Here is a 54,735-nt window from a genome sequence, read left to right as displayed (position 1 = left end):
CGCCACCGCCTGAAGCCGCTCCGGGGGAAGTTGGGGACGGAAGACGGCGCCGAGTTCAGTCATGGGGAGTTCCTGATGGTCGGGTCGGGGTGGGACAACTTCTCTACGGGGTGGGTTGTTTGACCATGAACACGGGGCTGGGGCTCGCCCCTGCTGGTGGTTCCCATCAACTCAACTTGCTTCGAGGTCGAGCGACACATCGCTGACGCAGTGGCTGTCTGCACGCAGAGAACGGCGGCCGGCGTCATCCAGTGGAACGCTGACCGACAACGGAGCGCTTCACGCCGGCAAGCTGGGCTCGGGAGAGTGCCTCAGGAGAGAACCCTCGCTCGCCGCCCGTCGTCGCGGCAGCGAGTTGGTAGAGCACGAACAGACGCCTTGGGCCAGGAACCGCGACGACTCCAGCAAAACGTGGGTCGCCAGCAAACCAGACTGTCGCCACTTGAGCGGTCTTCTCGGTCTCATAGCCACGGCCGAGACGACGCCGCCACCACACGGATCGCACATGACCGTGAAGGATGACCCGAACCAAGGTGTCTGGTCGGTCAGGATTAGGAAACGCAAGCCAGACATCACCGAGCTTTGCCCCGGGGATTTGCCCGATCCCGCTCTCAGGAGTCTCTTGACTCCGCCACGGATACACCTTCAGGATTCGGCGCATCTGCACAGCTGAGACAATGTACTGACGCTGGATAAAAGCTCGGTACAACGCGTAGAGGGAGAGTGGCAACAAGAACCACATCGACCATTTCCCCAGAAGTATCATGAGCACGAAGGCGCCGAGGCTCATTACTGGCCAGAGTACCTGACCAAGTACGGCAAAGGTGAAAAGTTTTGTCCAGGCGTCTTTGGTTGCGGCTTCTTCCCAAGCGACGGATGACGCCGGTGAGTTTGACGTGGAGGACATGTCACACATCGCCATCATGGGTCGGTAGCGGATTGTCGAAGGTAACCATGCGGGCAGTCTCCCGTAGCAGGTTCCGGTAGTGGTCGCTGTGGTGCGTGGCCGTTGTCGAGAGAGTAAGGATGGCCAGCCTCCGCGCATCTGGATACGGCACGTAGGCGGTGGCCTGAAGCAACTCCTGCGTCACGCCGTCGACCTGCGGCGTAACGCGGGTTTCCACCAGAGAGCCTGGACCACAAGGCAGATCGAGGATCTCCCTGTGCACAGCATCGGAGACCGCCGCAGCCGAACGAGCAGCTGTCACGCTGCGCGGTGCCCAAGCGGTTTCCCGCCAGGCGAGCGTAAAGAGCGACAAGAGCAGACTGTCGCCTCCCTCGTCGTCGCGATGCATTCCCACCGAACAATGGATGACCCGGGTCCACGCCAACATATAGGTGAGACGGCGCACCGGTGCGAGAGGGGGCACAAGGTGTTCTCGGCCCGGAGAGCCGTCCGGCACCGCCAAGCGTTCGGCCGAAGGACCGCCCACGTGCTCCTCGCCCCCCGATGTGCCCTCCCCTGCGAGAATCCTCTCGACGGGAAACGGCATGAAGCCCGGTGGGAGCGCGAACCAGATATCCGCGTCGGGCATCTGCGCGGACGGGTCAATGGCGAAGGCGTCCGAGCTCATGAAGCTTCCGACACCCCCCTGAAGACGTACTTCAGAATGCTGGCCGTGCCTGTCCCGTCAATCGCGCCTGTTCGAACTCCGTCCAGAACGTTCGACGTCATCTTGGCCCCGTCGCTGTCCAACGTGTCGTAGACGCTACCCGCAAGCCCGTAGACGGCCGTTCCCGCTCCGAGCCATGTTGCTGTCGCCTCCACCTTCGGCAGGATCTGCTCAGTACGCGCCCCGAAAACTCTCATGCCTTCCAGCACGCCCGGTGCATCGGAGATCGCGACGGCCTCCTCGCGGATCGACGCTCCAACCGTGGCAACCCTCTGCGTGAACGTGAAAGTCCCGTCCGCCGCACGTGCTGCGACAGACAATGCTTCGGGCGCCTTCAGGAGTCCCTTGCCCACGGCCCCGATCCCCGGAATGGCGCCAAGTCCGTCTCCGACAACGGCAACGATATTGGTCCAGAAATCAAGATCGAGTTCACCCTTCGTGAATCCGTCTTCCAAAGAAGCGAACACCTCGTCGTCCTGCAGCCGCAGAGCGAGTGATGTTCCGCTGAGCAACGCCGCACCGACGAGAAGCATCGCCACCGCCAGCGGTCCGGTCGCGAACAAGGCGATCACGCCTAAGACCGCCGCACACGCGCTGAGGATGTCGGGCAGATTGTCGCCCAGCCAGTCCGTGAACCTGTCCCACGCACCCGGCTCGTGCGGAGCCAGTTTCGTCGTGGCGTCGCTGATCTTTCCGGCGCGGTACCGGGCCTGCTCCGCGTGTTCCTCGGCGAGTTTCCTCGCCTTGCCGATGATCTCGTCGAGGTCGGCCTGAGCCTCTTGGACCGCGGTGTTCGCGTGGGTGAGTGTCTTTCGGGCGTCGTCGTTGCGGGTGCCCTTCTTCTCCAGGTCGGGGGCGTTCTCCGCCTTGCTCGCCCGCCCCTTCGCAGAGTCCAGCACCGCCTGCGCGTCCCTCGCATCGCTCTCAAGACGCACGGCTCGACGCTGGAAGTCGTCAAGTTCGCCTTCCCAACGAATCAATTGCCGGGCGGCCTTGCGGATGGAGTGCTCGGCGTTCTTGAGGTTCAGAGGCAGTGCCCCGCCCTGCAATTCCTCTCGGAATGCAACCGCCGCATCGCCCTGCCAGTAGCTGCCGTCCATCAGCTTGGTCACCAGGTCACGGCTCTCCTCCAGGGCCATCGCACAGTTCCCGAGCTTCTTGTGCAGATCACTGACAGTGTCCGTGCTGCCCGGCGCGGGATCGAAACCCAGGTGCGGGTAGTCAATGCTCACGAAGAACTCGCTGACTTGCTCTTGCCTTCCCTGGCCTTCTTCAGCGCCTCTTCGAGGGCCTTGTCCACCTCGTTGTAGCTGTCCCTGCTCTGCCCGATGATCTCGGCGAGGGCCTCGGTCTGCTTGCCGATCTGCTCAGTGCCGTACTTCCAGTCCTGCTGAAAGTCCTCACACGCGGCGTCCAGGTCGTCCGTGCCCAGCCCGGTGACGGTGGCATCACTCAACGCCTTGCGGAGCCCCTTCAGGGAGTCGCTCGATTTCTTCAACATCTTCATGAAGTGGGCAAGTTCGTCATCGTCAACGGCCAGCCGGTCCGCCATTCGATCTGCCGCCTCTCCCCGTTGCTTGCAGCGTGCATAAGCCTGCCAGCTTATCCGTTTCACCCAGGACGAGCCGGGCGATCCCCCGCGTGAATGGCGGGAGTTCGCCCGACCGTGTCGCTTCCGATCCAAGGCGGTCAGCGGTTGACGGCCTGGATCTCCTGTACGACCACGTCCTGCGTCGCGCCGAACGAGCCATCGGGCAGATCACCACCGGCGCCGCCGGTGCCGGTCCAGGTGATCTTCCAGGTGACCGTGGCCCTGAGCGGGTACGAACCCCCACCCGAGGAGCGCAGGTACTTCACACCGCACGGCGGGGTCTGCTCAGCCTTGCCCCGGGCGTAGGGCTCTCCGATGCTGCCGTTGCTGATCCCGCACACACCGGACGCCGGGTAGGTGACGGCGTCCGCGGTGCCCGGCTCGATCTTCAATGAGAGCGGTTCCGCCGTCGCCGTCGCCGTCAGGTCGAGCACCGGAACGGACGCGGTGACAGAAACCGGCTTGAAATCGGCCCCGTCGAGCCACGCCCAGGTCGGCAGGTTCACCTTGGTCTGCCCGGCGGGCGCCAAGGTCACCTTCGTCCCTGGGACACGGATCTCGTTGTAGGCGAGCCCGGCCAGGATCTCCGGCGTGATGACGTTCTTTATGCCGGCGGGCGGGGCGTCACCCTTGTCCACCCAGAAGTATTCCTTGTCGTAACAGGCGTCCCAGCCCGGGGGATAGCTCTCGTTGACGTACGAGCCCCACCAGTAGCCGTCGCCAGCCTTGTCCTTGTTGAAGCCCTTGTCAGGGTCGAGAGCGTTGTACTTCTCGCGCTGCTTGGAATCCCACTCGTAACCCGTGGAATCCGCCGCCCAGATCGGCTCCAAGTGTGCCTGCAAGTTTTCTGGAGTGTATTTCGGAGCGTACCAGCAGGCCGGCGGTTTCCAGGAAGTAATAGGCGTCAGCCGACCCTTGGAGTTGTCGGTGCCGTTCTTCGGAGGGTCGAAGGCTACGGCGCCGACGGTGACAGAGAGGCCACCGTCGTCGTCGGCGTTAGCTTTCTGCTGTGTCTGGCCCTCCGTCCCACCGCCGAGTCCTTTCTTAGCGTAAGCGGGACTGGTACCTGCGAGCACAAGGGCTGCCAGTCCGGAAACAAGGATCAGACGGCGGATCAAGGCTGACACTTTGCACTCCCCCTCTGCGACTCCAGATGCCCAGTCACCCAGACGCCGTCCTTGTTCTTTCGCAGTTTGCTGGCATAGATGACGTAGTCGTCCTTCGACGTCTGTGTGACATCCGTCTTTCCCGTCTTCAAGAACTTGTTGAACGCCTTGCTCTGGTCTTCGCAGTACACGAGTGCTGCCGTGCCGTTATCTTCGACAGTCACGCCCTCGTTGTAATAACGGGTCAGTCCGGTCGTACGCGCTTTATAGTCGACGAAATCCTGGATGTACTTCTGACTCCCCGCGGCCGCCTCGCCCTCCGAGTAGAACCGATAAGCCGCATGCAGCGAATTCTGCTCGGCGATGGCCATGTCCACCGCTTTGATGCGCTGCTCAGCATCATTGAGCACCGCATCCTTGACCGGATCGCCAGTCTTCTTCCATTCAAACTTGTATGTAACATCGGACGGTAGTTTGATCTTCGGGCGTTCGACACTCACCGAGGCCGACGCAGTCGGCGACACCGACGTCTCACCTCCCGTGTCCGCACCCGCGATCCTGTCGCTGTCCTTCCCCTTGGGACTGTCATCGCTCCCGCACGCGGACAGCGACAGGGCCGCGGTGGCGGTCAGCGCGATCGCTGCGAGCAAGGTGGGGCGGCGGTTCACGGTCGGCTCCCGGTGACTTGAGGCTTCTCTTCAGCGAACCAACGCTATCCAGGGACACGCCACCACACCAGGATGACGCCGCTCGACCGACAGAGCGTATGAGCCCAAATCACCTCTTCACCAACTCTGTTGCGATCCAACCGTTACCTCGGACGCCAGCCCGTTCGCGGTGTACTGCGGCGAATCCGATGTTCCAGTTGTGTACAGGAAAGGGCCAACGCCCCTGCATACACGTCCGGACAGCGCGGAAGACTGCCACAGGAGGTGTCCAGGATGGGGCGATTGCGGGACGGACAAGGGACATTGATCGTTCGGGGGGAGAGAGGTGAGGTCTCGGTTCCGCTGGAGATCGCCGCCTCCTATCGGGCCCGTACCCATGGGCTGCTCGGGCGGGAAGCCGTCCACGGGGCGATCATGCTCTCGCCCGCCGGCAGCGTGCACACCTTCGGCATGCGCATCCCCATCGACGTCGCCTACCTCGATCGCCGCCTGAACGTCATCGCCGTACGCACCATGAAGCCGGGGCGACTCGGACTGCCCCGGCTCCGCTCCCGACATGTACTGGAGGCGGAGGCCGGGGCGATGGCGGGATGGGGCGTACGGGCCGGGGGGACAGTGGAGATCACGGCGGGAACAGGCGCGCAGGGCGGGTGAGTCAGGCAGGTGAACTGCCTGCCGGTCGCTCGCGCGAGTCCGCCAGATGGCCTTGCCCTGCCCGGGCGGACGAGCGGGCGAGCCCGTGGGTTCCACCACGCAGCGCGCCAGGTCGGCATTGAACCCCTGGATGGTCGCGACCGTTGTAGAGGCATGCGCCGAGGCCGCCTCATACCGCCGGAGGGCTTTCCACTTCTTACGATGGCGTGAGATCGGCGATGTTCTTCGGCATTCTGTACGGATCCAGTCAGCACACCAAAGGAGTGACTGTGGAAGACGCGTCTACGCCGGGTTACCAGGAGAACCCCTCCCAGAATCATCCCCTCTGGCACGACACGTACGGGGACCTGACGGTATTTGAAAACTTCGAAAGAATGCATGAGGGAGTTCTCGCCCTGCACATGGACGGTGCTCTCGACGACGGAAATTGGGCTCAACGTGTCATCAATGCGAACCTCATGGCAGAAAAGGACCCCAAGTTCACACAGGCATACAATTATCACTATCGCCCGGAAGCGTATAAGCCGGAATTCATTCCGCCGAAGGTGCGCGTAGAGAGCGCCGCGCCCCCTGAGCGGCAGTCTCAAGTAGCAGCTGCTGCTCGCTCACAGCCAGAAGGCCTTTCGGTTTCTTGGACACCGCGCAAGTTGGAGCAGGAAAAAGGTCAAACAGATGGTTCAAGCCGGGGCGCCAGTTCAATCCAGGGGAGCACTGCTCCAGTGAAGAAGTCAATGGGGAGGTGAGGTTTGAAGGCCACCTCACCGGCGCGGTGGAGACATGTCCTCGCAGGGCGGCCAGGGCGAGGGTGGCGTAGGGCTTCGACGAGGCGGTGTGCCGTCCGTTTCGTGATCGCGTGAGTCCGGCATCACTTCGGACCGCTTCCGGTTCGTCAGCGGTTGACGGCTTGGATCTCCTGTACGACCACGTCCTGCGTCGCGCCGAACGAGCCATCAGGCAGATCACCACCGGCGCCACCGGTACCGGTCCAGGTGATCTTCCAGGTGACCGTGGCCCTGAGCGGGTACGAACCCCCACCCGAGGAGCGCAGGTACTTCACCCCGCACGGCGGGGTCTAGTCAGCCTTGCCCTGTTGCTGCCCGCGCCGAGACCTTCACTGGTGGCACGACTTGTCTCCCCCGTTTGAAGAAATACTGGCGGTCTGCCAGACGCCGTCGGCATTTCTGGTGAGACTCGTGTGGTAGAGCGGATAGGAATCCGCGACCGCAGGCGACTTGTCGACCTGCCCAGTTTTCCTGTTCTTGACATAGGACTTGCTCTCGTCGGAGCAGTATGTGACGTATGCCTTATTCTCTCCGGAGAGGTTCACCTTGTATCTGAAGTACCGGGTCACTCCGGTCCAGGTGTCCCCACCGTCGATGTATTGCTGAGCGTACGTGATCGACGATTCCAAGGCTTTGCCCGTGTTGTAGAAGCCGAGCGCCTTCGTGTCGGCGGTGCCCTTGAGGATGGCTTCGTCAACGGAGTTGACACTCAACGTGCTGTCCGCGAGCACCGCATCCTTCACCGCGTCACCGGTCTTCTCGTACTCGAATACATTCTTCGCGTCGGACGGGAAGGTGATCTTCGGGCGGCCAGCGGAGTCCGACGCGCTCGGGCTCGGGGAGGCCGATGTCTCCTTCCCCGTGTCCGCTCCCGCGATCTTGTCGCTGTCCTTCCCCTTGGGACTGTCATCGCTCCCGCACGCGGACAGCGACAGGGCCGCGGTGGCGGTCAGCGCGATCGCTGCGAGCAGGGTGGGGCGGCGGTTCACGGTCGGCTCCCGGTGACTTGAGGGTTCTCTTCAGCGAACCAACGCTATCCACGGACACGCCACCACACCAGGATGACGCCGCTCGACCGACAGAGCGTATGAGCCCAAATCACCTCTTCACCAACTCTGTTGCGATCCAACCGTTACCTCGGACGCCAGCCCGTTCGCGATGTACTGCAGCGAATCCGATGTTCCAGTTGTGTACAGAAGAGGGCCAACACCCCTGCATACACGAAACCGGGGCGGCTCGGGCTGCCCCGGCTCCGTTCCCGGCATGTACTGGAGGCGGAGGCCGGGGCGATGGCAGCGTGGGGCGTTCGGGTTGGGGGACGGTGGAGATCACGGCGGGAGCGGGCGCGGAGGGCGGGTGAGTCAGACGGGCGGATTGCCCGTCGGCCGCTCGCGCGGCTCCGTCAGGTAGGCCCGTGCGCCCTCCCTCGGCAGCACCACCCACATGCGCGTACCCCAGGCCGGTTCGCTGGCGCCGCCAAAGCCCCAGGCGCCACTGCATGCCTTGACCACGGCGGACAGCACGCGCAGGGCCGCTCGGCGACGTGCTTCGCAGACCGATGTCGCGTGGCGGCCGGAGTGGTCGGGGTGGCCGTCGTAGAGGGTCACGCGTAGAGCCCGGTCTCGGTAGCGGAGGGACACGTAGACCTCCGTGGTGGTGAAACGGCAGGCGCAGGACGCCAGTTCGCTCACCACTTGTACTGCGGCGTCCGTCACGTCCTCCAGGCCGTGGGCACGCAGGATCGTGCGGGTCGCCGCCCGGATGATCGCCGGGCTGTACGACGCCGCCGGGAGCGTGAAGCTGTAGGCGAGTGTTTCGGGCGTGGGGTGTGCCGGAGGACGGTCGGGGGTGGGTTGCGGCGGGCAGGTGGTGAGGGGTGCGGGCATGGCGGCAACTCCGTTGGCATGCTGGTGGATTGATGTGTGTACGGCCGGTGGCCTGTCTCCCTGACGCGGGCCCGCCGCTCCCAGGGCAGGAGGATGCGGGCAGGCTCGCGCGATGCGCTTCCGGCCGGCGGATCGTCGTAACCGATCCATCACTGACTGTAGGGACCTGACGGCACAGTGTCCAACGATTCAGGGATAATTACCCCCACCATTGGTGGACCGGCGGCGACGCCAACCGGCAGACTGGGGCGCACCACGGTGCGAGAAGGGGCAGCATGGCAACACGAAGCACGCCGACGGAGCGGCAGAAGCGGCTGGGCGCCGAGTTGCGCAAGATGCGGCTCGCGGCCGCGGCCACCACTGAGTACGCCGCCGGACTCCTCGGCATCGATAGGACCCGGCTGTCCAACATGGAGTCCGGCATCCGGCCCTTCTCCGCCGAGCGCATCCAGACACTGGCCTGCAATTACCCCTGCACGGAACAGAGTTACGTAGACGCTCTGGTCACCATGGCCGAGGGCAAGGAGCGGGGCTGGTGGGAGCAGTATCGGGGCACCCTGCCCGCCGGACTTCTGGACATCGCCGAGTTGGAGTGGCACGCCTCGCGGGTGCGGACTGCACAGATCATGCATGCACCCGGGCTGCTCCAGACCGAGGATTACGCCCGTGCCGTCTTCGCCGCTGTACTGCCACCGCTGAGCCGGCTCGAAGTCGAACTGAGAGTGGCCCATCGCATGGAACGACAGCAGGTGTTCGACCGGGATCTGCCCCTTCCATATGTTGCATACATCCATGAGGCCGCGCTGCGTATGCCCTACGGCGGCACAGAAGTGACCCGGCGGCAACTGGATCACCTGGCTACCCAGTCCGAGCGGGACAGCATCGACGTACGTGTCATCCCTGCGAGCGCGGGTGGCTTCCCTGGAGCCGGACACGCGCTGCTCTATGCGGATGGGGCGGTGCCACAACTCGACACCGTGCAACTGGACTCCGCTCATGGGCCGGAATTCACCGGCGCGGAGGCTCAGCTCGCCAAGTACCGTACCCACCTGGACTGGATGGAGCATGCGGCACTGCCCTCGGCAGCCTCTCGTGACATCACCCGCAATGTCGCCCGCGAACTCTGAGGGAGCCAACAATGGTCACAGGCATCACCTGGGAAGACCCCTTCTGCGGCGAAGGCAACAACTGCTTCCGCATAGGCACCGACGCCGACGGCAACGCCTATCTCGCCGTCGCCGGGCAGGAGGAGCACTTCATCACGGACAGCCGTGATGCGTTGCGAGCCCTTGTCCGGGAGATCAAGGCCGGCAAAGCGGATCACTTGCTTTAGGGGTTGCCCTCCCCGGTGTCAGCCCCCGTCCGCGGGAACGTCACCTCCACCCGGCGGTTCTTCTTGCGGCCCGCCTCCGAGGAGTTGTCGGCGATCGGGTACTGCTCGCCGTAGCCGCGTACCTCGAAGGTGACGGTGGGGTCGTTCAGGTCCTGGTCCAGGACCGCCTGTACGGCGTTGGCCCGTTGTTTGGAGAGGATGTCGCCGTGGGCCGCGGAGCCCAGGTCGTCCGTGAAGCCGAACACCCTCACCTGGGTCGCGTGCTGTTTGCCGATCTCCTCCGCGATCGACGCGATCCGGGCCTTCGCGTCCGCGCTCAGCCTGGCGCTGTCCTTGGCGAACAGCACCTCGGCCTGGAGGGCGAACGTCACGTCGGCGTTGGTGTCCTCGCGGCGTTCGTCGCCGCTCTGGTCCTCCACCACCGACTTGATGTCCAGCACCTTGGGTGAGGCGAGCGTCGCGCCCTCGGGGAGTTTCAGATCCGGGTCGTTGGGGTCGACCTCGACCGGGGCGGAGGGCGATGCCTCGGTGCCCGGCGGGACGCTGGGGTCGGTCCCGTCGGCCGCGGCCGTGGTGGCGCCGTGCAGGGTCGTGGCGACGAGGAGGGCGGCGCAGGCCGCGGCCAGCGGGAGGCGGCGTCTGGTGGTCACGTCTGCCTCACCCGGAGATCTGGATGGTGGCAGTGGAGAACGTCGGCAGTTGGAACGTCACTTCGGCCGCGTCCGCCGGGGGCGAGGGAAACTGCATGAAGATGGGGACGGTGTCGCCCGCCCTGACCGTCTGGACACCGGTGGTGGTGAGGGGGCGGCCGTCGGTGTCGCGCAGGACGTAGTAGCGCTTCCTGCTCCTGGAGTCCACCAGCGTGGCTCCGCCGAACGACTGGCCGTTCCTCATGATCTCGGTCTCGTTGCCGGTGAGCTGCGAGGAGAGCACGGCATCCTGGCTGCCGTCGTTCTTGAGCTGCGCGTTCACGGTGACGAATCCGCCCGGGTCCCGCTCGGCCGACGTGATCTGAAGGTTCAGTCCGTCCGGACCCCGGAGTTCGGCCAGGGGCTCCTGCGACTTGCCCTCCTGCGCGCTCGGATCCGATCCGCCGCCTCGTGAAGCCGACGACGAAGTGCGTGGCTTTTCGTCGTCGCCCCCGCCCCCGCCTCCGCCGCAGCCGGTCACGCAGACGGCCAGCCCGACCGTGACGGCCACGGCGGCCACACCTCTGCGAGCCTTCGCAGTGCCCCGAATGCTCATCGTTCCGCTTCCTTCTTGACTCGTCGTTCGCTTGTCAGTCGGCCAGGTGCACGTCAAAGAGATCTTCCGGTCCCGGAAGGTCGAGGGGATCGTCCGGGTTCAGTTCCCAGTTCCGGTCCTCGCAGGTGAGCCGGGGCAGTACGTCGCCCACGGCCCCTTCGCCGGGAAGCTCGAACGTACAGAGCGGTTCGATCACCGCCTTCGCGGACGCGGTCGACCGCATGTTCTCCGTACCAGGAACTGCGGAGCGCCCGACGGATTTGTCGGTCTGGACCTCGACGTCGTACGTCAGTGGATCGGGCGCGTCGCAGTTCCGCAGCGTCGCGTCGTTCTGCCCGGCGAGCTGCTCGGCACGCCAGCACGAGGGGTTCAGTTCCACGTCACCGTCGAAGATGTCCTGCCAAGTGGCCGGGTCCAGCAAGTCCTTCACCCAGGCGCCCGCGAGCTGGTCACGGGTGTTCTGGGCCGCCGCGAGCGCCGCGGCGTCGGCCGCCGTCTGGGCGCCGTTGCGGTTGACGCCCGCCTGGCCGACCGCCAGGTAGGCGAACGCGAGAAAGAGCAGACCCGCCACCACCGTGAGGTAGATGGGGAAGGCCTGCCCTGCGTCGCCCCGTCTTCGCTGTCGGTTCAGGTGAGCTGGGCGATCTTGGCCTTGATCTTGTCGAGGATCGTCTTGCCGATGTCCGTACCGGTCATCGCCAGGACGATGGCCACCACGACCGCGATGATGCCCAGGTACTCGACCGCGGTCTGCCCCCGGTCGCCGGCCCGGCGCCGAACGGCTTCGACCGTCGTGTTCTTCCAGCCGTTGACGCGGACCTTCGCCGCCACGGACGCCCTCAGCATCAGGTCGCTCATCGTGCCCCCCTCCGGATCCGCCTTCGATCCGGGCAACGTACGACGCCTCGCTCCGCTGCGCACAGGGTCCCAGGGCCCATAGCCGGGCCCAACTCCCACCGTGCTCCGGCATGTCAGCCCACCCCCAGCCATTTGGCGGTGGCCTGGGCGCGGCTGGTGCTGTGCAGCTTGGCGAAGATGCGGTTGATGTGGTTCTTGACCGTCTTCTCGCTGATGAAGCACACGGCGGCGATCTGCTGGTTGTTCAGACCGGACGCGATGAGGTCCATGATCTCCGCCTCCCTCGTACTGAGCTGGAACCGCGACCGTTCCGACTGTCCCATATCAGATTGCGATTGCGAAAGGTTCTGAGGAGAAACAGTCAGTGAATTGACGGGGAGTTGAGGTGTGGTGTGTGCAGTTGCATGGCTTTGAGGGCGAAGCTGGGCGATGAGGGCGCCGACCGCCGCGGGGGTGAAGTGCGGGCGGCCCCTGGTGATGTCCCGTACCGCCGTGATCAGTTGGTCCACGGTGAACTCGCCGTGCACCAGGTAGCCGCCCGCGCCCAGCCGTACCGCCTCCTGGACGGTCTGCGTCTCGTGGCTGTAGGTGAGCATCATGACCGGCGCCAGCCGCGCCAGGTGCGGAAGTGCCGCCAGTCCGTCGACGCCGGGCATCCGGACGTCCAGGAGGACGACGTCGGGGCGGTGTTCCAAGGTCGCCTCGTACGCTTCACGGCCGTCGGCGGCCTCCGCCACGACGGTGGTGTCCGCCCGGCCTGCGAGGAGGGCGGTCAGGCCCGCCCGGACCACCGGGTTGTCGTCGGCGACCACGATCCGCAGCGGTGCGGCGGGAGCGGCCGGCGGAAGGTCCTCGAAGGGGTTCGCCTGCATCGGGTGGCCTCCTCTCATAGGTCTCGGGCCTCCTGTGTCGCGTCCGGGGTGGGGGGTGGGGTCGTCGGCCTCGTCAGCGGCAGGTCCACGACGACCTCCGTGCCCCGGGCGTGCGGGCCCGGTCCGATGCGCAGGCGGGCCCCCACCGACGCAGCGCGCTCGGCCATGCCTACCAGGCCGAAATGACCGGAGTGGCGCAGCTGTACGAGCGTGGTGCCGGGAGGCAGGCCCCGGCCGTCGTCATGGACGCTCAGCCGCAGCCGGTCGGCGTGCACGTCCGCCCGTACGTCCACGTGGGCCGGTGCCCCGTGGCGGTGGGCGTTCTCCAGAGCCTCCGAGACGATGGAGCGCAGGTGGCGTGCCACTGCCGCCGGAACCGGCGGGAGTTCCCGGTCGCCGGCCCTGCGGAAACCGGCCGGGAGGCCGGTACGGGTACGGAAGTCCGCGACCAGCACCGCCAGGTCGGCCAGCAGCCCGGGGGTGGGGATAGCGGTGGGGTCGGGGTCGGGGGGATTGCCGGGTGCGGGGGTCGTTCGGTCGGGGGCGGTGTCGTCGCCGGGTGCGGAAGGGGTGCGGTACGCGGGTGCGTCGCCGTACGCGGGTACGTCGCCGTACGCCGAAGCGTCGCCGTCCCCGGGAGTCCGGTCGCGGCGCAGGTCCGTGAGCAGTTCGCGGGCCTCGGCCGCCGCCCTGCGGGCCGAGCGGGACACCAGTTGCGCCTGCTGCTCGATCAGGGCGGGGTCGGTGCGGGCACCCGCGGCGGCCGAGGCCGCCAGCCCGTCGGCCGCGAGGGCCACCCCGTACAGCGTCTTCGCCACCGAGTCGTGCATCTCCCGGGCCAGCCGTACGCGTTCGGCGGTCACCGCGTCGGTGGCGGCGAGCCGGGCCTGGACCGTCGTCAGGGCCTGGGTCGCTGCGCCGAACCGGAGCAGCACGTTGCGCAGGGCCGAGCCCATGGCTCCGGTGATGACGCACAGGCCCGGCAGGAGCAGCGACTCGGCGACACCGGCCGGGTGGCCCTGGCGCAGGGTCGCGTGCACCAGCAACAGGATCAGGGACTGGAGGGAGGCGAAGCAGGCCGCGCCGCGCCAGTCGTAGAGGAGGCCGGCCAGGAGCGGGGTGCAGACGCTGACGTAGGCGAGGGTCGTGTCCGGGCCCGCCGAGACGAGCAGGAGCGAGCCGGTCAGGGTGTCCGCGGCCAGCAGGGTGGGGTGGCGCAGGAGGAGCGGGCCGAACCGTTGCCAGTCGCGGAACAGCACGTACGACACCATGAACGTGATGACCACCGCGGCGCCCACCAGTCGGGCGCCCAGGCCGGGGGACGCGTTCAGCAGGGCGGCGGGGGCGGCCAGGACGATCATGGCCAGCCGGAACCCGAAGACCTGTCGGCACATCGCCTGGAGGGCGCGCAGTTGCAGCTTCTCCGGCGCGGGCGTGCCCGGCACGGCGATGTCCTCGGGGCCGGGAGCGGCCGAGGGCGGCGCGGCCGTGATCCCGGGTGCGCTGCGCTGCCGGGCCGGTGAGTTCGCCCATCCCGGCAGGCGTACGCGGCGGCGGTCCTGGCCGCCACTCGTCGTCGTCATCGCTCCCACCCCCACCCCCGCCCGTCCCCCGTCTAGTTCCCCGTGATGGTGCCGAAGTCCACCCCGGAGCCCAGCAGAAGTCCGGCGCCCAGCAGGAGCATGGTGGCCGGGACCATGAACGTGGTGATCATCAACGTGGCCTTGGGGACCGCCCGGGCGGCCCTGCGGCGGGCGTTCTGCGCGTCCGTACGGCGCATGTCCTTGGCCAGCGCCACCAGGGTGTCGACGATCGGCGCACCCAGTTCCTCGCCCTGCTGCAACGCCGTGACGAACATCGCCACCGGTTCGGAGTCGTTGCGCCGGCGCAGTTCGGCGAACGCCTGGCGGCGGCTCATGCCGAGGTCCATCTGACGCAGGGTGATGCGCAGTTCGTCGGCCCAGGGTCCCTCGTATCTGACCGCGACCCTCTCCAGCGCCTGCCGGAAGCCGAGCCCCGCGCTCACCACCACCGCGAGGACGTCCAGGAAGTCCGGCAGGGTCCGCTCGATGACGTCCTTGCGGATGCGGATCGCCGACCAGAGGCCGACCTCCGTCCAGAACGCGCCGAAGCCGAGCAGCAGCAGCGCGGCGAGGTACTGGTCGCGCATCACCATCACCAGGAAGCCGACGCCGCCGAGCGCCCCGTACACCGCCCGGCGGGCCGCGTACCGGTCGATGGTCAGGCCGTCGGGGTTGCCCGCAAGGTCGATCCTGCGGCGGTACCTGGCAACCCGTCGGGGTCCCATCAGGCGCAGCACCAGCGGGGCGTAGCGCATGCCCATGCGGTCGATCAGCGAGCCCACCGCGCCGGTGCGGGTGGCGCCCACCTCCAGCGCCACGGCCAGGTCCCGAGGCAGCCTGGCGTCCGCCCGGTACATCCGGATCCCGGCGAAGACACCGAAGACGCCGAGGCCGAACACAGCCGCGAACAGCAGTTCCATACCGATCCCCTCCTTCCGTGCCCGGCCGTCAGACGTCGATCCGGCTCATCCGGCGGATGAGGACGAAGCCGACGGCGTACAACGCGAACGCGACGAGCACGCAGACCTGGCCGAGCGCCGACCCGGTCAGGCGGTCGAGCGTGCCGCCCCTGACCCCGTTCATCAGGAACAACGCGCCCACCCCGAGGGCGGGAACGGCGTACGACGTCATCGTCACCTGGGAGAGCTGGGTGCGGATCTCGCGCCGGGTCTCCTTGCGCTCCTCCAGCGTCTCGGTCAGGTTGCGCAGCGCGCCGACCACCTGGCCGCCCGCGCGGTTCGACAGGACGAGGGTGGTGACGAGGACGACCAGTTCGCGGGAGGGGAGGCGGTCGGCGAGTTCACCGAGCGCGTCCTCCATGGAGTGCCCGATCGCCAACTGGTCGGACACCTTGCCCAGTTCCTGGCCCGCGGGCGCCTCCAGTTCCTCCGCGGCCATGCCGATCGCGGTGCGCAGGGCGAGGCCGGCCTGCGTGGCGTTGGCCAGGATGCGGGCGAGTTCGGGAAGCTGGTTGATGAAGCGTTCGATGCGTTTCTGGCGCTGCCAGTTGAGAAACAGGAGCGCCGCCCACACTCCGGCCAGCCCGGCGATCGGGCCGAAGAAGGGGGCCAGGACGGCCTGGCCGATCAGCCAGAGGGCGGCGATCACGGCGAGCATGTACGCCACGAACTCTCCGGGTGTGACGTCCAGACCGGTCGCCAGGAGCCGGAGTTCCAGCTTCCGGCCGAACCCGGTGCGACGCAGCCTGCGGTCGAGATTGCGGAAGCGGCGCCGACGGCCGGTGTCCGGGATCTGGCCGGCGCTGCTGAGGCGTTCGACGAGGGCGGCGCGCTGGGCCCGGCCCGAGGCGTAGGTGTGTACGCCGACGACGGCCAGGACGCAGGTCAGCAGGGTGACGCCGGTGGTGAGCGTGACGAGCGTGGACAGATCCATGGGTGGCGTCTACCTGGCCTCTCGGGTCGCTAGCTGGTCCGCGCTCCGGGCCACGCCGAAAGCCTGCGGCAGCGGCTGGTTCGCCATGTAGAGGCGGTCGGCGGTGCGGCGCGGGAGGGGAAAGTACTGGAAGATGCCGTGCACACGGCCGTCGGAAGTCATCGGCCGGGCGTCGAAGCGGGCGACCGTGGCCAGCCGGTACGGCTCGCTGCCGCGGCTGTCGAGCAGGGCGATCTCGGTGATCCGGCGGGCGCCGTCACCGAACCGGGTGAGCTGGACGAGGACGTCGACGGCGCTGTTGATCTGGTCGTGCAGCGCCTCGAAGGGGACCTCTACGTCGGACATGGAGGCGAGGGTCTGCAGGCGGGTGAGGGCGTCCTCGGCGCTGTTGGCGTGCACGGTCGCCAGCGAGCCGTCATGGCCCGTGGACATCGCCTGGAGCATGTCCAGGGACTCGCCGCCGCGGACCTCGCCCACCACGATCCGGTCGGGGCGCATGCGCAGCGAGTTGCGCACCAGGTCGCGGATGGTGACCTGGCCCTTGCCCTCGACGTTCGGCGGGCGGGACTCCAGGCGTACCACGTGGGTCTGCTGGAGCTGGAGTTCGGCCGAGTCCTCGATGGTGATGATCCGCTCGTGCGCCGGGATCAGCCCGGACAGGGCGTTGAGCAGGGTCGTCTTGCCGGTGCCGGTGGCCCCGGAGACGATGACGTTGAACTTGGCCTGCACCAGGCCCGCGAGCAGGAACACCATGTGCTCGTCCAGGGAGCCGAAGCCGACCAGCTCCTGGAGGGTGAAGGAGCGCGGGAAGCGGCGGATGGTGAGGACGGGGCCGGTCAGGGACAGCGGCGGGATGATGACGTTGACGCGCTCACCGGAGGGGAGACGGGCGTCGACCATGGGGTTGGACTCGTCCACCCGGCGGTTGACGGTGGAGACGATCCGCTCGATGGTCTGCATCAGTTGGTCCGCGGAGGCGAAGCTCAACGGCAACTGCTCCACCCGCCCGCCGCGTTCCACGAAGATCGCGTCGGGTCCGTTCACCATGATCTCGGTGATGGACGCGTCCTCCAGCAGCGGTTCCAGGATGCCGAGTCCCAGCGCCTCGTCGACGACGCGCCGGATCAGCTGGGCGCGTTCGGACGTCGACAGGACCGGGCCCTCACGGCTGATGATGTGCCCGAGCACCCGCTCCAGGCGGCCCCGGCGCTCGGCGGCGACCAGCGAACTCATCTCCGCGAGGTCGATCTCCTCCAGGAGCTTGGCCCGGTAGGAGGCGACCAGGTGCCCGTCCTCGCCCCGGCTGCCCTGCTCCTCGGGGGAGTTGATGCGTGCCCGCAGGCTCATGGCTTCGCTGCTCCTCGGTCAGTGGTCGAGCGGCATGGTGGCCGACTTGCGGGCGTCCCCGAAGTTCCAGCCGAAGACGACGGTGGGGATGTGGACGGTGGCGGTGACCTCGACCGAGTCGCCCAGCTCCGCGGTCGCGCACCGCGTGCCGCCGGCGAGCCAGTCGCTGACCGCACCCGCGCATGCCTGGCCGGCGTCCTGCCGCAGCGAGGCGGCGCGCGCGCCCGCGCGCGCCGCCGTCCCCGCCTGCTGCGCTGTGTACGCGATGACACCGACCTGGATGGCGGCGAGGGCGACGATGAGCAGGATAGGGATGAACCCCAGGTATTCGATGGCGACTTGACCGCGGTCGCGGCGGGGTGTGCGGAGGCGGACGCCTGCGTGGTCGTGGCGCATCTCAGTGCTTCGCCTCCTCGACCGCGCCCGCGTGGCCGTGCACGGTGACCGGGAAGTCGACCGTCCCCGGGAACAGGACGGGCACCTTCAGGGACACGTCGGCGGTCACATAGCCGCTTCCTCCGCACGTCACCGTGGCATTCCCCCTCCACGCCCCCGACAGGTGCCCCAGGCCCGCCTGCCGGCAGGCGGCCTGCCGCTCGGCCGGCGTCGCGGCCGTCGCGGCCCGTACCGCCTCGTCCGCAGCGTTCCCCGCGAGCGTGTAGGTGTACCCCACCAGTACGCACTGCCACATCAGCACCAGGGTGAGCAGGATCAGCGGGGTCATGCCGAGGAGTTCGACAGTGACCTGGCCCCGATCCTGGCCCGGCCGGGCCAGGCGGCCCAGCCGGTTCGACCGGTGCATCCGCGGATTCGCCCGCTCCTGCGGGAGCACTCTCTTCGGCCGGATCACCCCCTCAAGCCGCCTCAGTCGGGCCATCCCGTCACTCCTTCCGGCGCCGGAAGCTCACCGCGCCGCGGTCGCCGCGCGGGCGGCCGCCGCGGTGGGCCGGTCCGTCGGGGGCGCGGGCCAGCCCCAGTTCGCCCGCGAGCGCCCACAGGGCCTGTTTCACCGAGCTCCGGCTGTCGAGTTCATGAAGGCGCCCGGCGTCCACGACGCCCTGGAGTTCCTTGAAGGCCGCCGGGACCGCCGTACGGGCCAGCGCGGTGCCGGTGATGCGCTGGATGAGCTGCGGCTGAATCTCCGTACTCTTGGTCAGCCGGTTGACGACGACGGTGGTCTCCTCCGCCTTGCGGATCTGCAACCGGTCCCACATGCGCACCGTGCGCTTGGCGCCCCGTACGGCGACCACATCCGGGGTGGTCAGCAGCAGCGCGGTGTCGGCCGTCTCCACGGCGGTCGCGCCGGCGCCGCTGAGCTGGGCGCCGCAGTCCACGACGACGACCTCGTAGTGGGAGCGCAGCACCCCGACGATCTGGCGGGCGGCGCGGTCGGTGACCTCCTCGCCGCGCTCCCCCTCGCCGGGGGCGAGCAGCAGGGCGAGGCCGGTGTCGTGGCGGAAGACCGCCTCGGCGAGGACGCGTGGGGTGATGTCGGCGATGGCGGCGAGGTCGACGACGGAGCGGCGGAACTGGATGTCCAGGTACGAGGCGACGTCCCCGGTCTGCAGGTCCAGGTCGACCAGGGCGGTGGCCCGGCCGGACGCCTGGGCGGCGAGGGCGAGTTGGATGGCGGTGAGGGTGGTGCCGACGCCGCCCTTGGCGCCGCTGACGGTGACGACGGTGCCGCCCGCGCCGCCGATCGCGTCACCGCCGTGACCGAGGTGGCGGCGTACGCCGCGCGACCACTGGGCCGCCGCCTGCACCCGGCTGGCGAGTTCGTCGTAGCCGAGCGGCAGGGCGACCAGACCACGGGCCCCGGCGTCCATCGCGGCGGAGAACAGTCCCGGGCCGGCGTCGCTGGTGACGAGGATGACGCCGACGGCGGGGAAGCGCAGGGCGACCTCGCGGACCAGTTCGAGCGCGGGCACGGGTCCGATGCGCTCGTGGACGACGACGGCCTCGGGCAGTTCGTCGACGGACTCGGCGGCGAGCCGGGCGAGCGCGTCGACGAGCTGGGTGGAGTCGACGACCGGCGGGAGCGGTTCGGCGTCCGGGAGCTGGCTGAGCAGGGTGACGAGGGAGCGTGCGGCGTCCGGGTCACCGACGGCCGGGAGGATCCTGGTGGGCATGCGGGCCGCCTCTCACTTGTCCGTCGCGAGTTCGTACGTGCGGTCCTTGTCCGGGACGGTGGTCTCGCCGCCGGGTGCCACCAGGGCGAGCCGGACCCGCTGGGCGAACGACTCGGCGTACGTGATGCGCTGGGCGTCGAGGGTGGACAGCGCGAAGGTGATCGGGACGGCGTCGGTCGGCTGCCGGCTCTTGTCGTCGGGCTCCAGGGAGGTGAGCTTGCCGACGTCGATGACCCGGGCGCCGGTCACGATGATCTTGGACTGGTCGGGGGCACCCTGCTGCCTGCCCTCGAAGGTGGCGTAGACGTTGACCCGGGAGCCCGGGGTGATCTTGCCGGCCACGCCGGTGGCCGCGTCGATCATGATGGCGACCTCCTGCTGCCCCGGCTGGAGCGCGGGCCGGTCGACGATCATGTCGCTCTGCAGCAGGGAGCCCTTGCGCAGGGTGGTCACGGCGATCTTGCCCTGGATCTGCCGCAGGCTGGTGACGGCGTTGGCGGACAGCCATCGCTCGGGCATCCGGATCTTCTCGAACTGGCCGGTGTCCAGCGGCGTGTACGGCGCCACGTCGGACTTGACCTGGTACGCGGCGACCTCGGGGCCGACCTTGGACTTCACGTCGTCGATGACGGAGAGCACGCCGGCGAACGCGCCGAGGGCGCAGACGACCGACAGGATCAGGAGTATCACGCCGCGGCGCTGACGGGAGTTCATGAGCCGTGCAACCTCATTGGGGGAATCGGTCGTGCGCAGTCGTATGGGTGAGCGGTGTGGCGGTGTGCGGGTGGGGCGGCAGGCCGGGCGGTCACGCGGGTGCGCGTTGTTCGAGGGCCCGCGGGGCGGGTGGTTCGTGGCCGGGCGGGATCGCGGAGCAGAAGACGCAGCGGTCGCCGATGACGTCGATGCCGCACCAGTGGCAGGTGCTCCGCCGTACCGACGTGACCAGTTGGTAGAGGACCGGCAGGTCGGCCAGATAGCTGCAGAACTCGATGATCCGGCCCGTGCCCCACCAGCGCGCGGACTCGGCCGGCAGCGGGGTCTCGCGCAGCCCGTGTGCGCCCCAGGCCTTGGACAGGGTGCCGAGCCAGTCGGACTGGAGCTGGCCCTTGGCGACCAGCATCCAGGTGCTGAACTCGGGTCCGGGCAGGGTCGCTTCGGGTCCGACGCGGACGAGCTGCGGTTCGGGGTGGGCGACCACCGCGAACTGGCTGCCGGGCACCCAGGACTTGGCGTGCGCTCTCAGGCCCACGGGGACCCGGTCCAGCCTGGCGACCGAGCCGAGGACCGCGCCGGCGTGGATGTAGTGGGTGAGCAGGCGGCCCGCGGAGGCGAGCACGCCGGGGCTGAGGTCGCAGGAGGCGAGCTGCCTCAACTGGCGGGCCAGGACAGCGATGCCGAGGGGCGGCAGGCCGGGCCGGAACAGGGCGATGCGGTCGCTCTCCATGAGGGACCTGAGGGTGTGCAGCCGCTGCGTCACCGCCGCGGGTACCGCCTGCGAGCCGATGACGATCACATGTCCGTGCTGGTCGACGAGGGTCTGGAGTTCCGCCAGCGCATGGTCGAGCGGCCGCTTGTCGAGGTCCCGCAGGACGACGGCGGGCACGGTCCTCTCGTCCTGCGCGGGCAGCGCCAGGTCGGCACTGGTCACGGCGATGGCAGTGGGCACGCGCAGCTCCCCGATCCTCGCGTCCGTGGGCCCTTCGGTGGTACTCCCGTGCTCCGGGACGACTTCACTGCGTGACTACGTGAGCACTGTATCCACGCCGAAGTGGCCGGAGAACACCGTTTGTGGAGCCGGACGCGATCCACCTTCACACAACTCACTCCAAATCCGGACAGGTTGAACTTCCCTCACCCACGGACTTAGGTCTGGACCTCTTGACAGCCCAATTGGTCTGGACCAAATTGTCAGCCCAACGATGGCCACCGTCCCCCACTTCTCTCCCCGCCCATCCTCCCGCCCACTCCCCACCCGGAGGCCCCAGTGGATCGCGCACCCGGCATGCCCAGACTCCGCCGACGGCGGTTGCGGACCTGGTCCGTGACCGCCGCGCTCGCCCTGTCCGTGGCGGGACTCGCCGCCACCCCCGCGTCCGCGGCGGACGTCAACAACGTGAAGAACACCGGCTTCGAGTCCGGTCTGACCAACTGGACCTGCTCCGCGAACAGCGGTACGACCGTCTCCTCGCCCACCCACTCTGGCGCCAGCGCGCTGAAGGCCACGCCCGCCGGGCAGGACAACGCCCAGTGCACCCAGGCCGTGGCGGTGCAGCCCAATTCCGCCTACACGCTGAGCGCGTGGGTGCAGGGCGGCTACACCTACCTGGGCGTGACGGGCACCGGCACCACCGACGTGTCCACCTGGACGCCCGACACGTCGTCGTGGAAGCAGTTGTCGACGACGTTCACGACGGGCGCCTCCACCAAGTCCGTCAACGTCTACACGCACGGCTGGTACGGCCAGGCCGCCTACCTCGCGGACGACGTGTCCGTCTTCGGCCCGGACGGCGGAGGCGGCGGCGACCCGGCCCCGACGGTCCCGGGCACCCCGGGCGGCCTGACCGTCTCCGGCAAGACGTCCTCGTCGGTCTCCCTGTCCTGGAGCACGGTCTCCGGCGCCACGGGCTACAACGTCTACCGCGACGGCACCAAGGTGACGGCGGTGACCGGCACGTCGGCGACGGTGTCCGGCCTCACGCCGGCCACCTCGTACTCGTTCCAGGTGACGGCGACGAACTCGGCGGGCGAGTCCGGCAAGTCGGCCGCGGTGACCGCCACCACCGGCACGACCGACGGCGGGGGCGGCGGGACGGTGCCCAAGCACGCCGTGACCGGCTACTGGCAGAACTTCAACAACGGGGCGACGGTCCAGAAGATCTCCAACGTGCCCTCGGCCTACGACATCATCGCGGTGGCCTTCGCGGACGCCACCTCGACCCCCGGCGCGGTCACCTTCAACCTGGACTCGGCCGGCCTCGGCGGCTACACCGTCGACCAGTTCAAGGCCGACATCCAGGCCAAGCAGGCCGCCGGGAAGAAGGTCATCATCTCGATCGGCGGCGAGAAGGGCACCGTCTCGGTGAACGACTCGGCGTCCGCGTCGAACTTCGCCAACTCGGTCTACTCGCTGATGCAGACGTACGGGTTCGACGGCGTCGACATCGACCTGGAGAACGGGCTGAACGCGACGTACATGACGCAGGCGCTGCGCTCGCTGTCCTCGAAGGCGGGCTCCTCGCTGGTGCTGACGATGGCCCCGCAGACGATCGACATGCAGTCCACGTCGGGCTCGTACTTCCAGACGGCGCTGAACGTGAAGGACATCCTCACCGTCGTCAACATGCAGTACTACAACAGCGGCACGATGCTCGGCTGTGACGGCAAGGTGTACGGACAGGGCACGGTGGACTTCCTGACCGCGCTGGCCTGCATCCAGCTCGAAGGCGGGCTCGCGCCGTCGCAGGTCGGCCTGGGGCTGCCGGCCTCGACGAGCGCCGCGGGCGGCGGCTACGTCTCCCCGACGGTGGTCAACAACGCGCTGGACTGCCTGTCGAAGGGCACCGGCTGCGGTTCCTTCAAACCGTCGAAGACGTACCCCGACCTGCGGGGCGCGATGACCTGGTCGACGAACTGGGACGCGTCCTCGGGCAACGCCTGGTCGAACACGGTGGGCCCGCACGTGGACGCCATGCCGTGACGACGACGGGAACGACCTGCCGTAGCAGCGGGGAAAAGTAGGAAGCGAAAAAGAGGGGCGGCGACTTCGGTCGCCGCCCCTCTCGCGTACTGCCCGTACCGCGGCCCGCGGGCCTCGGCGCTACTCCTCGAAGTAGGCGTCGAGCACCGCGTCCAGTTGGTCCTCCCACTCCTTGAAACGCGCCCTGGCCGTCGCCTCGATCTCGATCGGGTACCAACGGTTGTCAGGGGTGTGCACCGTGATGGTGAACCGCTTCCCGAAGCGGGGCGACTCCGTCTCGACCGCGCCGATCTCGTCCCAGCGGAACTCGCAGGACTCCTCGTCGAGGCGGAGCCGGACGCCCTTCTGGTCGGCGACTATCCGGGCACGGCGGTCGGCGGCCTCGAAGACCGGGCGGTCCGACGAGTCCTCGCCGTCCCGCTCGTCCGCACCGTCCGCCGCGGACGCCACGCCCTCCCCGGATTCCGGGTCCGCATCGGATTCCGGGTCCTTGTCGGACTTCGGGTCCTTCTCGAACCTCACGTCCTCCGCGGACTTCGGGTCCTTCGCGGACTCGGACTCCTTCTTCTCGGTGGCCTTCCCGGAGACCGGCTCGGAGACCTTCGCGGCGGGCGCCTGCGCGTCCGCCGAGGCCGTGCCGTCGGTCTCGGCGGCGTCCTCGGGTTCGGTGCCCTGCCGGTCCGCCGGCGCGGGCGCGGTGATCCCGGGGATGAAGGCCGGGTCGAATCCGGCGCCCTCAAGGGGCTGGCTGCTCGATCCTATGCGCTGCTCCACGCGGGCAGTATGGACGACATTGCTGTGCGGGAACCAGTCAGCCCGCCCGTCACTCCGGTTTCAACCTGGTGACGCTCTCGCACACGCGTCCGCTCAACTCGCGGTGCGGTCAGCCGAGTACCGCGAGCGCGTCGATCTCGATCAGCAGTCCGGCGGGCAGCCCGACGTACACGGTGGTGCGCGCGGCGGGCGGCTGGGTGAGCCGCTGCTCCTCGAAATAGGCGTTGTAGATGTCGTTCAGCTCGGCGAAGTGGGCGACGTCGGTGAGGTAGACGCGGATCATCACCACGTCCTCCCAGCTCGCGCCGCCCTCCTCCAGGATCGCCTTGACGTTGGCGAGCGTCTGGAGGGCCTGCTCGCGCAGGTGGGGACCGGCCGGTGTGGGCGGCTTGCCCGGCTCGGCGGGGAGGAAACCGACCTGGCCGGCGACCTGGAGGATGTTCCCCTTCCGCACCCCGTGCGAGAACTGCGCGGGCGGGGTGGTGTGGGTCGCGGGGGTGAGCGCGATCTTCTCGGTCACGGACTTCTCGTTCACAGAGTTCTCGTTCACAGACTTCTCGGTCGCGGTCTTCTCGGTCGCGGTCTTCTCGGTCACGCGGGAGTCCTTCGTCGGGTCACGGGTGTCACGGGCCGGGGGCCACGGGTGTCACGGTGTCACGGGGCCGGGGGGGGCACAGGGGTCGACGGGGTCAACTGGTCCCTGGGGCCGGCCGGGTCGCCGGCGTCGCCGGGGTCGACCGGTCGTCGGCGTCGACGGGGTCACTGCGGTTCGGCCCGGGTCCGGCCGGAGTACTCGGCGCTGATGGCGTCGGCGGTGCGGCGCACCTGCGGGAGCAGGGTGAGGAGTTCGTCGGCGGTGACGACGACGTTCGGCGCGGAGACGGACATCGCGGCGACCACCCGGCCGTCGGCGCCCCTGATGGGCGCGGCCACGCAGTTGATCGACTCCTCGTGGCCACCGAGGTCGGTGGCCCAGCCCTGCTCCCGGACCTTGTCCAGCTCCCGCAGGAAGGCGGCGGCGTCGGGCGTCGACCGGGCGGTGTACATCGGGTAGTCGAGCTGTTCCACGAGCACGCGGCGCTCAGCACCGGACAGGTCGGCGAGGAGCAGCTTGGCCACGGCGGCGACGGTGATGGCGACGGGCTTGCCGATCCGCGAGTACATGCGCACCGGGTAGCGGCTCTCCACCTTGTCGATGTACAGCACCTCGTGCTCCTCGTACACGGCGAGGTGGACGGTGTGTCCGCAGCTCTCGTTGAGGCGGACGAGGTGGGGGTGGGCGATCTCGCGGATGTCGAGGTTCTCCATCGCCTCTTGCGCGAGGGCGAAGAGGCGGGCGCCGAGCCGGTAGCGCTGGTCGGTCTGGCGGTAGACCAGGCCGTGTTCGTGCAGGGTGCGCAGCAGACGCAGGGCGGTGGACTTGTGCACGCCGAGCCGGTCGGCGACCTGGCCGAGGTCGGCGGGGCCCTCGGCGAGCAGCGGCAGGATGGTGAGCGCCCGGTCGACGGTCTGGCTCATGGCGTGGGTACCTCCTCGTCGGCCCGGCCCGGGGCCCGGGTCCAGCCGGGGCCGAGTCGAAGTCTCCCCCATGCCGTGTCGTCCAGCGCCATCAGGCGGTCGGCGTGGTCCCGGGAGGGGGGTACGGCGAGGTCGCCGGGGACGGTGAGGGCGGCGGCGGCCATCAGGTGCCCGGAGCGGATCCGCTCCCGTACGGGCAGCCCGCGCAGCGTCGCGGAGAGGAATCCGGCGGCGAAGGCGTCACCGGCCCCGACGGGCGCGACGACGTCGACCCGCAGGGCGGGCACGGAGGTACGGGTGTCCGGGGTGCTGCCGCCTCCGACGGCGCGCTCGGCGCGCGAGAGGGGTACACCGTGATCGACGCGCTCGGCCGGCTCGGCGCGTTCGAAGACCGTCGCCCCGTGCGCGCCCTCCTTCACCACCAGCACCCGCGGCTGCGGCAGCGCGCCGCGGATCGCCTCGGGGCCGCCGTCGATGCCCCAGGCCGCTTCCGCCTCGTCGGCGCCCACGAAGACCAGGTCGCAGCCGCGGGCCAGGTCCAGCAGCACGCGGGGCGCGGCGGCGTCCCGCCACAGGGCCGGGCGGAAGTTCACGTCGAAGGAGACGAGGGGGCCGCCGCCGGGCCGGGGTCCGGTGAGCCGCCGGAGCAGATCGAGGCAGCCGCCGGACAGCGCGGCCGTGATCCCGGACAGGTGCAGCACCCGGGCGGCCCGCAGGGCGGCCGGGTCCACGGTGTCGGCGGTCATCGCGGAGGCCGCCGACCCGGCGCGGTAGTAGGCCACCTCGTGGTCGCCGCCCGCCCGGTCGCTCGCGGTGCGGAAGTAGATCCCGGTGGGTCGCGCCGGATCCCGGCCCACCGCGGCGACGTCGACGCCGTAGGCCCGTATCGCCTCGACGAGATGGTCGCCGAAGCCGTCGGCGCCGACCCGGCTGACCCAGCGCGCGGTGTGTCCGGCGGCGGCGAGCACGCAGGCCACGTTGGATTCGGCGCCGCCGATGGCACGGTCGAAGGAGGGCACGTCGGCGAGCCGGCCGGCCCGGGTGGGCAGGAACGTGACCATGGACTCGCCGAGCGCGACGACGTCCACGGCGTCGGGAGCGGTGCGGGATCCGGTGTCCGTCACGGTCATCGTGGCTCCTCGCTGCGGGCTCGGGTCGCGGCGGCTCCGTTGACCCACGATGAGCGAGATGTTAGACAGCAGTGAGCGATATACGCAACGGTAGTTGCAGTGTGCGCAACGCACCTGATCGGGGAGGCTCCATGAACACCGAGGCACTCGCCCGCCTGGCCGAGGACCGCGTCGACCACCGTTTCAAAGGGCTTCCGCCGGACGCCGCCGGGCTGACCGTCGGCGAGCTGGCCGCCCAGCGCCGCAACCTGTTCACCAACGGCTTCGGCACGCCTGTCCTCGCGCTGTCCGCCGAGCGCCTGGAGCACAACCTGAAGCTCATGGAGACGTACGCGGCCCGGCACGGTCTCGCCTTCGCGCCGCACGGCAAGACCTCCATGGCCCCGCAGCTGTTCCACCGGCAGCTCGCGCACGGCGCGTGGGGCATCACGCTCGCGGTGCCGCACCAGGTGCGGGTGGCACGGGCCTTCGGGACCGCACGGATCTTCCTCGCCAACGAACTGGTGGACCCGGCGGCGCTGCGCTGGATCGCCGCGGAACTCGCCGCGGACCCGGCGTTCCGCTTCGTCTGCTACGTCGACTCCGTGCGCGGCGTGGAGCTGATGGACGCGGCGCTGCGCGGGGCCGAGCGTCCGGTGGACGTCGTCGTCGAACTGGCCGCGGGCGACGGCGCCCGCACCGGCGTCCGTACGGAGGCGGAGTGCGCGGCGGTGGCGGACGCGGTGGCGGCCGTGCCGACGCTGCGGCTGGCCGGGGTCGCGGGGTACGAGGGCGAGGTGCCGGACGCCGACCCCGAGCGGGTGCGCGCGTGGCTGCGCCGGCTGGTGGCACTGGCCGCGGACTTCGACCGGGCGGGCCGGTTCACGGACGCCGGCGAGATCGTCGTCAGCGCGGGCGGCAGCGCCTGGTTCGACGCGGTGGCCGACGTGTTCGCCCAGATCCCCGGCCTGAGCCGCCCGGTCCTGAAGCTGCTCCGCTCCGGCGCCTACGTCTCGCACGACGACGGCCACTACCGCAGGCTGACCCCCTTCAACCGCGTCCCGCAGGAAGGCGCCCTGGAGCCCGCCTTCCGGCTGTGGGCGCAGATCGTCTCCCGGCCGTCCGCCGGGCAGGCGTTCGCCAACGCGGGCAAGCGGGATGCGGCGCACGACCTCGACCTGCCCTCCGCCCAGGTGGTACGCCGAGACGGCACCGAGCGGCCGGCCACCGGCGTCTCGGTGACCGCGCTGTCCGACCAGCACACCTGGCTGCGCACGGAACCGGACGCGGACCTGGAGGTCGGCGACTGGATCGGGCTCGGCCTGTCGCACCCGTGCACGTCCTTCGACAAGTGGCAGCTGATCCCGCTCGCCGAGGCGGACGGCACGGTCGTGGACTACATCCGTACGTTCTTCTAGTACGGCCTGCCCGTACCTCCACCATGGGAGGTACGGGCAGGCCGTATGTCCGTGCATCCGTACGTTTCGCGAGGAGGCAGCCGGTGGACGAACTGGTCATCAGGGACGCGGACGTCGTGGACGGCAGCGGCGGGCCGTCCTACCGGGCCGATGTGGTGGTCGACGGCGGCCGGATCGTCGCCATCGTCCAGGAGGCGGCGCAGGCCGGCTGCCAGCGGCCCCGTGCCCGCCGGGAGCTGGACGCCGAGGGTCTGGTCCTCTCCCCCGGCTTCATCGACATGCACGCGCACAGCGATCTCGCTCTGCTGCGCGACCCCGACCACAGCGCCAAGGCGGCGCAGGGCGTGACGCTGGAGGTCATCGGGCAGGACGGACTGTCGTACGCGCCGGTCGACGACCGCACGCTGGAGGAGGTGCGCCGGACAATCACCGGCTGGAACGGTTACGGCGAGGACATCGACTTCGACTGGCGGTCCGTCGGCGAGTACCTGGACCGGCTGGACCGGGGCATCGCCGTCAACGCCGCCTATCTGATCCCGCAGGGCACGGTGCGCGCCCTCGCCGTCGGCTGGGCGGACCGGCCGGCCACGCCCGCGGAGCTGGACCGGATGCGGCGGCTCGTCGCCGAGGGCCTGGAACAGGGCGCGGTCGGCCTGTCGTCGGGACTCACCTACACGCCGGGCATGTACGCCGGGGACGCCGAACTCACCGAGCTGTGCCGGGTGGTGGCCCGCTACGGCGGCTACTACTGCCCGCACCACCGCTCCTACGGGGCCGGTGCGCAGGCGGCGTACGCGGAGATGGTGGAGGTGGCCCGGGCCGCGGGCTGCGCCCTGCACCTCGCGCACGCCACGATGAACTTCGGCGTGAACGAGGGCCGCGCGCCCGACCTGCTGGCCCTCCTGGACCGGGCCGCCGCCGACGGGGTGGACATCAGCCTCGACACCTATCCCTACACCCCGGGCTGTACGACGCTGGCGGCGCTGCTGCCCAGCTGGGCGAACGAGGGCGGCCCCGAGGAGGCCCTGCGGCGGCTGGCCGACGAGGCGACCGCGGAGCGGATCCGGCACGACCTGGAGGTCGTCGGCGCGGACGGCTGCCACGGCGTGCCGGTCGACTGGGACACCATCGAGATCTCCGGGGTGACCGACCCGGCCCTGGCCGACCACGTCGGCCGCACCGTCCTGGAGTCGGCGCGACGGCGCGGCGAGGCCCCCTGGGCGACGGCCCGCCGGCTGCTGCTCAAGGACCGGCTGGGTCCGACGATCCTCCAGCACGTGGGCCACGAGGAGAACGTCCGCACGATCATGCGGCACCGGGCGCACACCGGCGGCTCGGACGGCATCCTGCGGGGCGCGAAGCCGCATCCGCGGGCGTACGGCACCTTTCCGCGCTATCTCGGTCACTACGTAAGGGAGTTGGGGGTGCTCTCCCTGGAGGAGTGCGTCGCCCGTCTCACCTCGCGTCCCGCGGCCCGGCTGCGGCTGGCGGACCGCGGTCTCGTCCGCGAGGGCCATCGCGCCGACCTGGTCCTGTTCGACCCGGCGACGGTCGCGGCCGGGGCCACCTTCGAGCAGCCGCGCACGCTGCCCGTGGGCATTCCGTACGTCCTGGTCGACGGGCGGTTCGTGATCGAGGACGGGCGCCGCACCGACGTGCTGGCCGGGCGGGCGGTCCGCCGGACGCCGGTCGGCTGACCGTCGCCGGGCACGGCCGGGCGGGCGCCGGCGCAGGGGCGACCGCCCGGACCACCGGCTACCCCTTGGGCAGGGTGCAGCCGCTCGCGCTCAGGTTCAGCTTGTTGCCGGTCGTGAAGCAGGCCGGGATCTGGTAGATCTCCTGGGCGTAGTTGATGCCCTGACGGATGGTCACGGTGCCGTTCTGGTCGACCTCGCAGGGGTTGTTCACGGTGCAGCGGGCGCCGTCCTCGTTGCCGGTGTTGTTGACGGCGACGACCTGGCCGGTGGCGTTGTCGACCACCGGGGAGCCCGAGGTGCCGCCGATGGTCTGGCACGCCGAGGTGTAGCGGACGGAGTCCTTCCAGGTCCAGTCGCCCTCCTTCAGCCGGTAGACGAAGCCGTCGATGTTGCAGGCGTAGGTCCGCTTCCAGTACCCGGAGACGACCGTGATCGCGGTGCCGGCGGTCGGGTGCGTGTTCTGCACCGTCAGCGCGTTGATCCCGTACGTGCTCTTGATCTGCGCGTACGTGCTGGTCAGCTGGTAGATCGTGACGTCCGTGTCGGTCATCGTCGCGTACGCGACCTTGCTGGCGCGCAGCGTGCCGACCTGGGTGGCCGACGCGTTGAGCAGGCCGAAGGTACGGCTGGACGCCTGGTCGACGATGACCTGGCCGGCCGCCGGGAAGCCGGTCTCCAGGCAGTGGCCGTTGGTGAGCACCAGGGCCGGGTCGGTGTCGGTGGAGTTCGGGAAGCGGATGACGGAGCCGGAGCAGTTGCTGAGCGCGACGGTGCCGGCGAAGTTGACGGCCCGGATCGCGGGCGCCGGCTTCGCGGGGGCGGACTGTGCGGGGGCGGCCTTGCCGGGTGCGGCCTGCGTCGCCGCGCCGGTGGCGGCGTCCACCGTGGCGGCGGCCGCGGGCGCCATGCCCGCACCGGTGATCACCAGGGCCGCGAGCACGGCAAGGAGAGGCTTCTTCATGTGGGGGTCCCCTCTGACGACTTGGGCGACCGGACATCTTCCGGTCGCCCTTGCTTGTCATGCGCATTCTCAGCACGCAGAGGGGCGGGAACAAGAAGCCGGATCAAGACATAGGGGTTTCCCTCTACGGAGAAACCGGGACAAGGCACACGAAGAGGCCGGGTCCCCGCATATCCGTTCGACGGACAGGGAGGCGGATCGCACGGGCCGTCGGCGGCCCCATTGCCGCTTTCGGTGATATCTGGGCAAACCTCGCGTCTCACGTGGCGGAAAACACGGCACGGAAGGCGTTACCGGGCCGTAAGCTCGCGGGCATGCAGGTGATCCAGTCGACCAAGCTCGCCAACGTCTGTTACGAGATCCGGGGCCCGGTGCTTGAGGAGGCGATGCGGCTGGAGGCGGCCGGACACCGGATCCTCAAGCTGAACACCGGCAACCCGGCGGCGTTCGGCTTCGAGTGCCCGCCCGAGATCCTGGAGGACATCGTCCGCAACGTGTCGTCGGCGCACGGCTACGGCGACGCCAAGGGCCTGCTCGCCGCCCGCCGGGCGGTCGTCATGCACAACCAGACCCTCGGCATCGAGACCGACGTGGAGCACGTCTACATCGGCAACGGCGTCTCCGAGCTGATCGTGATGGCGATGCAGGGGCTGCTCGACGACGGCGACGAGGTGCTCGTACCGGCCCCCGACTACCCGCTGTGGACGGCGGCGGTCTCGCTCTCCGGCGGCACCGCCGTGCACTACCGCTGCGACGAGCAGTCCGACTGGATGCCCGACCTCGCCGACGTGGAACGCAAGGTCACCGACCGCACCAAGGCGATCGTCATCATCAACCCGAACAACCCGACGGGCGCGGTCTACGACCAGGCGATGCTCAAGGGCCTCACGGACATCGCCCGCCGGCACAACCTGCTGGTCTGCTCGGACGAGATCTACGACAAGATCCTCTACGACGGCGCCACGCACACCCCGACCGCCGCGGTCGCCCCCGACCTGCTGACGCTAACCTTCAACGGCATGTCCAAGGCGTACCGGGTGGCCGGCTACCGGGTGGGCTGGATGTCGATCTCCGGCCCGCGCGCGCACGCCGACTCCTACATCGAGGGCCTGACGATCCTGGCGAACATGCGCCTGTGCGCGAACATGCCGGGTCAGCACGGCGTCGTGGCCGCGCTCAGCGGACGCCAGACGATCAACGAGCTGGTGCTGCCGGGCGGCCGGCTGAAGGAGCAGATGGACGTCGCCTACGACCTGCTGACCCAGATCCCGGGCGTGTCCTGCGTACGGCCGAAGGGCGCGCTGTACCTCTTCCCGCGCCTGGACCCGGACGTCTTCAAGATCAAGGACGACCGTCAGATGGTCCTCGACCTGCTGCGCCGCGAGAAGATCATGGTCGTCCAGGGCACCGGCTTCAACTGGCCGGAGCCGGATCACTTCCGCGTGGTGACGCTGCCGACGGCCGGGGACCTGCGGGACGCGGTGACCCGGATCGGGACGTTCCTGGACGGCTACTCCCAGCCCTGACCCGTCCGCCGGCAGTCCCGGCCCCGATCCCTCCGTCACCGGCCCAGTCCGTCCGTCACCGGCTCCGGGCCGCCCGCTCCGGCCTCGACCCCGGCCGGCCGCCGGGATTCACTCCGTGTGACCGACATCGCCCGCTTCTGGGGCCAGGACAACTTTAGACGAAATCCAAGCTAGGATGGTCTTCTGTCAGCGCACAGGAGGCCATCTCCCATGTACGAACCGATCCGCACCGGACCGTCCCCCCGGTCCGTCCACAGCGACCCGATGGCCGGCGCCCCCTCGGACTTCCCGCACCGGTCGCGCGAGGAGGAGTTGGACATCCAGCTCGCCGGACACCTCGCGGCGCTGCTCGCCGTCACGGACGAGCTGCGGGCGATCGTGCCCTCCGCCGACCTGGATCTGGCGGCCGAACGGCTCGCCGAGCAGGTGGCGCGGCTGCGCGGCGGACGCGCTGCGGCCCGCGCGTCCGGCACCTCGGCCGACTCCCGGGCGCTGCACGAACGGGCGCACGCCCTCGCCGGCCGCGCCCTCGTCGTGGCCGCCTCCCGCGCCGACACCTCGGCGGCGATCCTGTCCGCCGAGCGCCTGGACGCGCACACCGCCGCGCTGGCCGGCCCGCAGGAACTCAGCGGGGCTCGCTGACCCCCACCCGGGGTCCCCTGGACGGCCTGTCGGCGCTGACCTCGCAGGTACCGGCCTGCCCGTGAACCGGCCCTCAGACCCCGACCAGTTGCTTCGAGCGCAGGTGGCGTCGTGAGAGCTCCAGGTTCTGGATCACGCGGTCACGGTGTTCGGCGGGCAGCTTGTCGCCCATCAGCAGGCGTTCACAGCTTTTCTCCGATTCCTCGTACTCGCCGGACCAGTAGGCGGACACCGCGAGTTCGTCGAGCGCGCGCCAGTCGTACCAGTCCGCCTGGACGAACAGGTGATCGCCGCTCGGATACGGGAGGCGTGCCGCCTCCCGCGCGAAGAGGTGGGCAAGGGGCCACCGCTGTCCGTTGACGCGGCACCAGCGCGCCAGCTCGCCGAGCGGTTCGGCACGGGTCGGGCGGCTCGCGTACGCGCCGAGGTAGCGGTCCATCACCTCGGCCGGCGGTCGCCCCAGTTCTTCGGCGAACTGCGCGGCGAACAACCGGGAGCAGAAGACCTCCTCGTCCCAGCCGCCCATGCCCGCCCGCCGGTCATAGCTCTCGATCGCCTTCTCGGGTTCACCGGCGCTGCGCCAGCTGTGGGCGAGGTAGAAGACATAGCGCTCGTTGTCGGGCTCCTCGATCAGGCCCTGCTGGAGGAGTTCGGCGTCCGCCAGGTACTTCTCCCGCGGGCTTTTCCCCCTGCTGCGTGCCCCGTCGCCCAGGACGACGATGGTGGCGCCTTCCAGCGTCCCGACGGTGTACTGCGAACCGCAGTCGAGGTACTCGTGCAGGACGCCGACGTACCGCCACGGCATGCGGGTCGAGACCAGGGCACGCCGCCGGTACCTGTGGGGCCCACTGCTGATGCCGACCCGGTAGGCGTCGAGAGCCAGCTGCGGCAGTCGGGCGCCGGGCGGCACCTCCATCACGTCGTCCGCGTCCATGAACAGCAGATAGTCCGCGGTGGCGCGGGCGAGTCCGATCGCCTCGGTACGGCTGCCGTCGAACCCCTTCCAGGGCCGTTCGTACAGTTCGCCGGGCAGATCGCGGTAGACGTCGCGGATGATGTCCTGCGTACCGTCGGTGGAACCGGTGTCCACGATGACCCATCTGTCGATCAAGGACCGTACGGATTCGAGGCAACGCCGGATCACCGGGGCCTCATCCTTGACGATCATGTTCAGACAGATCGTTGACTTCACGGGTCCCATCCAACTCAGCGGCAGCACACAAACGATGCGTGACCGTATCCAGACGCTCGGCGCCGTGCAATGAGGCTGGCCCGCACCATTCATTTCCGGCTCGCGCATTCGGGTGGATCACGTCTCGCCAAGCGCCTGCCGAGTAGCGGCGCCATCGGGATTCCGTCGTAATCTCGGTGCCGGCCACCCGGGATGAGACACCCATCCGTCCTCGACTATTCCACGAGATGTGACAACGTGAAACACAGGAGATTGCTGGCAGCGCTCACCGGCGCGGGTGCTGTTGTCACCGGGGTGACAGCATGGGCGGTTGCGTCCCACTTGGCGGCGGACCCGGACTCCGAGGCCCGGACATCGGCGAACCGGGTTCTCGGGGAGGCCGACTCGGCTCTGCAGGAGGGAATTAGAAAAGATCAGAAACAGGATTACCACGGGGCTGCCCGTAGCTACCGGCGGGTTCTGGAACTGGACCCCCGGAACAAGTTCGCCTGGTACAACCTGGGCGTCATCGCCCAGCGGGCGGGCAGTACGAGCGAAGCCCGTGCGGACTACGACGAGGCCCTGAAGACCGATCCGTCGCTCCCGCAGGCTCTCTTCAACAAGGCGATCCTGCTGAAGTCGAGCGAGCCCGCCGAGTCCATCGGACTCCTGAGACGGGCCATCGCCGCCAAACCCGGAGCTTCCACGGCCCACCTGCAGCTCGCGGACATCCTGGCACAGCAGAAACGGGTCGGCGAGGCCGTGGACGAGTACCGTCGCGCGGTGGCGGCCGACCCCTCGCTGTTTCCCCAAGTGCCGCCGTCGTACCGGGAATCCCTCGCCCCTTCACCGGCAACCAGCCGAGCGGGAGATGACGAATGACGTCGGCCGCGGGCATCGGGCGGATGTTTCCCCCGTCCGTGCACGCCCTCGCCCGATGCTGTTGATCGGGCCGGCCCGGAAAAACCGTTTTCAACTCGTACATCCGGGTGGTTCGCGTTCGCCGAGTGCCTGCCGAAAGTCCGCGCCATCAAAGCGGCGTCGTAATCTCTTTGCCGACCAACCGAGATGAGCCGGTTCCATCCGCTTTCCACTATTCCACGAGATGTGACAAAGTGAAACGTAGAAGATTGCGGGCAGGGCTCGCGGGCACGACAGCGATTGCCGCCGGGATGATTCTCTGGGCAACTGATTCCGCGTCGGCCGGCCCTCGGAATCCAAGGCTCCGTCACCAGTGAACCACATGCTCCGAAATGCCAATATGCTTTTGCGGTCCGGGATTTCCCAAGAGCAGCAACACAATTCCGAAGGGGCTGCCCGTAGCTACCGGCGGGTTCTGGAACTAGCCCCTCAGAACAAGTTCCGGGATTCCGTAAGCCCTCCACCCACCTCGCCGAGCCACACAGGGAGCAGCAGATGACGTCGACGGCGACACCGAGGTTCTCGGTCTTCACCCCCAGCCACCGGCCCCGCTTCCTCGACGACTGTCTGGCGACGCTGCAGGCGCAGACCCGTTCCGACTGGGAGTGGATCGTCCTGCTCAACAACGGCGCCCGTTGGCGGCCGGAGCGACCCGACGAGCGGGTCCGGGTGGAGATCGCGGACGACGCCCAGGGGGTCGGAGCGGCGAAGCGCCGGGCCTGTGAACTGGCGCGCGGAGAGATCCTGGTGGAACTCGACCACGACGACCTGCTGGCCAAGTCGTGCCTGGCGGAGGTCGGCAAGGCGTTCGACGCGCATCCCGAGGTCGTCTTCGTCTACAGCAACAGCGCGCAGATCACCGAGGACGGCAAGCGGGACGACTCCCGCTTCAACGAGGCGCACGGCTGGCAGTACAGCGAGGTGCGCGTCGACGGCCGCAGGCTGCTCCAGGCGCAGTCCATGGCCCCCACGCCCCATAACGTCGCCTACATCTGGTACGCTCCCAACCACGTGCGGGCGTTCCGCAAGGAGTCCTACGAGAAGGCCGGCGGGTACGACGCCGCCCGTACGGTCCTGGACGACCAGGACCTGATGTGCCGCCTGTTCCACATCGGCGACTTCCACCACATCCCACGCTGTCTGTACCTCCAGCGGATGCACCCGGACAACACCCAGCGCGACCCGGAGATCAACGCACAGATCCAGCGCGAGACGGTCGCCCTGTACGACAAGTACATCGAGGCCAACGCCCTCGCCTGGACCGCCCGGCGGGGCCTGCTCGCGCTGGACCTCGGCGCGGCGCACCGGAAGCCGCCCGGCTACCTGGGCGTGGACCAGTACCCCGGTGAGGCCGTCGACATCGTCGCGACCCTGCCGGGGAAGCTCGATCTGCCCGACGACTCGGTCGGCCTGATGCGGGCGGTGGACTTCCTGGAGCACGTGCCGTCGAAGGTTCCGCTGATCAACGAGCTGTACCGGCTGCTGGCACCCGGCGGCATGCTCCTGAGCATGACGCCCAGCTCCGACGGCCGCGGCGCCTACCAGGACCCGACGCACGTCGCCTACTACAACGAGAACTCGTTCTGGTACTACACGGACAACCAGTACCGCGCCTTCGTGCCGGAGATCGAGGCGAGGTTCCAGGAGTCGCGGCTGGCCACCTACTACCCGTCCGAGTGGCACTCCCGGAACGACATCTCGTACGTGGTCGCGAACCTCATCGCGATGAAGGAAGGCGCCGCACGATGCGGCGGTCCCCTGCTGGTCTAGGGCGGTGACCCACGAGGCGCCCTGCGGGATGTTCGAATCCCGCGGGGTGCCTCGTGCGTTCAGGGCCGCTCGGTCGAACGCGCCGCGTCGGCCAGGGCGGTGAAGGCCGGCGCACGCAGGGCCGAGGCCAACTGGTCCTCCCACGGCGGGAGCGGCTCCAGCCCGGCCTTCCGCCAGTTGCCGTGGCCGAGGACACCGAACGCCGGGCGCGGTGCAGGACGCGGGAACTTGTCCGATCCGACCGGGTGGATCCGCTCCGGATCGAGGCCGCTGAGCCGGAAGGTCTCCCGTGCCAGACCGCACCAGGTGGCCCGGCCGGACGCCGTGCCGTGATAGATGCCGGCCGGTGCCCGTCCCGTCAGTGCGGCGCGGCCCAGGGCGGCCAGCTGCCGGGCGAGAGCCCGGGACCAGGTCGGCTGTCCGTGCTGGTCGGCGACCACGTCCAAGGTCCGGCGGGCGGCGGCGAGTTCGAGCATGGTGGCCACGAAGTTCGGCCCGTGTGCTCCGTAGAGCCACGCGGTACGCACGATGTAGCCGGTCTCGGGGAGGAGTTCGGCGACTGCTCGTTCCCCGGCCAGTTTGCTGCGGCCGTAGGCGTTCACGGGCCCCGTCCGCGCGTCCTCGGGGTAGGGCCGGCGGGCGTCGCCGGGCAGCACGTAGTCGGTGGAGACGTGCAGCAGGATGGCGCCGCCGTCCGCGCAGGCATGGGCGAGATGGCCCACGCCCGTGCCGTTGACGGCGGTGGCCGCCGGCTCGGACCGTTCGGCGCCGTCGACGTCCGTAAAGGCCGCGCAGTTGACGACCACCCGGTGACCGGGGACGGCCGCACGGACGGCCGCCGGGTCGGTGATGTCGAGCTGCTGCCGGCTCAGTCCCGTCACGACGGCATCGGGATCGGCGGCGAGTTCGGCCAGCACGTCCTGGCCGAGCATGCCGCCCGCACCGGTCACCAGCCAGCTCGTGGTCATCGCAGGGCCGCCCGTGCCTTCAGCGGCTCCCACCAGGAGCGGTGGGCGCGGTACCAGGCGACCGTCGCGGCCAGGCCGTCCGCGAAGGACACCTGCGGGACGTAGCCGAGCTGCTCGCGGATCTTGCCGTCGTCCAGGGAATAGCGCAGGTCGTGGCCCTTGCGGTCGGCCACGTACTCGACCCGGTCCCAACCGGCGCCCACCGCGTCCAGCAGCAGCCCGGTGAGCTTGTGGTTGGACAGCTCGGTTCCGCCGCCGATGTTGTAGACCTCTCCGGCCCGGCCGCCCCGCAGGACCAGGTCGATGCCCCGGCAGTGGTCGGAGACATGCAGCCAGTCGCGCATGTTGCGGCCGTCCCCGTACAGGGGGACCGGCTTCCCGTCGAGCAGGTTGGTGATGAAGAGGGGGACGACCTTCTCGGGGAACTGGTACGGCCCGTAGTTGTTGGTGCACCGGGTGACCACGACGTCCAGGCCGTGGGTGTGGTGCTGGGCGAGGGCCAGCAGGTCGGCGCCGGCCTTGGACGCGGCGTAGGGGGAGTTCGGCGCCAGGGGCCATGCCTCGGTCCAGGAGCCTTCGCTGATCGAGCCGTAGACCTCGTCGGTGGACACCTGGACGAAGCGGCCGGTTCCGTGTCGCCGGGCCGCTTCGAGAAGCACCTGAGTGCCCATCACATTGGTGCGGGCGAAGGGGCCGGCCCCGTCGATCGACCGGTCCACGTGCGACTCGGCGGCGAAGTGCACCACCGCGTCCTGGCCCGCCATCACCTGGTCGACGACGTCCGGGTCGCAGATGTCGCCTCGGACGAAGGTGTATCCGGGGTGCTCGGCCACGGGCTCCAGATTCGCCTCGACCCCCGAATAAGTGAGCTTGTCCAGGACGGTGATCCGCGTCTCCGGATCCGATTCCAGCCGTAGGCGGACGTATTCCGAACCGATGAATCCGGCGCCGCCGGTCACGAGGATGCGCATGGTTCTCCGAGTGTCCCTGCCTCCCGGCGTCCGGCGCCGGGTCGATTCGTCCTGCATCAAGCGAACGGTGCCCGCGAGGCCGAAGCCCCGGGGCACCTGATCGCTCGTCATCCGGGCGGAAACTGCCTCACGTCGTCTTGACGCAGACCACGTAGGCGGTGATGTTGTTCGGGTTGTTGGCGGTGGTGGTGGCCGTCCACTCCGTGGGTGAGGTGGTACCACTGCCGTTCGCCGGGAAGGTCTCGACGAGGTCGCCGTTCGCGGCCAGGGCGCCGCCGCCGGTGGCGAAGTCGCCGGTGTTGCAGGAGGCCGTCACGGTCCGCCGGCCAGAGGCGGTGTTGACGTAGGTTCCAGCGACCGTACCGGTGGCACCCTGGTGACCCTGGAAGCCCTGGAAGCCTTGGAAGCCCTGGAAGCCCTGTGCACCCTGGCTGCCTGCGCCACCGCTGGCACCCTGGTGACCCTGGAAGCCCTGGTGGCCCTGGAAGCCCCGGTCGCCCTGGTGGCCCTTGTCACCCTGGAAACCCTGCGCACCTTGGAAGCCCTGCGGGCCCTGCGGGCCGGGCTTGCCCTGATGACCCTGGTGGCCTTGGTGACCCTGGTGGCCGCGGTCGCCACCCTTGGCATCGTCGCCGTACACGCCATGGTCCTTGCCGTACGCACCATCGCGGTCGCCGTACTTGCCGTCGTCGTCGCGGCGCACACCCTCGTTTCCAGCACGCAGTCCTGGAACCGCGTAGGGAACGGCACCGGCACTGCTGGACCGGTGGATCGCATCGGCAATGGCCGTCGCGCTCGGCGCGACGTTGAGCACCACCGCGACCGCACCCGCCGTCACCAGCGTGGCAGACCTCAGATTTGAACTTCGAACACTTTTCCGGCTCAAGAGAACCTTCCTCACGGGATGGGAGGGAATCACACCGCGAACGTGCACACTCAGTGCGCTTTCCACGCATGCGGATTGCGTCGCCTTTGGCAACGAACGAAGCCATTGTCAAGCGGTAGGCAATTGATTGGTTACGGCTCGCGGAACGCCTCGGACAAGGATCACCCGTGCGGCCCCAACGCATCGCATGTAACGTTTTATCAGCGTCCGAGAGCAGAAAGGGAAACCGCATAGCACCTTCCCCGCAGATTTCCCTTGTCACGGATCCCGGCCGGCCGGTCCAGAAGCATTACCTGGCATTTTCCACGAGACCACCGCGATACGCGGTGCAGTCCTTGAGGGAAGGCAGCAGTCCCTGCCGCTCGGCATCCGCCAGCGTGGGCGCCGCCGCGTCCTTCTCGGAAAGACGCGGCTCGAGATGCCCGGGCCAGTCGATGGCCAGCATCGGGTCGAGCGGATTGATTCCGTGCTCACGCTGCGGCGCGTACCCCTGGGAGCACAGATAGACGACGGTGGAATCGTCCTCCAGCGCCATGAATGCGTGGCCCAACCCTTCCGAGAGATAGACGCAGTTGTGCGTCGAGTCGTCGAGACGTACCGCCTCCCATCGCCCGAAGGTCGGGGAGCCGGTGCGGATGTCGACCACCACGTCGAGGACGGCGCCGCTCACGCAGGTGACGTACTTGGCCTGACCCGGGGGGACGGACGCGTAGTGGATGCCGCGGAGGGTCCCACGCACGGAGCGGGAACAGTTGCCCTGCGCGAGGTGGAGCCCCTGGCCGGTGGAACCGCGGAACGTGTCGTCCTTGAACCACTCGTGGAATCGGCCTCTGTCGTCCGTGAACACCCGGGGCGTGTCCACCCACGCCCCTTCGATACCGAGCTGTCTCACCTGTTCGCTCCCTCAGGATCGGCTTCGCTGGGGCATGACGCGCTGCCGGGTGTCCTCCAGCAGCCCGAGCAGATAGTGGCCGTATCCGCTCTTGAGCAGCGGCTGCGCCAACTCCCCGAGCCTGTCGTCGTCGATCAGGCCGGCCCGCCAGACCGCCTCCTCCACGCAGCCGATCTTGAAGCCCTGCCGCTCCTCGATCACCCGCACGAACTCCGACGCCTGGACCATGGAGGCGAAGGTCCCGGTGTCGAGCCAGGCGGTGCCCCGGTCGAGCCGGGTGACCTGCAGCGCCCCGGCCTCCAGATAGACCCGGTTGAGGTCGGAGATCTCCAACTCGCCCCTGGCGCTGGGCCGCAGGCCGCGGGCGATGTCCACGGCGCGGTTGTCGTAGAAGTACAGTCCGGGCACGGCGTACCGGGACTTCGGCCGGGCCGGCTTCTCCTCGATGGACAGGGCCCGGCCCTGGTGGTCGAACTCCACCACGCCGTACGCCGACGGGTTGGCGACCTGATAGGCGAACACCCTACCGCCGGTCAGATCGTCCTGCCGGGTCAGCCTGGTGCCGAGGCCGCTCCCGTGGAAGATGTTGTCGCCCAGGATCAGGGCGACCGACTCACCGCCGATGAAGTCGGCGCCCAGTACGAATGCATGAGCAATTCCCTCGGGGCGCTCCTGTGTCAGATATTCGAGGCGCAGGCCGAGTTGGCTGCCATCACCCAGCAGTCGACGAAAATGGCACTGATCCTCGGGCGTGGTGATGACCAGGATCTCCTGGATTCCGGCCATCACGAGTGTGGAAAGCGGGTAATAGACCATGGGCTTGTCGAAGACCGGCAGCAATTGCTTCGACACCGAGCGGGTCAACGGCCACAGCCGCGAGCCGGTGCCGCCGGCCAGCAGAATTCCGCGCATGGGCAGCACGATAGGTGAATTGCTCTCAAAAACGGTGACAACGGGCCTGCCGCCCACCCGTCGGCCGGTCCGGGCGAGCGGAAGATATTCCTGATCACGGCCCGGAGCCCGGGACCGCATACCGCAGCAGTATTGATCCGACGACTGCGCCGATAAGGGTACTTACGCCGTGAAACCTGGCGATTGCGAGAAGTCGCCCCGTAATCTTCGGGTGTCCATCAGCGTACGGCGAAGGAAGTCCGGCCCATGTCGTTCACCCAGGGAGAGCAGGTCAACTTCGGCGGAGAATCCGCCATCGTGCTGGAGGACCGCGGTGACGACGGTTATCTGATCTCCAGCGGCCCGGCCCGACTGCCGTTCGTGATCCCCGCCGACGTCCTGGAAGACGCACAGCGCAGGCCCGCCGCGAAGCGGTTGTTCACCCCCACCGCACCGCACCTGCTCTCCGTGGACGACTTCCTCGACGACCCGGACGAGGTACGCAGGATCGCGCTCAACACCAAATTCCACAGCGATCTGGCGTACTTCAAGGGACTGCGCAGCGACCACCGGTACCTCTGGCCCGGATTGCGCGAGGAGTTCTCGCGGCTGCTCGGCACTCCGGTCACCGAGTGGCTCGGCCACGGCGCCAACGGCGTCTTCCAGCAGACCGCACACGACGACCCGCTGGTCTGGCACCACGACACGCAGAGCTACGCCGCCGCGATCTACCTGAACCCGAACCCGCCGGCCGGCGCCGGCACGAGTTTCTGGCGCGACCGGACCTACGGCTGCCGGCGTGCGCCCCACCACCCGAAGGAAGAGGCACGCCTCGGCAGTCCGGAGGCCGTCGAGGCGGCGCGTTCGGTCGTCTACGACGCGTACAACATCCAGCACGAGGACAACTGGGAGCTGATCGAGTCCATCTCCGGTCAGTACAACCGACTGGTGATCTGGGACGCGAAGCTGATGCACTCGGCCACGTCGTACGAGCACTTCGCCGGCAAGGACGACGGCACGCACCGTCTGGTGCAACTCTTCTTCTTCGACATCGCCGTCTGAGCGGACGGGGCGCCTCGGCCCGGACCGGCGACGGCCGGATGCGCACAGGGCGCCCGCACGTTGGACCAACTCCCCACAGCAGCAAGGGGAATGACCGATTCCCGTTGCATAACGGGATCGGTCCGACACCCCTCGTTCATCCACGCAGCTACTGAACGTTGAATTCCGGGAGCAGTGTCCCCGGCGTGAGACGTATAGCGGGAATAGTCCTCGCGGTGCTCCTGGTCGGCGGTGTGGTGGCGGCCGTCGCGCTGGGCCGTCAGGGCCGACAGGATCCACAGGGCGGGGACAAGGGCACGGCAACGAAGACCGTGCAGGGAGTGATCGGATCGGAGAAGGCCGAGTTCTTCGCCGATCCCACCGTGGTGAAGGCCCTCGCCGCCAAGGGCTTCACCGTCAAGACCGAGGCGTCCGGGTCATGGGCGATGGAGGACCTCGACCTCAAGGGGTACGACTTCGCCTTCCCGTCCAGCCAGGCCCCGGCCGACGCGCTGGCCGGGAAGTACCACGCGCGCCAGCCGCTGCCGCGCCCCTTCTACTCGCCGCTCGTCGTCGTGGCGCACCGCAACGCGGCCGACGTGCTCGCCGCGAACGGGCTGGCCACGCTCGCCGGCAAGAGCCGCGGCACCCTGAAGATGGGCGCCTACCTCGACGCCGCCGCCCACGACCGGACCTGGCAGCAGCTCAAGGGGGCCGCCCGGCACACCGAGCTGACGGGCACCCTCTACATCACCAGCACCGACCCGGAGTCCTCCAACTCCGGCGCGCTCTACCTGGCGGACGCCTCCTACGTGGCGGGCGGCGGCAAGGTGGCCGCGAGCACGGCCGACATCGACCGCACCGCACCGCTGCTGCACAAGCTGATCGCCGTGCAGGGCGCCCAGCAGTCCAGCTCGGACGGGCCTTTCCGGGACTTCATCAGCGGGGCCGGCAATCCGCTGGTGCTGGTGTACGAGTCACAGGTCGCCACGCTCCTGCGCGAACAGCACTCGGTCGACGACCTGGTCGTCCTCTACCCGGACACCACCGTCAACAGCGACCACACCGTCGTCCCGCTGACCGACGCGGGCCGCGAACTCGGTGACCTGCTCAGCACCGACCCGGCCCTGCGCAAGCTGGCCGTCCAGCACGGCTTCCGCCCGCAGGGCGACACCGCCGAGTTCGTCTCGGCCACGGCCGACGACGCCGCCTATCTCAACCAGAAGCTGACCGGAGTCCGGCAGGCGCCCGTGCCCACCTCCGAGGTGCTGCACCAGATGGCACGCCGGGCCCGCGGATAAGGGGGAATCTTCCAAGTGACCAGTGCCGACAGCGATTTCACGCTCATCCCGCCCGAGGCCGTGGCCCCCGTGCCCCGGGAGAAGGCCGGCGGTCTCGTGCCCGTCGACGACAGCGTCCGTACCGACATGGCCCGCAAGGCCGCCGCGTACATCGAGGGACTGGCCGCCCTCGACTCCCGCTCGCCCGAGTTCGCGGGCAAGGTCGGGGAGATCACGGGCCTCGGCTCCGGCGAGATGCGCAGCGCCGCCGCCCAGTCCAACCGCATGCTGGAACGCGCCGTCAACAGCCTGCCGAGCAAGGGCGGCGACGCCCAGTCCAAGGTGGCCGGATCGCTCGTCGAACTCCGCCGGGTCGTCGAGGACCTGGACCCCCGCGACCTGCCCGTGAACAAGGGCCGCAAGTTCCTGTCCAAGCTGCCCGGCGGCAACAGGCTGCGCGACCACGTCGCCAAGTACGCCTCCGCGCAGGGCACCCTGAACAAGATCGTCGGCTCGCTGCGCGGCGGCCAGGACGAGCTGCGCCGCGACAACGCCGCGCTGCAGACCGAGCGGGTGCGGCTGTGGGAGACCATGGGCAAGCTCCAGGAGTACGTGGTCCTGACCGAGGCCCTGGACTCGGCCGTCGAGTCGCACATAACCGTTGTGGAGGCCGGCGATCCGCAGCAGGCCGACGCCCTCCGCGCGGACGTGCTCTTCCCGGTCCGGCAGAAGCACCAGGACCTGCTGACCCAGCTCGCGGTGTGCGCCCAGGGCTACCTGTCCATGGACGTCGTACGCCGCAACAACGACGAGCTGATCAAGGGCGTCGACCGTGCGGCCACCACGACCGTCTCGGCGCTGCGCATCTCCGTGATGCTGGCCTCCGCCCTGGACAACCAGAAGAAGGTCATCGAGCAGGTCAACGCGTTGCGCGGGACGACCGAGGACCTGATCCGCGGCAACGCGGAGATGCTGAGCACGCAGAGCGGGGAGATCCAGCGGATCGCCGCCGACCCGGCCGTCGGTGCCGAGACCCTGCGGTCCGCCTTCCAGCAGATCTACCGCACCCTGGACGCGATCGACACCTACAAGGTCCAGGCGACCGAGGCGATGGCGACGACCGTCGAGAACCTCACCGCGGAACTCCAGCACGCCAGTGGCTATCTGGAGCGCAGCCGGAACCGGGGCGCCCTGGACGGGGGCCTTGCGTGATACGACGACGCCTCGCCGTCCTCGCGACCGCCGCCGCCCTGCTGACCGGCTGCACGTCCACCCAGGGGTCCAAGGACGACAAGGACGGCTCGGACGGCGACCGGGCCAGGCCCGGCACCGTACGCCTCCTCGCCTCCAGCGAACTCTCCGACATGGCGCCGGTGCTCGACCGGATCCGCAAGGACACCGGCATCACCGTCAAGCCCACCTACATGGGCACCCTCGACGCGATCACCCTGGTGGCGAAGGGACTGACCGACGGCAAGTACGACGCGCTGTGGCTGTCCTCGGACGACTACCTGCGGCTGCGTCCGGAGGCGACGAAGAAGGTCGTCTCCGAGACGCCGATCATGTCGAGTCCGGTCGCGATCGGCATCCCGCAGCCGGTGCTGAACCGGCTGCACTGGAAACCGTCGGACGTCACCTGGGCCCGGCTCGAACAGGCCGTGCAGGACGGGAAGCTGACGTACGGCATGACCGACCCGCTGCGCTCCAACTCCGGTTTCTCCGCACTGGTCTCGGTCGCCTCCGCCCTCTCCGGTGCCCAGTCCGCGCTGACCGACGCGGATGTCGCGAAGGCGGCACCGCGGCTCAAGGAGTTCTTCAAGGGCCAGCAGCTGACCTCGGGTTCGTCGGGCTGGCTGGCGCAGGCGTACGAGCGGCGGGGCAACGTCGGCGCCCTGCTCAACTACGAGTCCGTCCTCAAGGGCATCCCGGGCCTGACCGTCATCCGGCCCACCGACGGTGTGATCACCGCCGACTACCCGCTCTCCTCCCTCGCCTCCGCGGGTGCCACCGCACGACAGGACGTACGCCGGCTCACCGACGCACTGCGCACCGACTCCGTGCAGCGCATGATCACCGAGAAGACGCACCGCCGTCCGGTCGTCCCTTCGGTGAAGCCGGCCGCGGGCCTCGACACCGGGCGGCGGCGCGAACTGCCCTTCCCCGGCACCCGTTCCGTCGCCGACGGGCTGGTCGACGCGTACGAGAACAAGCTGCGCCGCCCCTCACGCACGGTGTACGTACTCGACACCTCGGGCTCGATGAGGGGCGACCGGCTGGCCCGGCTGAAGAAGGCCCTGACCGATCTCACCGGGGACTTCCGCGAACGCGAGGAGGTCACCCTGATGCCGTTCGGGTCGGACGTGAAAAGCGTGCGCACCCACGTGGTCGGCCCGGCGGACCCGCAGCGTGGCCTCGACGCCATCCGCACGGACACCGAAGCGCTGACCGCGCAGGGCGAAACCGCCGTCTACACCTCACTGGAGAAGGCGTACCAGCACCTGGGCAGCGGCGGCGACACCTTCACCTCGATCGTGCTGATGACGGACGGCCAGAACACCACCGGCGCGAAGGCCGGGGAGTTCGACGCCTTCTACCGCGGGCTCGACCGGGCCGGGCGCGAGACGCCGGTCTTCCCCATCCTCTTCGGTGACTCCGACCGGGCGGAGCTGACGCACATCGCCGACCTGACCGGCGGCCGGCTGTTCGACGCCCGTACGGGCTCGCTCGACGGCGCCTTCGAGGAGATCCGTGGCTACCAGTAGGTTCGTGCGCTATCTGGAGTCCGGCAAGAACATCGCGGGCGGCGCCGGCGGCCTCGCGGGGCTCGTGCTGACCTTCACCGGGGTGGCCGGACCGTACTGGCCGGTCGTGGTGGCCGGGCTGTACGGGGCGGGCGCGCTGATCGCCCCGCCGGAGCGCCCCGCGGTGCCGGACTTCCCGGACCCAACCGCCCAGCTCGACGAGTTGCGCGGCGACTACGAGAAGCTGCGCGGCTATCTCGCGGACATCGAACTGCCGCCCGCCGCGGCCGGCCGGCTCACCGAGCTGACCGAGCTACTGACCGCCCTGCTGGACCCGGGCTGGGTCACCGAGGTGCTGGCCCAGGACCCGGAGGGCCTGCACGCGCTGGCGCGGGCCGTACGGCAGGACATCCCGGAGGCGGTCGACACGTTCGTCCGCACCCGGTGGTGGACCCGGCTGACGCCGGGCACCGAACCGCCGGAACGGCATCTGGAACGACAGCTCACCCTGCTGCACGAGGAAGCCGAACGACTGGCGTCGGCGCTGCGCGAGGCGGAGGCACGGCGGCAGGAGTCGCACACGCGGTACCTGGAGGAACGGTCGGACTGAGGGCGGGGGCGGGCCGCGACCCCCGGGGGTGGGCTGAGGCCGGGGGTCGAACTGAGGCCGGGGGTCGGGCTGAGCCCCAGGGTGTGGCGGCTACTTGCCCGCGCCGACCGCGTTGACGGTGATGCCACCGTTGCTGGGCTGGTCGGGGTTGTCGACGGGGACGTTGATGGACGCGCTGAGGGTCTTGGAGTGGGTCTCGTTGGGCGGGGTGACGATCAGGGTGGTGAACGTGAAGCCGGTGCCGCCGCTGTTGTTGAACGGGTAGTTCAGGACGAACTCGGTCTTCTCACCGGGGGCCAGCTTGACGGTGGGAACGTCGGAGTTGCTGCGGTCGGCGCTGACGGTGGTGTCCGAGCCGTTCGAGAGGTCGACGCCCGGGAAACCGTGCATCGTGCAGGTGCTGGAGCCGCTGTTCGTGAGGCTGACGATCTCCTGACCCTCACCCGAGATGCCGTGCATGGCGGAGAAAGTGAGGTTCGCGGTCTTGCACATACCGCCGGATGCGGAACCGGAACCCGAACCGGAAGACCCGGAGCCGCCGGTTGTGCCGCCGCTGTTGGAACCGCTGCCGGAGGAACCACTGCCCGAGGACCCGCTGCCGGAGGTGCCGTTCTGGTCGGCTGCGCCGCCGGACGCCGACGCCGACGCCGACGCCGAACCGGCGACGCCGGCTTCGCTGGGGTTGCAGGCCGTCAGGGACAGGCCGGCGGCCGCGACGACGAGGGCGAGAACTGAGAGCTTCTTGTTGCTGCGCATCGCTTCTCCGTAGGTCGGGATTCCGGCCCACCACCCGGTGCGGGCCCTTCTGCGCAGTTGGAGGGCGGCGGAACAGGAGTTGTTCGCAGGCGGGCCGGGCCAGCACACTCCTGTGACAAACGGGCGGTCTGACCGCGACATACCTCACGCGGTGTCCACATCCGACGCGGGCCCCGTGAGCGCCACCGGGCCGGTTCGAACCAGCCGTCCGCGGTCTTCACGCATTCCCAGCCCCTTCCGTTGCCCAGCCCCGGCCCTGATTTTCCGGAGCCTTGCCGGATTCTCAGCCCGTCGGCCCCGCCAATCCGCCGATTGACGCCGAGTAGATACTGAGTGTAGACACTGAGGTATGACTGTCCCACTGGCACTTCTCGGACTCCTCGAACGGGAGTCGAGCCACGGCTACGACCTCAAGCGCGACTACGACACCTACTTCGGCCGGGGCAAGCCGCTGCCCGCCGGGCAGGTCTACTCGACCCTGGGCCGCCTCGCCCGCGACGGAAAGGTCGAGGCCGGCGAGACCGAGCCCGGGTCCGGACCGGACCGCAAGCGCTACGTGATCACCGAACTGGGGGTCACGCAGGTCGAGACCTGGCTGACCGAACCGGTCGCGGGTGAACCGCACCTTCAGACGGTGCTGTTCACCAAGGTCGTACTGGCGCTGCTGCTGGAGCGCGACCCTCGCGCGTACCTCGACATCCAGCGCGCCTCCCACATGGAGCGGATGCGGGAGCTGACGGAACTGCGCCGGTCCGGCAGCACGATCGACTCGCTGCTCTCCGATCACGGCGTGTACCACCTGGAGGCCGATCTGCGGTGGATGGACCAGACCGTGGCACGTCTCGGCGCCCTGGCGGCGGAGGTGCGCTCATGAGATCGGACGACGGCTTCCTCGTAGAAGCGCGCGACGCAGTCCTGTCGTTCGGGCAGACGCCCGCGTTGCAGGGTGCGGACTTCTCGGCGCGGGCCGGCGAGATCCTCGCCGTCACCGGACCGAGCGGCTCCGGCAAGTCCACCCTGCTGCACTGCCTGGCCGGGATCCTCGTACCCGAATCCGGCGAGATCTGGTTCGACGGCCGCCGCGTCGACACCATGCGCGAGCCCGAGCGCAGCGCGCTGCGCCGGGACCACTTCGGCTTCGTCTTCCAGTTCGGTCAGCTCGTCCCCGAGCTGACCGCCGAGGAGAACGTCGCCCTGCCGCTGCTGCTCGCCAAGTCCCGCAGGTCGAGCGCGCTGGCCGAGGCCCGGCCGTGGTTCGGGCGGCTCGGTCTGGACGGTCTTGAGGGTCGCCGGTCGGGCGAACTCTCCGGCGGGCAGGCACAGCGCGTCGCCCTCGCCCGCGCCCTGGTCTCCCGGCCCAGGGTGCTGTTCGCCGACGAACCGACCGGATCGCTCGACTCGCTCACCGGCGAACACGTGATGGACCTGCTGGTCGCCTCCGTGCGCGAGGAGGGCACCTCGGTCGTCCTCGTCACCCACGAGCCGCGGGTGGCCGCCTTCGCGAGCCGCGAAGTCATCGTCCGCGACGGCAAGGTGACGCCGCTGTCCGTCGGGCGGCTCGCCTCGTGATCCGCCTCGGCCTGCGCCTGACCCTGAGCGGCGGCAGGGAGGCGGCCTCCCGTCTCGCCGTCATCGCGACCGCCGTCGCCCTCGGTGTCGGTCTGCTGCTGGGTATCCTGGCGGCCGTCAACGCCACCGCCACCCAGAACAGCCGGAACGCCTGGCTCAACACCGGCACCGGCACCGGGACCGGGACCGGCACGAGCGAGTCGAGCCGGTCGACGGCGAAGACGGGCGCGGACCCGCTGTGGTGGCTGCTCAGGGCGGACCGGTTCGACGGCGAAACCATCGGCCGCGTCGACGTCGCCGCCACCGGCCCCGACTCCCCCATCCCACCGGGACTCCCGCGCCTTCCCGGGCCGGGCGAGTTCTACGCCTCACCGGCCCTCGGCAAGATCCTCCGCTCCACCCCGGCCGCCGAACTCGCCGACCGCTATCCCGGCCGGCAGGTCGGCACGGTCGGCAAGGCGGCGCTCCCGGGCCCAGACTCCCTGCTCGTCGTCATCGGCCACCGCCCCGGCCAACTCGCGAAGCAGCCCGGCGCCACCCGGGTCACCTCGATCACCGCCGTGACACCGAGCAGTTGCAACGGCACGAACTGCACGGTCAGGACGGGCATCGACAGCAGCGGCATCAAGCTCATACTCTCCGTCGCGGGCACCGCGCTGATCTTCCCCGTGCTCATCCTCATCGGCACGGCCACCCGGCTGGCAGCCGCCCGCCGTGAGCAGCGCTTCGCCGCGATGCGCCTGGTGGGCGCCACGCCGCGGCAGATCTCGATGATCTCGGCCGTCGAGTCGACGGCCGCCGCACTCATCGGCACGGCCCTCGGCTTCGGCCTCTTCGCCCTCTTCCGTACGCAACTGACGGCGGTCGACCTCACGGGTACGCGGTACTTCGCCGACGATCTCACGCTCGGCGCCGGTGACATCCTTCTCGTCGCCGTCGCCGTCCCGGTAGGAGCGGCTATTGCGGCCCGGATCGCCCTGCGCCGCGTGCAGGTCTCCCCGCTCGGGGTCACCCGGCGCGTCACGCCGCGCCCGCCGCGGGTCCACCGGGTGATCCCGCTGGCCGCCGGTATCGCCGAACTCTCGTACGTCATCGGCCGGGTGCCCAGGAGCACCAACGGCCAGATCCTGGTCTTCGTCCCGGGCATCCTGCTGGTCCTGACCGGACTCGTCATCGCCGGCCCCTGGCTGACCATGGCCGGAGCCCGCGTGCTGGCCCGGTTCACCAGCCGGCCCGCGCTGCTCGTGGCGGGCCGGCGGCTCGCGGACGACCCGAAGGCCGGCTTCCGGGCGGTCAGCGGGCTGGTGCTCGCCCTGTGCGTCACCAGCACGGCCGTCGGGATCATCGGCTCGCTGAACGCCGAGCGCGGGATCCCGCAGGCCGGCAAGACGGTGGCCGGCGCCTTGGGCGGCCACTACACCCAGGGCTTCGACGGCGCCACCGGACGCGAGACCGGCAGCGTGCCCCCGCTGTCGAAGGCCGCGCTCGGCGACCTGAACTCGGTACCGGGCGTCACGGGCGTGCTGATGATCCACACGAACCCGCTCGGCACCCCGGACCCGGCCGACCAGGACTCCGACGGTTCAGCGTCACCGCTGGTGGCCGGCCTGGCCTCCTGCGCTGAGCTGGCGAAAATGCCGGCCCACAGTGCCTGCGCCTCCGGAGCCGAAGCGGCGTCGGTCACCCAGAACTACGGCACCTTCGGCACGTACGACTGGGAGCACTGGCCCACGGCATGGCCCGCCGCCGGCATCTCCGCCCAGCGGCTGGCCCGCCTCCCGGTCCAGGAGATCGTCGTGGCCACCGACGGATCGGCGTCGGCGATCGAACGCGCGCGCACCATCCTCACGAACACCTATCCCGGCCAGGACGTCCCACGGACCGTCCGCGAGGACCATGCCGAACGGGGCGGACAGTTGGCCGGGTACCGGCAACTGGCCGACGTCGTCATCCTGGTCAGTTTCCCCATCGCGGGTTGCAGCCTGGCGGTGAGCGTGGCCGGGGGCCTGCGCGACCGCAAGCGCCCCTTCAGCCTGCTGCGGCTGACCGGCGTCCAGCTCGGGGTGCTCCGCCGGGTGGTGCTGCTGGAGAGCGCGGTCCCGCTCCTGGTGGTGTCCGTGGTGGCGATCGGAACGGGCTTCCTGGCCGCCCAGCTGTTCTTGCAGGCCCAGTTCAGGTACTCGATCCAGGCACCGGGGATCCAGTACTACGCGATCGTGCTCGCCGGGCTCATCGTCTCGCTGGGGGTCATCGCATCCACGATGCCGCTGCTCAGACGCATCACGGGACCCGAAACGGCACGCAACGAGTAGCGGGAACGGGGGACGGCTCGGACGGGCGGAGTGCGACTCGTCCGGGCCGACCTCCGTTCCGGCGCAGTCGATGCGTGGCCACGAGCAAGATGAGCAGCCCGTGATCCACAGAATCCGACGATTGCTCGCCCCTGCCCGCAGGCCGCCGATCGCGCGATGCAATCACGCGCTCGTTCGCCCGAGTTGAAGCGGTCGGGCCTGGACATGTGCAACATACGAGCCAGGGCCTCCCGGAAGGGCACAATCCGATTCGGATCCGCGAGCTGCTGAGAGGCCCTGGCTCTTCAGACGTGGATCAGGAGATGAGCTGTCCCTGTGCGTCGTAGGCGTATGTCCGCACGCTTCCGTCGACGCCTGCCACCCTGGTCAGATAGCCCTGGCTGCTGTAGACGTACGTAACGACGCCGCCGACGAAGGTGACACGCAGGAGTCGCCCCTCGCTATCGGTGGAGAAGGCCGCCGCGTGTCCCTCCGCATCAGTGACGGAGGCTATCCGACCGGTCGGGGTGTAGACGAGTTGCAAACCTTCGTCGGCCGCGTTCAGCCAATGGGTGAGACGTCCGGTCGCGTCGAATTCGCGGGACGAACCGTCCTGGGAGACGAGGGAGTAGCCCGCGTTTGCCGCGGCCGTCAGCGCATACTGCGCACCCGCCGGCGCGGTGTACGAACCGTCGGCCTGTCGAGTGAAGACGGTGTCGGTGCCGTCCGCCTCATCGAGGGTCACCGTGTTCGCGGATGGAACCAGTCTGGCTTCGAGACTGAGTCTCCAGCCTTTGCCCAGCAGACCCGCTGGTGCCTCCGGGTCCCAGTGATAAAAGCGGGTGAGGCTGAAGGGGAAACCCGCGCTGGCGACCTCGGCGTCCACCGCCCGTACGTCGCCCGCGGCCTGGTGTACCAGTTGCTGCCGCTGAATGTGCGCCTCGGACAGCGGCTCTGCCGTAGCTGTTTGCGCGGCGGCCCCACCGAGTATTGCCAACGCTCCACCGATGGCGACGAAAACATTCGGGCGTATACCTAAAACCATGAGCCACTTCCTAGTTCCAGTGAACCGAATGAATCAAGCGAGAGAAGTGTGGCATCTTACGATCGCTCTGCACTAGAGAATTTGAGGCAGATTTTTCGTCAGCCGCGCCTTGCGTGAAGATCTCACACCAACGGACTGTGAGCCGCACCCATCAAACTCCGTATATTCATCCTGGCGTAACATCATCCAGAATAAGTGAGATCCTCAACCATTCCACACCGGGAATCTTCATGTCAGCATTCCTGTGGCGATGGCGACAAATTCCCATCCTGACATGAAAAGCTCGCCCACACTAAACATGGTCCAAGGTCTGGCCACCGACCAACCAGCAGCGAGTATCCGGCAAAGCAATTGCCCCGGATACTCCTCCTTGTCCAGCAGGATCGGAAAGCGAACGTCCTGGAGCTTGCTGTCCTTCCAGTATTCTTTGCTGTTGCCCTCGCCGAGTTCCAGAGGAAACTCGCCAACGACTCTTGAGATCAACCGACTCAGCGCTCGCTGGTTTGAAAGCCGAAGAAGAGCTTGAAGCTCGGCTACTCCACGCATCGACACCCTCCGTGACCGTTCCAGGTGCATGAGGGTCAATACCATGAGGCGCTTCCCGCGCTCTACTTCGCATCCACGGGAAGCGCCTCATCTCAGATCCGAGAGTGCACCCTGAGGTCAGTAATCGTTCCTGATCCGCTCCTGCGCCACCTCTCGGATCACATCCCAATCATCCGACCGCAAATCTTCCAGAACAGTTTTGGGCACGCGCTTGTGGCGGGCGACGGTTAGTCTGACAGATTCATCGGGATCCATCGCCAATTCCTTGAGAATGTCGGCGGTCAGCTTGCGTTTCATCGCGACCATGGACCTGACCCTTGGATCAGGATCGATTGCAAGCACCCTGAGAATCTCCAGGGGAACCGTCTTGTTGTGCGCGACCGAGAAACGGGCGTCCGGATAGCGGTCGACCACTTCTCTCCACACTTCCAGAGACGCCGGCTCTGTGTTTGCCCTATAATACTCGTCAGGGTCGTCACTGGAGCACAGCCTCAGGAACTCCTCGACTGACTCGATCATTTCGCTACGCCCCTCAGTTGACTCCAGGGGATGAATCGACCTGTTTCGCCTTTCCACTTGTGTTCCATGTAGGTACCGTATCGATCTGCGTCCGCGATCCATTCCAGCCCCTTCTTGGTCTCTCGGTAGACCTTGAAGGTAGAACCTCCGTGTCCCGTAATGTCCGATGTCCACCATGTTGCATCCGAACTGCTCTTATAGAACGTCGTCTTGAAGGGACCGCCCTTCATGATCTTAGAGGAGCCTTCGGCGGTGAGCCTCCACAATCCGCGCTCGGCAACCTCTGCTGCGAACCTCTTCCCACCACCAGTGACAGGGAAGGGCACCATGCTTGCATAGAGGCCCACGTTGTAGGCCGGCGGGCAGGTGATCTGGGCGCCGGTGAGGTAGCTGAATCCGCCGAGGGTCAAGCCGTCGAGGAGCCCGATACCGGTGTTGCCGAAGACCTCGACGCCTGCTTTGGTGAGGTTGTCGGAGAGGGCTTTGGCCGACTGGGCGGCGGGGGATTTGGCGGCGGTTTCGCGGTCTTCCTGGGCGCAGTTGTTGTTCCAGCCGAAGTTTCCGGTGAAGAGGTCCTTCATCTGCGTGGTGATGCTGCACATGCCGCTCGGGTCGGTGCGGCTGGTCGGCCTGTTCTCTACGTAGGCGTACGGCTGCGTGTAGGGGGTGGTCGCGTCCGGGACGTACGGGTCACGGCTGGTGAAGCGGCCGGTGTCCGGGTCGTAGTTTCGGGCGCGGAGGTTGATTACCGTGGCGACCGCGTCGTAGTCGTGCTTGATGGTCTGTTCGGTGTACTCGCCGGTGAACCCGAATGGGTTGGACGGTGCTTCCTCGGCGCCCTTGTTGAAGTTGGTGGGGTATTCACCGAAGTGAAGCTTCCCCTTGTGACTGGACACCTGGAGACTGGGACATGAGGTTCCAGAGGAAGTAGTGCCAGGTGGGTAGTCAGTACTCGAAGCGGTATT

General features: G+C 68.7%; 60 protein-coding genes and 2 pseudogenes (1 of these 62 only partly in view). 22 read left to right on the top strand and 40 right to left on the bottom strand.

Annotation, left to right across the window (positions count from 1 at the left end; genetic code table 11):
- The 7 genes from ACFYPJ_RS35495 to ACFYPJ_RS35465 all read right to left on the bottom strand — a co-directional run.
- Positions 1-63 carry the 5' portion of an LLM class flavin-dependent oxidoreductase gene (locus tag ACFYPJ_RS35495; protein WP_389025733.1) on the bottom strand. Its footprint begins 810 nt before the window's first position, so the window shows 63 of its 873 coding nt (coding positions 1-63); the start codon lies at positions 61-63; the stop codon falls past the left edge of the window.
- Between the two features lie 181 nt (positions 64-244).
- A complete protein-coding gene (locus ACFYPJ_RS35490) occupies positions 245-907 on the bottom strand; it encodes a hypothetical protein (RefSeq protein WP_389025732.1) in 663 nt (220 codons plus the stop codon).
- A 1-nt stretch (position 908) separates the two neighbouring features.
- The gene (locus ACFYPJ_RS35485) at positions 909-1,574 is read right to left on the bottom strand and encodes a hypothetical protein (protein WP_389025731.1); all 666 of its coding nucleotides are present in this window, start codon (positions 1,572-1,574) and stop codon (positions 909-911) included.
- The gene (locus tag ACFYPJ_RS35480) at positions 1,571-2,845 is read right to left on the bottom strand and encodes a hypothetical protein (RefSeq protein WP_389025730.1); all 1,275 of its coding nucleotides are present in this window, start codon (positions 2,843-2,845) and stop codon (positions 1,571-1,573) included. The genes ACFYPJ_RS35485 and ACFYPJ_RS35480 overlap by 4 nt, the downstream gene beginning before the upstream one ends.
- Positions 2,842-3,114, bottom strand: coding sequence for a hypothetical protein (locus ACFYPJ_RS35475; protein ID WP_389025729.1), 273 nt, complete (start codon positions 3,112-3,114; stop codon positions 2,842-2,844). The genes ACFYPJ_RS35480 and ACFYPJ_RS35475 overlap by 4 nt, the downstream gene beginning before the upstream one ends.
- Positions 3,115-3,302: 188 nt before the next feature.
- Entirely contained in the window at positions 3,303-4,280 is a 978-nt protein-coding gene (locus ACFYPJ_RS35470) for a hypothetical protein (RefSeq protein ID WP_389025751.1), read from the bottom strand.
- A gap of 38 nt (positions 4,281-4,318) precedes the next feature.
- The gene (locus ACFYPJ_RS35465; protein ID WP_389025728.1) at positions 4,319-4,978 is read right to left on the bottom strand and encodes a hypothetical protein; all 660 of its coding nucleotides are present in this window, start codon (positions 4,976-4,978) and stop codon (positions 4,319-4,321) included.
- A 273-nt stretch (positions 4,979-5,251) separates the two neighbouring features.
- On the opposite strand from ACFYPJ_RS35465, the gene ACFYPJ_RS35460 reads away from it, so the two are divergent.
- Both ACFYPJ_RS35460 and ACFYPJ_RS35455 read left to right on the top strand, forming a co-directional pair.
- A complete protein-coding gene (locus ACFYPJ_RS35460) occupies positions 5,252-5,632 on the top strand; it encodes a DUF192 domain-containing protein (protein WP_389025727.1) in 381 nt (126 codons plus the stop codon).
- 269 nt (positions 5,633-5,901) lie between these two features.
- Entirely contained in the window at positions 5,902-6,375 is a 474-nt protein-coding gene (locus ACFYPJ_RS35455; RefSeq protein WP_389025726.1) for a hypothetical protein, read from the top strand.
- Positions 6,376-6,521: 146 nt separating this feature from the next.
- Here the strand turns inward: ACFYPJ_RS35455 and ACFYPJ_RS35450 are convergent.
- Together ACFYPJ_RS35450 and ACFYPJ_RS35445 are read right to left on the bottom strand one after the other, a co-directional pair.
- Positions 6,522-6,704 (bottom strand): annotated as a pseudogene (locus ACFYPJ_RS35450) (hypothetical protein); the annotation flags it as partial.
- A gap of 39 nt (positions 6,705-6,743) precedes the next feature.
- Positions 6,744-7,403 (bottom strand): hypothetical protein, encoded by a 660-nt coding sequence (locus ACFYPJ_RS35445; RefSeq protein ID WP_389025725.1) that lies wholly within the window; start codon positions 7,401-7,403, stop codon positions 6,744-6,746.
- A gap of 234 nt (positions 7,404-7,637) precedes the next feature.
- On the opposite strand from ACFYPJ_RS35445, the pseudogene ACFYPJ_RS35440 reads away from it, so the two are divergent.
- Positions 7,638-7,736: pseudogene (locus ACFYPJ_RS35440) on the top strand (DUF192 domain-containing protein); the annotation flags it as partial.
- A 39-nt stretch (positions 7,737-7,775) separates the two neighbouring features.
- Here ACFYPJ_RS35440 and ACFYPJ_RS35435 read toward each other — a convergent pair.
- A complete protein-coding gene (locus ACFYPJ_RS35435; protein WP_389025724.1) occupies positions 7,776-8,300 on the bottom strand; it encodes an ATP-binding protein in 525 nt (174 codons plus the stop codon).
- 275 nt (positions 8,301-8,575) lie between these two features.
- On the opposite strand from ACFYPJ_RS35435, the gene ACFYPJ_RS35430 reads away from it, so the two are divergent.
- Together ACFYPJ_RS35430 and ACFYPJ_RS35425 are read left to right on the top strand one after the other, a co-directional pair.
- The gene (locus ACFYPJ_RS35430; RefSeq protein ID WP_389025723.1) at positions 8,576-9,427 is read left to right on the top strand and encodes a DUF5753 domain-containing protein; all 852 of its coding nucleotides are present in this window, start codon (positions 8,576-8,578) and stop codon (positions 9,425-9,427) included.
- A gap of 11 nt (positions 9,428-9,438) precedes the next feature.
- On the top strand, positions 9,439-9,633 hold the full coding sequence (locus tag ACFYPJ_RS35425) for a hypothetical protein (protein ID WP_389025722.1): 195 nt from the start codon (positions 9,439-9,441) through the stop codon (positions 9,631-9,633).
- On the opposite strand, the gene ACFYPJ_RS35420 is transcribed toward ACFYPJ_RS35425, so the two are convergent.
- The 14 genes from ACFYPJ_RS35420 to ACFYPJ_RS35355 all read right to left on the bottom strand — a co-directional run bounded on the left by ACFYPJ_RS35420 (position 9,630) and on the right by ACFYPJ_RS35355 (position 21,226).
- Positions 9,630-10,283, bottom strand: a complete 654-nt coding sequence (locus ACFYPJ_RS35420) for an OmpA family protein (protein WP_389025721.1) — start codon at positions 10,281-10,283, stop codon at positions 9,630-9,632. The two genes, ACFYPJ_RS35425 and ACFYPJ_RS35420, sit on opposite strands and share 4 nt — an antisense overlap.
- A 7-nt stretch (positions 10,284-10,290) precedes the next feature.
- Positions 10,291-10,878: a hypothetical protein gene (locus tag ACFYPJ_RS35415; RefSeq protein ID WP_389025720.1), complete on the bottom strand. Its 588-nt coding sequence runs from the start codon at positions 10,876-10,878 to the stop codon at positions 10,291-10,293.
- A gap of 34 nt (positions 10,879-10,912) precedes the next feature.
- Positions 10,913-11,509, bottom strand: a complete 597-nt coding sequence (locus ACFYPJ_RS35410) for a pilus assembly protein TadG-related protein (RefSeq protein WP_389025750.1) — start codon at positions 11,507-11,509, stop codon at positions 10,913-10,915.
- Positions 11,506-11,736: a hypothetical protein gene (locus tag ACFYPJ_RS35405; RefSeq protein WP_389025719.1), complete on the bottom strand. Its 231-nt coding sequence runs from the start codon at positions 11,734-11,736 to the stop codon at positions 11,506-11,508. Before ACFYPJ_RS35405 ends, ACFYPJ_RS35410 begins: the two co-directional genes overlap by 4 nt.
- 113 nt (positions 11,737-11,849) lie before the next feature.
- A complete protein-coding gene (locus ACFYPJ_RS35400; protein ID WP_389025718.1) occupies positions 11,850-12,626 on the bottom strand; it encodes a response regulator in 777 nt (258 codons plus the stop codon).
- On the bottom strand, positions 12,623-14,191 hold the full coding sequence (locus tag ACFYPJ_RS35395) for a sensor histidine kinase (protein WP_389025717.1): 1,569 nt from the start codon (positions 14,189-14,191) through the stop codon (positions 12,623-12,625). Before ACFYPJ_RS35395 ends, ACFYPJ_RS35400 begins: the two co-directional genes overlap by 4 nt.
- A 32-nt stretch (positions 14,192-14,223) precedes the next feature.
- A complete protein-coding gene (locus ACFYPJ_RS35390; protein WP_389025716.1) occupies positions 14,224-15,111 on the bottom strand; it encodes a DUF5936 domain-containing protein in 888 nt (295 codons plus the stop codon).
- 28 nt (positions 15,112-15,139) lie between these two features.
- Positions 15,140-16,084, bottom strand: a complete 945-nt coding sequence (locus tag ACFYPJ_RS35385; protein WP_389025715.1) for a type II secretion system F family protein — start codon at positions 16,082-16,084, stop codon at positions 15,140-15,142.
- A 9-nt stretch (positions 16,085-16,093) separates the two neighbouring features.
- Complete coding sequence (locus ACFYPJ_RS35380) at positions 16,094-17,431, bottom strand: CpaF family protein (RefSeq protein ID WP_389025714.1); 1,338 nt, start codon at positions 17,429-17,431, stop codon at positions 16,094-16,096.
- Positions 17,432-17,449: 18 nt separating this feature from the next.
- Entirely contained in the window at positions 17,450-17,827 is a 378-nt protein-coding gene (locus ACFYPJ_RS35375) for a TadE/TadG family type IV pilus assembly protein (protein ID WP_389025713.1), read from the bottom strand.
- A 1-nt stretch (position 17,828) separates the two neighbouring features.
- Positions 17,829-18,233 (bottom strand): TadE/TadG family type IV pilus assembly protein, encoded by a 405-nt coding sequence (locus ACFYPJ_RS35370; RefSeq protein WP_389025749.1) that lies wholly within the window; start codon positions 18,231-18,233, stop codon positions 17,829-17,831.
- A 79-nt stretch (positions 18,234-18,312) separates the two neighbouring features.
- Positions 18,313-19,560, bottom strand: coding sequence for a CpaE family protein (locus tag ACFYPJ_RS35365; protein ID WP_389025712.1), 1,248 nt, complete (start codon positions 19,558-19,560; stop codon positions 18,313-18,315).
- Positions 19,561-19,572: 12 nt separating this feature from the next.
- Entirely contained in the window at positions 19,573-20,274 is a 702-nt protein-coding gene (cpaB, locus tag ACFYPJ_RS35360; protein ID WP_389025711.1) for a Flp pilus assembly protein CpaB, read from the bottom strand.
- A gap of 91 nt (positions 20,275-20,365) precedes the next feature.
- The gene (locus ACFYPJ_RS35355; RefSeq protein WP_389025710.1) at positions 20,366-21,226 is read right to left on the bottom strand and encodes a hypothetical protein; all 861 of its coding nucleotides are present in this window, start codon (positions 21,224-21,226) and stop codon (positions 20,366-20,368) included.
- A gap of 336 nt (positions 21,227-21,562) precedes the next feature.
- On the opposite strand from ACFYPJ_RS35355, the gene ACFYPJ_RS35350 reads away from it, so the two are divergent.
- Positions 21,563-23,257, top strand: a complete 1,695-nt coding sequence (locus ACFYPJ_RS35350) for a chitinase (protein WP_389025709.1) — start codon at positions 21,563-21,565, stop codon at positions 23,255-23,257.
- Between the two features lie 120 nt (positions 23,258-23,377).
- Here ACFYPJ_RS35350 and ACFYPJ_RS35345 read toward each other — a convergent pair whose 3' ends face one another.
- From ACFYPJ_RS35345 to ACFYPJ_RS35330, 4 genes are all read right to left on the bottom strand, one after another.
- Positions 23,378-24,031 (bottom strand): hypothetical protein, encoded by a 654-nt coding sequence (locus tag ACFYPJ_RS35345; RefSeq protein ID WP_389025708.1) that lies wholly within the window; start codon positions 24,029-24,031, stop codon positions 23,378-23,380.
- Between the two features lie 109 nt (positions 24,032-24,140).
- On the bottom strand, positions 24,141-24,551 hold the full coding sequence (locus ACFYPJ_RS35340) for a RidA family protein (RefSeq protein WP_389025748.1): 411 nt from the start codon (positions 24,549-24,551) through the stop codon (positions 24,141-24,143).
- Between the two features lie 239 nt (positions 24,552-24,790).
- Entirely contained in the window at positions 24,791-25,549 is a 759-nt protein-coding gene (locus tag ACFYPJ_RS35335) for an IclR family transcriptional regulator (RefSeq protein ID WP_389025707.1), read from the bottom strand.
- Positions 25,546-26,679, bottom strand: coding sequence for a sugar kinase (locus ACFYPJ_RS35330; protein ID WP_389025706.1), 1,134 nt, complete (start codon positions 26,677-26,679; stop codon positions 25,546-25,548). Before ACFYPJ_RS35330 ends, ACFYPJ_RS35335 begins: the two co-directional genes overlap by 4 nt.
- Positions 26,680-26,810: 131 nt before the next feature.
- Between ACFYPJ_RS35330 and ACFYPJ_RS35325 the strand changes: the two genes are divergently transcribed.
- Both ACFYPJ_RS35325 and ACFYPJ_RS35320 read left to right on the top strand, forming a co-directional pair.
- Positions 26,811-28,076, top strand: coding sequence for an amino acid deaminase (locus ACFYPJ_RS35325; RefSeq protein ID WP_389025705.1), 1,266 nt, complete (start codon positions 26,811-26,813; stop codon positions 28,074-28,076).
- A gap of 83 nt (positions 28,077-28,159) precedes the next feature.
- The gene (locus ACFYPJ_RS35320; RefSeq protein ID WP_389025704.1) at positions 28,160-29,773 is read left to right on the top strand and encodes an amidohydrolase family protein; all 1,614 of its coding nucleotides are present in this window, start codon (positions 28,160-28,162) and stop codon (positions 29,771-29,773) included.
- A 58-nt stretch (positions 29,774-29,831) separates the two neighbouring features.
- On the opposite strand, the gene ACFYPJ_RS35315 is transcribed toward ACFYPJ_RS35320, so the two are convergent.
- Complete coding sequence (locus ACFYPJ_RS35315) at positions 29,832-30,734, bottom strand: serine protease (protein WP_389025703.1); 903 nt, start codon at positions 30,732-30,734, stop codon at positions 29,832-29,834.
- Positions 30,735-31,048: 314 nt separating this feature from the next.
- Between ACFYPJ_RS35315 and ACFYPJ_RS35310 the strand changes: the two genes are divergently transcribed.
- Both ACFYPJ_RS35310 and ACFYPJ_RS35305 read left to right on the top strand, forming a co-directional pair.
- Positions 31,049-32,260, top strand: a complete 1,212-nt coding sequence (locus ACFYPJ_RS35310) for a pyridoxal phosphate-dependent aminotransferase (RefSeq protein WP_389025702.1) — start codon at positions 31,049-31,051, stop codon at positions 32,258-32,260.
- 210 nt (positions 32,261-32,470) lie between these two features.
- Positions 32,471-32,902, top strand: coding sequence for a hypothetical protein (locus ACFYPJ_RS35305; RefSeq protein WP_389025701.1), 432 nt, complete (start codon positions 32,471-32,473; stop codon positions 32,900-32,902).
- Positions 32,903-32,975: 73 nt separating this feature from the next.
- Here the strand turns inward: ACFYPJ_RS35305 and ACFYPJ_RS35300 are convergent, their stop codons facing one another.
- A complete protein-coding gene (locus ACFYPJ_RS35300) occupies positions 32,976-34,094 on the bottom strand; it encodes a glycosyltransferase (protein WP_389025700.1) in 1,119 nt (372 codons plus the stop codon).
- 237 nt (positions 34,095-34,331) lie between these two features.
- Between ACFYPJ_RS35300 and ACFYPJ_RS35295 the strand changes: the two genes are divergently transcribed.
- Positions 34,332-34,955 carry a tetratricopeptide repeat protein gene (locus ACFYPJ_RS35295; protein WP_389025699.1) on the top strand — a complete coding sequence of 208 codons (624 nt, stop codon included), beginning with the start codon at positions 34,332-34,334 and terminating at the stop codon, positions 34,953-34,955.
- Between the two features lie 534 nt (positions 34,956-35,489).
- Positions 35,490-36,764, top strand: a complete 1,275-nt coding sequence (locus ACFYPJ_RS35290; protein WP_389025698.1) for a glycosyltransferase — start codon at positions 35,490-35,492, stop codon at positions 36,762-36,764.
- Positions 36,765-36,823: 59 nt separating this feature from the next.
- On the opposite strand, the gene rfbD is transcribed toward ACFYPJ_RS35290, so the two are convergent.
- From rfbD to ACFYPJ_RS35275, 3 genes are all read right to left on the bottom strand, one after another.
- Positions 36,824-37,732, bottom strand: a complete 909-nt coding sequence (rfbD, locus tag ACFYPJ_RS35285; RefSeq protein ID WP_389025697.1) for a dTDP-4-dehydrorhamnose reductase — start codon at positions 37,730-37,732, stop codon at positions 36,824-36,826.
- Entirely contained in the window at positions 37,729-38,703 is a 975-nt protein-coding gene (gene rfbB / locus ACFYPJ_RS35280; RefSeq protein ID WP_389025696.1) for a dTDP-glucose 4,6-dehydratase, read from the bottom strand. The genes rfbD and rfbB overlap by 4 nt, the downstream gene beginning before the upstream one ends.
- A 127-nt stretch (positions 38,704-38,830) precedes the next feature.
- Positions 38,831-39,019: a hypothetical protein gene (locus tag ACFYPJ_RS35275; protein WP_389025695.1), complete on the bottom strand. Its 189-nt coding sequence runs from the start codon at positions 39,017-39,019 to the stop codon at positions 38,831-38,833.
- 60 nt (positions 39,020-39,079) lie between these two features.
- Between ACFYPJ_RS35275 and ACFYPJ_RS35270 the strand changes: the two genes are divergently transcribed.
- Complete coding sequence (locus tag ACFYPJ_RS35270; protein WP_389025694.1) at positions 39,080-39,565, top strand: hypothetical protein; 486 nt, start codon at positions 39,080-39,082, stop codon at positions 39,563-39,565.
- 313 nt (positions 39,566-39,878) lie between these two features.
- Here the strand turns inward: ACFYPJ_RS35270 and rfbC are convergent, their stop codons facing one another.
- Positions 39,879-40,481, bottom strand: coding sequence for a dTDP-4-dehydrorhamnose 3,5-epimerase (gene rfbC / locus ACFYPJ_RS35265; RefSeq protein ID WP_389025693.1), 603 nt, complete (start codon positions 40,479-40,481; stop codon positions 39,879-39,881).
- Between the two features lie 12 nt (positions 40,482-40,493).
- Positions 40,494-41,393, bottom strand: a complete 900-nt coding sequence (rfbA, locus tag ACFYPJ_RS35260) for a glucose-1-phosphate thymidylyltransferase RfbA (RefSeq protein WP_389025692.1) — start codon at positions 41,391-41,393, stop codon at positions 40,494-40,496.
- A 246-nt stretch (positions 41,394-41,639) separates the two neighbouring features.
- On the opposite strand from rfbA, the gene ACFYPJ_RS35255 reads away from it, so the two are divergent.
- The 5 genes from ACFYPJ_RS35255 (at position 41,640) to ACFYPJ_RS35235 (ending at position 47,044) form a co-directional block, all read left to right on the top strand.
- The gene (locus tag ACFYPJ_RS35255) at positions 41,640-42,434 is read left to right on the top strand and encodes a DUF6445 family protein (RefSeq protein WP_389025691.1); all 795 of its coding nucleotides are present in this window, start codon (positions 41,640-41,642) and stop codon (positions 42,432-42,434) included.
- Positions 42,435-42,619: 185 nt separating this feature from the next.
- The gene (locus ACFYPJ_RS35250; protein ID WP_389025690.1) at positions 42,620-43,714 is read left to right on the top strand and encodes a hypothetical protein; all 1,095 of its coding nucleotides are present in this window, start codon (positions 42,620-42,622) and stop codon (positions 43,712-43,714) included.
- Positions 43,715-43,729: 15 nt separating this feature from the next.
- The gene (locus ACFYPJ_RS35245) at positions 43,730-44,905 is read left to right on the top strand and encodes a toxic anion resistance protein (RefSeq protein WP_389025689.1); all 1,176 of its coding nucleotides are present in this window, start codon (positions 43,730-43,732) and stop codon (positions 44,903-44,905) included.
- Positions 44,905-46,455, top strand: coding sequence for a substrate-binding domain-containing protein (locus ACFYPJ_RS35240; protein WP_389025747.1), 1,551 nt, complete (start codon positions 44,905-44,907; stop codon positions 46,453-46,455). Before ACFYPJ_RS35245 ends, ACFYPJ_RS35240 begins: the two co-directional genes overlap by 1 nt.
- Entirely contained in the window at positions 46,442-47,044 is a 603-nt protein-coding gene (locus tag ACFYPJ_RS35235; protein WP_389025688.1) for a hypothetical protein, read from the top strand. Before ACFYPJ_RS35240 ends, ACFYPJ_RS35235 begins: the two co-directional genes overlap by 14 nt.
- A 90-nt stretch (positions 47,045-47,134) precedes the next feature.
- On the opposite strand, the gene ACFYPJ_RS35230 is transcribed toward ACFYPJ_RS35235, so the two are convergent.
- The gene (locus ACFYPJ_RS35230) at positions 47,135-47,503 is read right to left on the bottom strand and encodes a DUF4232 domain-containing protein (RefSeq protein WP_389025687.1); all 369 of its coding nucleotides are present in this window, start codon (positions 47,501-47,503) and stop codon (positions 47,135-47,137) included.
- Between ACFYPJ_RS35230 and ACFYPJ_RS35225 the strand changes: the two genes are divergently transcribed.
- From ACFYPJ_RS35225 to ACFYPJ_RS35210, 4 genes are all read left to right on the top strand, one after another.
- Positions 47,502-47,813, top strand: a complete 312-nt coding sequence (locus ACFYPJ_RS35225; protein ID WP_389025686.1) for a hypothetical protein — start codon at positions 47,502-47,504, stop codon at positions 47,811-47,813. The genes ACFYPJ_RS35230 and ACFYPJ_RS35225 overlap by 2 nt on opposite strands.
- Before the next feature lie 336 nt (positions 47,814-48,149).
- Positions 48,150-48,674 (top strand): PadR family transcriptional regulator, encoded by a 525-nt coding sequence (locus ACFYPJ_RS35220; protein ID WP_389025685.1) that lies wholly within the window; start codon positions 48,150-48,152, stop codon positions 48,672-48,674.
- Entirely contained in the window at positions 48,671-49,369 is a 699-nt protein-coding gene (locus ACFYPJ_RS35215; protein ID WP_389025684.1) for an ABC transporter ATP-binding protein, read from the top strand. The genes ACFYPJ_RS35220 and ACFYPJ_RS35215 overlap by 4 nt, the downstream gene beginning before the upstream one ends.
- Positions 49,366-51,681 (top strand): FtsX-like permease family protein, encoded by a 2,316-nt coding sequence (locus tag ACFYPJ_RS35210; RefSeq protein ID WP_389025683.1) that lies wholly within the window; start codon positions 49,366-49,368, stop codon positions 51,679-51,681. The genes ACFYPJ_RS35215 and ACFYPJ_RS35210 overlap by 4 nt, the downstream gene beginning before the upstream one ends.
- 295 nt (positions 51,682-51,976) lie before the next feature.
- Here the strand turns inward: ACFYPJ_RS35210 and ACFYPJ_RS35205 are convergent, their stop codons facing one another.
- The 4 genes from ACFYPJ_RS35205 to ACFYPJ_RS35190 form a co-directional block, all read right to left on the bottom strand.
- Entirely contained in the window at positions 51,977-52,705 is a 729-nt protein-coding gene (locus ACFYPJ_RS35205) for a DUF6531 domain-containing protein (RefSeq protein WP_389025682.1), read from the bottom strand.
- Between the two features lie 228 nt (positions 52,706-52,933).
- A complete protein-coding gene (locus ACFYPJ_RS35200; protein ID WP_389025681.1) occupies positions 52,934-53,251 on the bottom strand; it encodes a hypothetical protein in 318 nt (105 codons plus the stop codon).
- Positions 53,252-53,368: 117 nt separating this feature from the next.
- A complete protein-coding gene (locus tag ACFYPJ_RS35195; protein WP_389025680.1) occupies positions 53,369-53,770 on the bottom strand; it encodes a HEAT repeat domain-containing protein in 402 nt (133 codons plus the stop codon).
- Entirely contained in the window at positions 53,767-54,666 is a 900-nt protein-coding gene (locus ACFYPJ_RS35190; protein WP_389025679.1) for an RHS repeat-associated core domain-containing protein, read from the bottom strand. The genes ACFYPJ_RS35195 and ACFYPJ_RS35190 overlap by 4 nt, the downstream gene beginning before the upstream one ends.
- Between the last annotated feature and the right edge of the window lie 69 nt (positions 54,667-54,735).

This window comes from Streptomyces sp. NPDC006012 (genome assembly GCF_042871185.1).
Classification (GTDB): Bacteria; Actinomycetota; Actinomycetes; order Streptomycetales; family Streptomycetaceae; genus Streptomyces.
The sequence above is the reverse complement of the archived record's forward strand: the minus strand, read 5'-3'. Positions and strand labels throughout refer to the sequence as shown.

What these genes read in the sequence shown, in the direction of transcription:
- ACFYPJ_RS35490 (WP_389025732.1), bottom strand. Translation starts at nt 907, where the DNA reads ATGTCCTCCACGTCAAACTCACCGGCGTCATCCGTCGCTTGGGAAGAA.
- ACFYPJ_RS35485 (WP_389025731.1), bottom strand. Translation starts at nt 1,574, where the DNA reads ATGAGCTCGGACGCCTTCGCCATTGACCCGTCCGCGCAGATGCCCGAC.
- ACFYPJ_RS35475 (WP_389025729.1), bottom strand. Translation starts at nt 3,114, where the DNA reads ATGTTGAAGAAATCGAGCGACTCCCTGAAGGGGCTCCGCAAGGCGTTG.
- ACFYPJ_RS35460 (WP_389025727.1), top strand. Translation starts at nt 5,252, where the DNA reads ATGGGGCGATTGCGGGACGGACAAGGGACATTGATCGTTCGGGGGGAG.
- ACFYPJ_RS35435 (WP_389025724.1), bottom strand. Translation starts at nt 8,300, where the DNA reads ATGCCCGCACCCCTCACCACCTGCCCGCCGCAACCCACCCCCGACCGT.
- ACFYPJ_RS35430 (WP_389025723.1), top strand. Translation starts at nt 8,576, where the DNA reads ATGGCAACACGAAGCACGCCGACGGAGCGGCAGAAGCGGCTGGGCGCC.
- ACFYPJ_RS35425 (WP_389025722.1), top strand. Translation starts at nt 9,439, where the DNA reads ATGGTCACAGGCATCACCTGGGAAGACCCCTTCTGCGGCGAAGGCAAC.
- ACFYPJ_RS35415 (WP_389025720.1), bottom strand. Translation starts at nt 10,878, where the DNA reads ATGAGCATTCGGGGCACTGCGAAGGCTCGCAGAGGTGTGGCCGCCGTG.
- ACFYPJ_RS35405 (WP_389025719.1), bottom strand. Translation starts at nt 11,736, where the DNA reads ATGAGCGACCTGATGCTGAGGGCGTCCGTGGCGGCGAAGGTCCGCGTC.
- ACFYPJ_RS35400 (WP_389025718.1), bottom strand. Translation starts at nt 12,626, where the DNA reads ATGAGAGGAGGCCACCCGATGCAGGCGAACCCCTTCGAGGACCTTCCG.
- ACFYPJ_RS35395 (WP_389025717.1), bottom strand. Translation starts at nt 14,191, where the DNA reads ATGACGACGACGAGTGGCGGCCAGGACCGCCGCCGCGTACGCCTGCCG.
- ACFYPJ_RS35390 (WP_389025716.1), bottom strand. Translation starts at nt 15,111, where the DNA reads ATGGAACTGCTGTTCGCGGCTGTGTTCGGCCTCGGCGTCTTCGGTGTC.
- ACFYPJ_RS35385 (WP_389025715.1), bottom strand. Translation starts at nt 16,084, where the DNA reads ATGGATCTGTCCACGCTCGTCACGCTCACCACCGGCGTCACCCTGCTG.
- ACFYPJ_RS35380 (WP_389025714.1), bottom strand. Translation starts at nt 17,431, where the DNA reads ATGAGCCTGCGGGCACGCATCAACTCCCCCGAGGAGCAGGGCAGCCGG.
- ACFYPJ_RS35375 (WP_389025713.1), bottom strand. Translation starts at nt 17,827, where the DNA reads ATGCGCCACGACCACGCAGGCGTCCGCCTCCGCACACCCCGCCGCGAC.
- ACFYPJ_RS35370 (WP_389025749.1), bottom strand. Translation starts at nt 18,233, where the DNA reads ATGCACCGGTCGAACCGGCTGGGCCGCCTGGCCCGGCCGGGCCAGGAT.
- ACFYPJ_RS35365 (WP_389025712.1), bottom strand. Translation starts at nt 19,560, where the DNA reads ATGCCCACCAGGATCCTCCCGGCCGTCGGTGACCCGGACGCCGCACGC.
- cpaB (WP_389025711.1), bottom strand. Translation starts at nt 20,274, where the DNA reads ATGAACTCCCGTCAGCGCCGCGGCGTGATACTCCTGATCCTGTCGGTC.
- ACFYPJ_RS35350 (WP_389025709.1), top strand. Translation starts at nt 21,563, where the DNA reads ATGCCCAGACTCCGCCGACGGCGGTTGCGGACCTGGTCCGTGACCGCC.
- ACFYPJ_RS35335 (WP_389025707.1), bottom strand. Translation starts at nt 25,549, where the DNA reads ATGAGCCAGACCGTCGACCGGGCGCTCACCATCCTGCCGCTGCTCGCC.
- ACFYPJ_RS35330 (WP_389025706.1), bottom strand. Translation starts at nt 26,679, where the DNA reads ATGACCGTGACGGACACCGGATCCCGCACCGCTCCCGACGCCGTGGAC.
- ACFYPJ_RS35325 (WP_389025705.1), top strand. Translation starts at nt 26,811, where the DNA reads ATGAACACCGAGGCACTCGCCCGCCTGGCCGAGGACCGCGTCGACCAC.
- ACFYPJ_RS35315 (WP_389025703.1), bottom strand. Translation starts at nt 30,734, where the DNA reads ATGAAGAAGCCTCTCCTTGCCGTGCTCGCGGCCCTGGTGATCACCGGT.
- ACFYPJ_RS35310 (WP_389025702.1), top strand. Translation starts at nt 31,049, where the DNA reads ATGCAGGTGATCCAGTCGACCAAGCTCGCCAACGTCTGTTACGAGATC.
- ACFYPJ_RS35305 (WP_389025701.1), top strand. Translation starts at nt 32,471, where the DNA reads ATGTACGAACCGATCCGCACCGGACCGTCCCCCCGGTCCGTCCACAGC.
- ACFYPJ_RS35290 (WP_389025698.1), top strand. Translation starts at nt 35,490, where the DNA reads ATGACGTCGACGGCGACACCGAGGTTCTCGGTCTTCACCCCCAGCCAC.
- rfbD (WP_389025697.1), bottom strand. Translation starts at nt 37,732, where the DNA reads ATGACCACGAGCTGGCTGGTGACCGGTGCGGGCGGCATGCTCGGCCAG.
- rfbB (WP_389025696.1), bottom strand. Translation starts at nt 38,703, where the DNA reads ATGCGCATCCTCGTGACCGGCGGCGCCGGATTCATCGGTTCGGAATAC.
- rfbA (WP_389025692.1), bottom strand. Translation starts at nt 41,393, where the DNA reads ATGCGCGGAATTCTGCTGGCCGGCGGCACCGGCTCGCGGCTGTGGCCG.
- ACFYPJ_RS35255 (WP_389025691.1), top strand. Translation starts at nt 41,640, where the DNA reads ATGTCGTTCACCCAGGGAGAGCAGGTCAACTTCGGCGGAGAATCCGCC.
- ACFYPJ_RS35225 (WP_389025686.1), top strand. Translation starts at nt 47,502, where the DNA reads ATGGCGGAGAAAGTGAGGTTCGCGGTCTTGCACATACCGCCGGATGCG.
- ACFYPJ_RS35230 (WP_389025687.1), bottom strand. Translation starts at nt 47,503, where the DNA reads ATGCACGGCATCTCGGGTGAGGGTCAGGAGATCGTCAGCCTCACGAAC.
- ACFYPJ_RS35220 (WP_389025685.1), top strand. Translation starts at nt 48,150, where the DNA reads ATGACTGTCCCACTGGCACTTCTCGGACTCCTCGAACGGGAGTCGAGC.
- ACFYPJ_RS35215 (WP_389025684.1), top strand. Translation starts at nt 48,671, where the DNA reads ATGAGATCGGACGACGGCTTCCTCGTAGAAGCGCGCGACGCAGTCCTG.
- ACFYPJ_RS35205 (WP_389025682.1), bottom strand. Translation starts at nt 52,705, where the DNA reads ATGGTTTTAGGTATACGCCCGAATGTTTTCGTCGCCATCGGTGGAGCG.
- ACFYPJ_RS35200 (WP_389025681.1), bottom strand. Translation starts at nt 53,251, where the DNA reads ATGCGTGGAGTAGCCGAGCTTCAAGCTCTTCTTCGGCTTTCAAACCAG.
- ACFYPJ_RS35195 (WP_389025680.1), bottom strand. Translation starts at nt 53,770, where the DNA reads ATGATCGAGTCAGTCGAGGAGTTCCTGAGGCTGTGCTCCAGTGACGAC.